A 52,707-nucleotide genomic window follows, 5' to 3' on the forward strand; every position below is an offset into this window, starting at 1 on the left:
GGTGATGGTCTCGCCGACGGCGAGAAACTGCACCAGGCTGTTGGCAATGTCATAGCTCCAGCCGGCGTTGTCGACACTGAAGCCTGCTGCCAGAGCATCCTGGGTGGCTTGATCCAGGGCGCCGCCGCTCCAGAGTACATCGCCGTTATAGCTGCTGCCGACGCTGTGGCTGTCGTTGATATCGACATCGGTGAAGCTCAAATCGCCGCTGTCGCTGAGCATCCCGGCCAGCACATCGACATCCTCGGTGACCGCGCCGCTCATGTCGATGCTCAGCACCGGCGCATCATTGGTGCCGGTGATGGTCAGAGTGACGGGTTGTGAATCACTGGCGCCAAAGGCATCGGTGACTGTCAGTGTGAAGCTCAAGGTGATGGTTTCGCCGACGGCGAGAAACTGCACCAGGCTGTTGGCGATATCATAGCTCCAGCCGGAGTTGTCGGCACTGAAGCCAGCAGCCAGGACATCCTGGGTGGCTTGATCCAGGGCGCCGCCGCTCCAGCTCGCATCGCCATTGTAGCTGCTGCTGACAACATGGCTGTCACCAATATCCACATCGGTGAAGCTCAAGCTGCCGCTGTCACTGAGCATACCATTGATGACATCAACATCTTCAGTAATGCTGCCGCTGCTATCAGCGCTGAGAATAGGTGCGTCATTGGTGCCTATGATGGTAATAGTGACCAGTTGTTCGGCGCTGGCGCCATACTCATCTGTCACTGTGACAGTGAAGGTTTCAGTGCGAATATCGCCTTCCAGTAAACCATCAACGGTGGCGTTATCGAGCTGATAATTCCAGGCGCCGGTGGCGGCATCAACACTGAAGCTGCCAAGTGGGCTGTCGGCACTGCCAGACCAAGTCAGATCTGCGCCGTTATCCACATCGCTGGCACTGAGCTGGCCACTGACACCCGGAGTTCCGGGATCGACGCTGCTATCGTCAAATTGACCGGCTTCACGCACAGTGCCGTCGGCATCGCCCTCGCCAGGAGGGTTAATTATCGGGCCATCGTTGGTGCCATTGATAGTCAGAGTGACTAGCTGTGAATCACTGGCGCCAAAGGCATCGGTGACTGTTAGTGTGAAGCTCAAGGTGATGGTTTCGCCGACTGCGAGGAACTGCACCAGGCTGTTGGCAATGTCATAGCTCCAACCAGAGTTGTCGGCACTGAAGCCGGCAGCCAGGGCATCCTGGGTGGCTTGATCCAGGGCGCCGCCGCTCCAGCTTACATCGCCATTGTAGCTGCTGCTGACAACATGGCTGTCACCAATATCCACATCGGTGAAGCTCAGGCTGCCGCTGTCGCTGAGCATGCCATTGATGACATCGGCATCCTCGGTGAGACTGCCGCTGCTATCGGCGCTGAGAATGGGGGCGTCATTGGTACCTATGATGGTAATAGTGACCAATTGCTCGGCGCTGGCGCCAAACTCATCCGTTACAGTAACAGAGAAGGTTTCGGTGCGAATTTCGCCTTCCAGCAGGTCGTCGGCTGCAGCGTTATCGAGCTGATAATTCCAGGCGCCGGTGGCGGCATCTATGCTGAAGCTGCCAAGTGGGCTGTCGGCACTGCCGGACCAAATAAGCACGGCACCATTATCCACATCGCTGGCGCTGAGTTGGCCACTGACACCCGGGGTACCTGGGTCTATGCTGCCGTCATCGAACTGGCCGGCTTCTCGCACAGCACCATCGGCCTCACCCGGCTGGGGTGTGCTGATCACAGGCACATCGTTGGTGCCAGTGATAGTGATAGTCAAGGTCTGGACGCTGGTATCACCATCGGCATCGGTCAGCAGATAGGAGAAGACTTCCGTCAGGGATTCTCCCTGAGCGAGCGCCTGAACAGCTTGTGCTGCAGAATTGATTTGATAGTTGTAACTGCCATCGGCATTAAGGGTCAGCAGGCCGTAGCTGCCTGAAACCTGGCTTTGATTGGATACGGCATTATCAAGGTTGCCGCCACTGCCAGCGGCTGTTACCTGTGCGGTATCACCGCCCTGAACATCGTTATCGAGCAGATTGCCGCTAATGGCCAGTAGTGAGTCTTCATCTACACTGTTGATGTCGTCCTGACCGCTTGGAGCGTCATCCAGTACCGAGATGGTAAGGGTATTACCGACACTGTTTCCTTCTAGATCGGTCAATATCAGGTTGAAAGCCTGGGAGAAGTCATCACTTGAGCTGTGGTCAACCGCGGAATTGAGGGTAAAGCTATAGCTGATATTGCCGTTTATCAGGTCAACGGCGTTGATGGTGAGCACGCCGTATTCGGTATTGATACTGACAGGGCCATTAAAAACTCCGCCCGAGACAATGGCAACCCCATCCAGGGTTAAGCTTGCAACGCCGGCCGCGGCACTAAAGCTCAAGTTACCGGTTTGGGTCAAGGCGGCGGGTGATGGAGTGGTTCCTGTTGGCAGGTTGGCATCTGAGAGTGTGACAGCGCCGCTAGTGAGCGTGGGGCCTGTCAGGGGAAGGTCCTCAAGCAGTATTTCTTCTTGAGTGGTAATGGCGGTTTGGTCAAAGCCACTGGTGTCGTAGCCTGCGCTGGCCAATAACTCAGACCCGTCCCTGTCTACGGCAACATAGCCGAAATCACCTTGGTTACCGGCTGTCCCGGCCCCGGCTGCGGTAGCAGGCAGATTTGCAGTAGGGTCGTCACCTGCAAGTATCTGAGCCTGCAGTGCGGCTATCTCGGCATCGACTCCACTGTTGGCGAATTGGGCGACATCTGCGGCCGTGCTATCCGGCTGAGGTTGAGCGCTGGGCTGCGCATTTTGCTCTGTCAGCCTTGTACCATCGGCATATTCGATAGTGAAGGTATCGTTTGCGGTGAAGATGATCTCTTCACCATTGCGGATGAGATCCCCGATACTCAAATCGCGGATATTGCCATTTTCGTCCTTGGCCTTGAGTTGCCCAACCAAATTGGTGACAACCGCGTCTTGCTTACTGATTGCGACGCCCATAACTCATACTCCTTTGCACGCAAATACTGACGGCAAGGTCACTCTGTGCCCACGAGCGTCAGCTAAAGGTATTAATTATTAAGTCTGGGGTTGAAACTGAGGCTGTCAAATATGTGACATTGATCGCGGTTGGAAGGTTGTTAAGAGACAATTTGTCCGCTTTGGAGAATCTATCTCGCATTCATGCGGTTACGGTATTCGTGCAGGTAATCTTGTGATGGCTAATAAAAAAGCCACTAAATAAGTGGCTTTTTTATTACGAAAAGGTCTAGCGATTAGTCGCTCTTGGCGGCTTGCTTGTAGCTATTGAAAGCCCCTTGATGATCGGCCAACTGCTCTTGAAGTCTGGCCAAGGCCAGCCAGTATTCCTTACGGGGCAGTAAGTGACACAAGCGTTCCCATGCGGCTCGGGCCAGACTGAATTCACGGCAGAGTTCATGAATTTGGGCCATGCAGTGTTGGTAGTCGGCATGGTTCTCTAGCTTGGGTTCCAAGTTCTTCAGCAGTTTCAGGGTTTCACTGTCCTGGGCTTCAAAAATCTTCGGCAAAACTTCAAGTACAGAGGCGCAAGGTTCCTTCTTTAGCGCCTTGTTCAGTAGTTTCAGGGCTTCGTCACGGCGGTTGAAACCGGCAAGCCCCAAGGCATATTGTGCCATATTGGCTTGTTGGCTGCGTTCCTGGCGGCTAAGCCAGTGCCAACACTTTTCCAGTTCCTGCTCGCTGCGAAGGGCTGCTTGGGCCAGCAAAGCATTATTTACCCTCTGGTTCAGGAGCTCGTATTCCTCATTATCCAGGATCTGCTTTTTGCGCAGCGCCGGCAGTAACAGTTTCAGAGCCTGCCAGTCAAGCTGGCTCTGGTAAAGCTCTAGTGCCAGTTGCAGTACCGGAGCCTTGCTCTTGCTGCTGGGTTGCAGTTTGTCCAACTGCTCGCGGGCCTTTTCCAGCTCGCCTTGCTGCATGTAGTAGCGCACTCTGGTGGTGGTTACCGCCTGGGTCGCCAGTGGCAACTGGGCGGCCTTATTCAAGTAGTCGTCCCGCTCTTCATTCTTGAACTGTCTTTGGGCCGCTCTGGCGGCAGCCAGATAATTGAGAGCCGGCAGTTCACCGGCTTCGGCGCCTTTTTGCATCGCTTTTTCGGCCGCTGGCCAATCCTCTTCTGCCAACGCCAGTGCGCCGGTGAGCGTGTACTTGCGGGCGGCATTGCGGCGCCAGCGCCGCGGCAGGTAACGACTGCTTAATACCAGATTCAGCACAGTGACCAGTAGCCATTCCAGCAACTGCAGTAGAGCAAAGAAGATGATGAGTGCCATAACGGCAAACAGCAGATTGGTTTCCAGCTGCCAGTCCAGAAAGGCGATATAGACATAGCCTGTTTTGCCGGCAAAAAGCGGACTCAGACAGGCACCAGCCAGAATAATCACCAGATAGATGAGTACTCTTATCATAGTTCAGCCCCCGGCATGAGTTCGCCATAGGTGACCAACTGTTTGAGTTGAGCGCTGGATTCAAATTTTGTCAGATTGATGGGATCCAGTTGCAGACTGGACAAAGCATTGATTGCAGTCAGCACCTCTTCAGTGCGTGGATCGTCGAGATCGAAATATTGCTGGATCCACTTGCGGGCCATGGCCAATGACTGGCGGTAGTTGAGCTCATCATATTGATAGAGGGCCAGTTGCGACTGCAGCAGCTTATTGCGGATATTCTCGAATAAATACCATTCCTGCTGGGGAGACAGCAGCGGAGTGATATCTGAGCTTATCTTGCGGATAGTGAAGAAATCTTCCTTCAGTGCGCTCCAGGTCTTGGACAGGTTGCTCTGCCAATCACCTATGGAGTCAGACATCTTGTTTTCTGCTTCTGGCTCCATTTGCTGGCTGCCGACACGATTGAGTGGCAACTTGTCCAGCTTGGTGATAATGCCATCGAGGGTGAACACAGTACCTGCGATATCGGTATTCTTGATGGCGCTGACCGCCGCCATATCGTTGGCGAGGGCACGACGCAGAGGCATGAGTGAAGGCTCCTGCATGGCAGCAATTCGCTCATCGGCAGCCTGTAACAGGCCGGTTGCCGTTTGCGGATCTTTCTCCAGCCACAGTTTACGTCCCGCCATCCGCACCAGATATTCGGCTTCTGCCGCCATCCAATGGTTGGGGTTACGCTGTGCCAGAGTGGCGATGCGGGTTTGCATCTGCTGCTGGGCATCGCTCAGTTGTTCTATGGCACCTTGCTGCTGTTGATTTTGCTGCCGGTCGCTTCTCAGTTGCTGCTCCAGTGCCTGCAATCTGGCCTCTGGAGCTTGTTTGACTTGTTCTAGAGTGGTTGCCAGTTGCGCATTGGCGGCTTGCTGTTGCTGCAGTTGCCAAAAGAGATAAGCACCTATGGCGCAGGCCAGCAGTGCCAGCAGCAGGCTCAATAGTAGCGTCAGTCTCAGGGGCCATGAGCTGCGCTTGGCTGTCGCCGCTGGGGTTTCTTGCTCTGTGGTACCCAAGGGTTGGGTAGGCAGTGCGGGGGTATCGCTCCCGACTTCTGGCTTACTGTTATCCATTAATGCAGTCCTTTAACGCGACAATAGGGCTGGAAATCGGGAGGGGGGAAAACTAGAGCCTCAATGCCTTGAGTACGGCTTTACTGTTGGCTGCCGTGGCATCGGTCACTTGAGTTAATCCGGCGACCACGGCCTTATCTACCACCCGAATACTGGGAACTATAATATGACATGCTTGCAGCCAAGCAAAATACTCTTTTGGCAGCAGTCGGATAAGGTTCATCAGGCTCTCGGCGCTGCTGAGTACTATGGTGTCTATTCCGAAGTCTTGCCATTCCTTGACCAGTTGTACTGCATCATAGGCAGGACAGGTGCGGCGGTAGACTTCCCAGAATTGAACCGACGCCCCATATTGCTGGAGTGTTTGTCCCAGTACCTCCCGGCCACCGTTGCCGCGAATAATGACCACTTTCTTGTGTTTTACCGCTTCGGGTTGCAAACCCGGCAGGGTTAACAGGCCTTCGGTCTGTTGATTGTCATCCGGCGCTTTATGGCCCAGGATGCCATACTGTGCAAAGGCCTCGAAAGTGGCTTCGCCGACGGCAAAATATTGAATGTGTGACGGCCAGGGAGCATTGAGAGCCTGAGTACCGAAATGCACCGCATTGGTGCTGACAAACACAATGATGTCGGCATCAAGGACCTCGGCAGGGGAAATACCTTTATCCTCCATGGCCTCAACAGCCAAGAGAGGGGTCACCATAAAAGGTATGCCCCTTTCTGTCAGCGCCTGTTCCATGGCGTGATTGCGCCCCTCGGGGCGCGTCAACAACACTCTCATGGTGCCGCCTTGTTATTTGCCGTAAACGGCATCCAATATGGTTTTGGCGCCTTTGCTCAGCAGTTCTTCTGCCAGGGCGTTACCCAGGGCTACGGCCTCGTCTTGGTGACCGCTGACTTGACCTGTGATCACCTCGGAGCCATCCGGATTACCTACCAAGCCTCTGAGGCTCAGTTGTTCGCCCTGGATTTCGGCATAGGCACCAATGGGGACCTGGCAACCCCCTTCCAAACGTGTGTTCATGGCCCGTTCCGCCAGTACGCGATAGCGGGTTTCTTTATGCTCAAGCGGTGCCAACAAGGCTTTTACCCGCTCATCGTCGGTGCGACATTCGATGCCCACAGCACCCTGGCCGTTGGCCGGCAATGATTCTTCGGCGCTGATAAAGCTGGCGATACGCTCTGATAATTTCAAGCGGATAAGCCCGGCAGCAGCCAGAATGATGGCATCATATTCACCGGCATCCAGTTTACCCAGACGGGTTCCCACGTTGCCGCGCAGATCTTTGATGATAAGGTCCGGGCGACGGGCTCTGAGCTGACACTGACGACGCAGACTTGAAGTACCCACAACCGCGCCTTGAGGCAGTTCATCTATACTCTTGTAGCTGTTGGAAACGAAGGCATCACGGGGATCTTCACGTTCGCAGATCACTTCCAGCCCCAGCCCTTCGGGAAACTCAACCGGCACATCTTTCATGGAATGCACAGCGATATCCGCCTGGTCTTCCAGCATGGCGACTTCCAGCTCTTTAACGAACAGCCCCTTGCCGCCCACTTTGGCCAGAGGAGTATCCAGGATGACATCACCCTTGGTGCTCATTGGCAGCAGTTCTACTGTCAGCCCGGGGTGAATGCGTTCCAGCTCGGCTTTGACAAATTCTGCCTGCCACATGGCGAGAGGGCTTTTACGTGTTGCTATGCGAATGCGATTTTCTGACATGCCAATCTTTTCCGTGAGAGTACGTTAAATGCGCCAATGCTAACATTGCCCATTGGAGAATGGCACCGAACGCTGCTCAATCTTTGAAGTGGGCACGTTAAATTTTCGCCAAATAGTGTGATCTTGATCTCATTACTTGCCTGCTACCTTAAAAGTGTTAGCATGATCATCTAACTGGTTCAGGGATAGTGAAATTCGGATGATCGAGCGTCAGCGACAATACGCCGAATACGCCGAGCGCCTCAATCGAGTGCGTTTGGCCCGTGCTCAGGCGCTGTTTTCCCCACTGCAAAGGCATCTGTTTAACCTGATCCCTCTGTTGTTGCATCAGCATCACAACCGCTTGCCCGGATACAACGGCCCCATGACGCCCTGCGGTATCAAGGGGTTCCAACACTCAGTCGAGCTCAAAGAATCGCTCGCTACTCTCAAGTTGCCACTGCTCGAAGACTCACAGCATGCCAGTCCTGTACTGGAAGGGGTTTACGTAATGGGCAGCACCGCCAGTTTTGGCCAGAACCCCAAGAGTGATGTAGATGTCTGGTTGGTCTATGACGCCGGGCTAACCCAGGAGGAAGTGGAACTGCTGCGGGAGAAGAGCCTAAAACTCACCCGCTGGTTTGCCGGCTTTCAATTCGAGGTGAACTTTTATCTGGTACACCCGCGGCAGTTTTGCCGTGATGACACTTGCTATCAGGACGCCGAATGGGAGCTATTGGGGCATGAACACAGCGGCAGCGCCCAGCATTGGTTGCTGTTGGAAGAGTTCTATCGCAGCCATATCCGCCTGGCCGGCAAGACAGTCGCCTGGTGGCCCAATGCCCAACCCTGTAATGACTTTCTGTTCCTTGGTGATGTGCACCAACTGCCGGCCAATGAGTATTTTGGTGCCTCTTTATGGCAGCTCTATAAAGGTCTGGACAAGCCGCACAAGGCCCTGCTCAAGGTGCTGCTGCTGGAAGCCTATGCCAGTAATTATCCACAAACCAATCTGGTCAGCGAATGGGTGTGGTTGAGAACTCTGGCCGGTGACTTTTCCAACGCCAACGATGCCTATCTGCTCCTGTATCAATATATCGAATCTTATCTGCTTAAAGTGGGAGACGAGCGTCGGCTGGAGATAGTGCGCCGCTGCTTTTACCTCAAATGTGGTATCAGGCTCAGTGATGTCGAGCAGTGTCACGATTGGCGCTACCACAAGCTCAAGCAGTTGGTTGAACAGTGGGAATGGCCCCAGAGCCTGCTGACCACCCTGGATGATTGTGAACACTGGCACAGTGGCCAGTTGCAGTGGTTCAACGCCCAGCTCAACGAGTTGATGTTGGCCAGCTACCAGACCCTGCTGCATTTCGCTTCGACCCACAGGCTGAGCGAGTACTTTAAAGTGGAAGATTTGGGGCTGCTGACCCGTAAGCTGCACACCTATTTCAGTGAGGACAAGCAGCAGATACTGCGGCTCAACCGGCTTTGGAGTCAGTCGCTGGCAGAGCCGAATCTGACTATAGTCCGCAGCGAGCAGGATGGTCGTTGTCATCTCTATCGTCTGTCACCGGAGCCGCGGCAGTTTATGGGCGAAGTGGCCATCTATCAGGCAGATAATGCCGCCTCCTTGATGATTTGGGCTTGTCTCAATGGGGTGGCCACTGTCAATAGCCGCTGGTTTGAATACGGCGCGGGTCGTCTGCGGTGCCGGCGTCTTAACCAGGTGGCCGAACGGCTACTGCCTTATACCGAAGACAAGAAGTGGCGGGTGTCGAAACTGGATCTGTGCCAGCCTTGGCACTATCGCAAGTTGGTGTGGATCCTCAATCTGGAGCAGGACCCCAGCGAGCATTGGCAGGGCCAGACCTTGATGCTGGAACTCATGGGCAGCAACCTGCTGGCGACAGGAAAACCGGCAGCCAGTTTGCTGGGATCGGTGCAACTGATGAGCCTCAACTCCTGGGGCGAATGGCATTGTCACAGCTTTGTCGGTGAGCAGGCGCTATTGGAGGCCATCGCCTTTGCCACTCCAGGTATGAGAAGAGCGCCACAACAGGTGGCCTTCGATGTCGTCAGTGCTTCGCAAAAGCTGCAGTCCCAGCTGGAACAAACTGTCGTGGATATTCTCAAGCAGGTGCACCGACTGATAAAAGATGCCTGTCCGTCAAAGACCCTGGTGCAGCCACTGCAACTGGGTGAAAAGAAATATGGCCTGTTTTTCGATGCCAAGGGCATGAGTTACCGGGATCTCAGCGATGTGAAGTCCCTCTATCGTCAGTTGGCTAGGGGCGAGTTACAGAGTTTGCCAAGACCCGAGCTTGCCGACGACCCTTGGGTCAAGGTGCCTGAGGTTATCCAAAATTATGCGGTGAAAGGGGTGATACAGTATTTTCTGCGCAGCCGGGAAGACGAGTTGGATGTGTTCGTACTGGATGAAGGAAATGGCTTGAGCCACTATGTGCACAGCAATCCGGATGTCAGTGAATTGGTGAATACTGTTACCCAGCATTACGCCTTTGGCGAAGTCCTGAGCCTTAAAAATCACTTCAACTTTCCGCAGTTTTTCCGCCTGGTGCGCCAGAGCGGTAATCTGGATGTGGTGCCTTTCGGGGTCACGGCAAGGGCGGCGCAGACAGAGTTCTGACCGCCCCTAAATCATCAGAACGACAGCTCTATTCCGCCCTGGCGGCTGATGGACTCTCTGACGAAGGGCATAAACTCGCCGCCATTGCGCTCATCTATCCATTTTCCATCGACATAGCCAAAGTGATAACCGCCGAAACGGGTTGCTACCCAGATCTGGTGCAGCGGCTCCTGCTTGTTGATCACGATTTTGGAGCTGTCGGCGAACTCGAGTTGCAGCACATTGCCTGAAGCGTCGATATCAACATCGGCATCCTGCTCATCGATTGCATTCTCAATTGCGGTTTCTATCCGGTCGAACATTTCATCGGCGAGCTGATGATATTCGGTATCTGTCATTGCCATGGAATATCTGTCCTTTGCTTTCATCAAGATGAATGCGATTATAAGGCTAATGTAATCCTGCTGCCCAGATGTTGAGTAAAATGAGACTGTTTTTATCCCTGATGCTTGCTAGCCTGTTGCTGCTTGGTTGTGGTCAAAAAGGCGCGCTATACAAGAGCCCGGATCTGCCGGACAACCAATCCCAGGCGGAACAAACCGAGCAACCCCAGCAATCGACAGAGGAAAACTAATTGGATCATTTTCAGTATCAAGCTCAGGCTCTGTATGCCGAAGACTGTGCCGTGGCCGATTTGGCGGCTCAATATGGTACGCCTTTGTATGTCTATTCGCGGGCGACACTGGAGCGCCATTGGCATGCCTTTGACAGAGCCGTGGCCTCTCATCCGCACCTTATCTGCTATGCGGTCAAGGCCAACTCCAATCTGGCGGTGCTCAATGTGTTGGCGCGCCTTGGCAGTGGCTTTGATATTGTCTCAGGCGGAGAACTGACCCGGGTAATCACCGCAGGTGGCGATCCGGCCAAGGTGGTGTTTTCCGGTGTTGGCAAGACAGCGGCGGAAATGAAACTGGCACTGGAGTTGGGCATATATTGCTTCAATGTTGAATCCCGCGCCGAGCTTGAACTGCTCAACGAAGTGGCAGGCTCTTTGGGTAAACAGGCGCCGGTTTCCTTGCGGATCAACCCGGATGTGGATGCCGGTACTCACCCCTATATCTCCACTGGCCTGAAAGAAAACAAGTTCGGTATCGCCATGGATGAAGCCGAGGAAGCTTTCCTGCAGGTGCAATCCTTGCCGCACCTGGCCATCAAGGGCGCCGACTGCCATATCGGCTCACAGCTTACTGAACTCAGGCCGTTTCTTGATGCCATGGACAGAATGCTGGCATTGATCGATAGGCTGGCAGAAAAAGGCATAGTGATTGAGCATCTGGACGTGGGCGGTGGCCTGGGGGTCACTTATGATGAAGAAACCCCGCCACAACCGGACAAGTATGCCGCCGCATTGCTCGAGCGTCTGGGTGAACGACCACTGAAGCTAATTTTCGAACCGGGCAGGGCGATTGCCGCCAATGCCGGGATCTTTGTCACTCAGGTGCTGTTCCAGAAAGAGAATGCCGGCAAGCATTTTGCGATAGTGGACGGTGCCATGAATGACCTTATCCGCCCGTCACTCTACAGCGCCTGGCAGCAGATTATCCCGGTGCAGCCAAGAGAGGGTGAAAGCCGGGAATACGACATAGTCGGCCCAGTGTGTGAAACCGGGGATTTTCTGGGTAAATCGCGCGCCTTGGTGCTGCAAGCCCACGACCTGCTGGCGGTGCGTTCCAGCGGTGCTTATGGCTTTGTGATGTCCTCCAACTACAACACCCGTCCGCGAGCGGCTGAAGTCATGGTCGATGGCAGTGAACATTATCTGGTGCGTGAACGGGAAAAGCTGGAACAACTGTGGCAAGGTGAGCACTTGCTGCCGTAAACTAGTGTGAGTACTTTCCCGCTGTAGGCGTTGGAACCTAGGAGTAATCTTGATCCACTTCACTAAGATGCATGGTCTGGGCAACGACTTTATGGTCGTCGATGGCGTGACTCAGAATGTGTACTTTTCGCCGGAGCAGATCCGGCGCCTGGCCGACCGCAACTTCGGTATCGGTTTCGATCAACTGCTGCTGGTCGAGCCGCCCTATGATCCGGATCTGGACTTTCATTATCGTATCTTCAATGCCGATGGCAGCGAGGTCGAACAGTGCGGCAACGGCGCCCGCTGCTTTGCCCGCTTTGTTCGCAACAAGGGCCTGACCCAGAAATACAAGATCAAGGTCAGCACCTCATCCGGCAAGATGACCCTGCGACTGGAGCGCGATGGCAATGTCACCGTCAATATGGGCGTACCTATCTTGGATCCGGCGCGGATCCCCTTCAAGGCCAAAAAGGCCGAAAAGACCTACCTTTTGCCAACCGAAGGGCAAACCTTCCTCTGCGGTGCAGTCTCCATGGGTAACCCCCACTGTGTGCTGGAAGTCGAGGATGTGGCTGCCACAGATGTCGATGTTATTGGCGCGCAGCTGACCAATCACGAACGCTTCCCCAAAGGGGTCAATGTCGGCTTTATGCAGGTGCTCAACAAGGGCCATATCAAGCTCAGGGTTTATGAGCGCGGCGCCGCCGAAACCCTGGCCTGTGGCAGTGGTGCCTGTGCGGCTGCAGTGGTGGGCCAATTGCAGGGCAAGCTGGGCAACACTGTGCAGGTCGACCTGCCCGGCGGCACCCTGACAATCAAATGGGACGGTGAGGGCAAGCCGTTGTGGATGACAGGCCCGGCCGAACAGGTATACGACGGACAGATACAGATATGACAGACGCCAAAGCTAAGCTCAATCCACCTTTTGATGAGCAGATCATCCGTGAATATCTGTTGGATAACCCGGAGTTTTTCTGTCGTCACCCCGAGCTGCTGTTGGCTATGCGTCTGCCCCACGGCGAGCGTGGCACTGTTTCTCTGGTAGAGCGGCGGCAGGAGCTACTGCGCAGCCGGGTACAGCAGCTGGAAGAGGAGATCACCGCGCTGCTTGGCATGGCCAGCCGCAATGAGAAAATCTTCCGCTTCAACACTCAGCTTTCATTGAAGTTACTCGATTGCGAAGATATGGGCGAGCTTAGGCAGGTGCTGTGCGCCGAGCTTAAAGAAGCCTTTAACTTCAGCCATGTACGCCTGATTACCGTGCATGATATCGACTCAGAACTCTCGGCCATCTGGCGTAAGCGCCTGCAGCACGGCTATTACTTTGGTCGCTTGACCAAGGAGGAGTCCAAGCGTTTGTTCGGCTCTGAAGTCGGCTCAGTGTCACTGGCACGGCTGTCGGAACAAAATGGCCAGGTGATCTTTGCTATCGCCAGTGCCGATGTGACTCACTTCCATCCGGAGATGGACAATATGCTGCTGGATCAGTTGCGGCAGCTGTTGGACCATCTGCTGCCCAAGCTCTGATGGCCGTTAAACAGGATTCTCCCTGGCTTGGCCGCTTCGAGCGCCATCTCAGTGCCGAGCGGCAGCTGTCTCCTTACACAGCCCGCAACTATCTGCGCGAACTGCAACGGGTTGCCGGGCTGCTGCCGCAGGATATTGACTGGGACCAGGTAACTGATCCCCTGTTGAGTGCTGTGTTGGCCAAGTTACATCGTCAGGGTCTCAGCCCCCGCTCTTTGTCTCTGTGCCTGTCGGCGGTCAAGCAGTTCTACGAATTTCTGCTGCTCGAAGAGTTGGTCAAGAGTAATCCCGCCCGGCAACTGAGCGCCCCAAAACAGAATAAGCCGCTGCCCAAGAATCTCGACGCCGATAGCATCAGTCATCTGCTGGATATTGAGGTGACAGATCCCCTCAGTGCCCGTGACAAGGCGATGATGGAGCTGTGTTACTCCTCAGGGCTGCGTCTGGCCGAGTTGGCCTCGTTGGATGTGCCGCAACTGGATTTCGCCCAGCAGCAAATCAAGGTGATGGGTAAAGGTGGCAAGGAACGGCTGCTGCCTGTGGGCTCGGTCGCCATTGCCGCATTGCAACAATGGCTGGATTACCGCCGGGATATTCCTTGTGAAGATCAGGCGCTGTTCGTGACCGCCAAGGGCAAGCGCTTGGCGCATCGCAGTATTCAGGCGCGCATGGCGCGCTGGGGGCAGGAACAGGTGTTATCCGCCAGGGTGCATCCCCACAAGCTCAGGCATTCCTTCGCGACCCATATGCTTGAGTCCAGCGGCGACTTGCGGGCGGTGCAGGAGCTGCTGGGACACGCCAATCTGGCGACCACCCAAATATATACCAGTCTGGACTTTCAGCATCTGGCCAAGGTGTATGACGGCGCTCACCCCAGAGCCAAAAAGGACAAATGATGCAGGTGTTTCTTCGCCCCGGCGCTATCGAAGCCATCAGTTTTGATCTTGACGATACCCTCTATGATAACCGGCCAATTATCGCCGCCGCCGAAGGCGCATTGCTCGAGTGGCTGGCCAAAGAGTTCCCCCGGAGCGGTAATTGGCAGGCCGCAGACTGGCGGGCGTTGAAGCGCCAGCTCTTGTTGCAGCAAGCCGAGCTGACCCATGACACCAGTGCCGCGCGATTGGCGCTATTGCAAACCGGGCTGGAGATGCTGGGATATGATAAGCACAAGGCAAAGCTGGGCGCGAAAGCGGGTCTGGCCTTGTTCCTTGAGCGGCGCAGTGACTTTAAGGTATCAAAGGAAGTGCTCGCCTTACTTTCGCAATTGGCTGAGCGTTTTCGCCTGGTCGGGATCACCAATGGCAATGTGGATGCCGGCAGAATTGGCCTGGGAGAGATGTTTGAGTTTGTGCTGCATCCGGGCAATGGTATCAGACGTAAACCCTGGGGGGATATGTTCCAGTTGGCCGCCGAGCGCCTGGCCTTACCCTCTGAGGCGCTGCTGCATGTCGGTGACCACCCGCTGACAGATGTCGAAGGTGCCCGTAAGGCCGGCTGTCAGGCTGCCTGGCTCAATCCGGCGTTTGCCGGTGATAACTGCAGAGCAGCCAACACCCTGCTGCCTCACATTCGGCTCCATTCTCTGAGTGAATTGGCACTTCTATTGTGATTTTGTTGCGTTTTTGTGTTTTCTGAGTAGATTGGCTGCGCCCGGCCGGGCTGTAACCATCTCTATGGATAAGAAGAAAATGACAAAACGACTCGCCATACTACTGCTTACATCTTTTTTGGGGCTCAGTGCTTGCTCCATCAAACAACAGGTCGATCCTGTGGCACTGCATCAAGATGCAGGCCTCTGTATTCTGGAAAACCCACAGGTCAGGGAAGGTTTCTTGCAGGAAGTGGAGAAGGTGCTGCGTGAAAAACAGATACGCTATCGACTGGTTCAAGAGTTAAACGCCGCCGATCAATGTGATTGGACTGCAACCTACAGTGCGAATTGGGCATGGGACTTGGCACTTTATATGGTATACGCCGAGATTAAGGTGTATCACCAGGGTAGACTCGATGGTCAGGCTATCTATGATGCTCGGATGGGTGGAGCCAATATGAACAAGTTCATTGATGCCGAACCTAAGATCCGTGAACTGATCAATCAATTGATCCAACAGAAACAGGCGCGTGTTTCCTGGGCACAGCCACTGACTCTGGCTCCCTGAAACAATTTCTCACCATTAAAGCGTGCATCAAAGCGCGCTTTTTTAGTTTCTTATCATTTTTTTAACATCGACTTGGTGCTAGTGTATAGCTCCTTGCCGTTGCCGCCTGAGGTTTAACCTATGCCATCCCGAATAATCATGCTGTTGTTGTTGCTGTTGAGCCTGCCGGTCTCAGCACACGAGCTGCATGCGGATGGTGGTTTCTGGGATGGTTTCAATCACCCTGTATTGGGGTTCGATCATCTGTTGGCCATGCTCAGTGTCGGTATTCTCAGTACCCAGTTGGGGCGCAGTGCCATCTGGTCTGTACCTTTGGCATTTCTGTTTTTCATGACCCTGGGCGCGGTTGCCGGTATGTCACTCATGCCGATCCCTTTTGTTGAATCGGGTATTGCCCTGTCGGTATTGCTGCTGGGGCTTGCCATTGCGCTCAACCGTGAGATGCCCATCTCTTTTGCCATGGCCTTTGTCGGCGTCTTTGCCTTGTTTCACGGTCATGCTCACGGCGTTGAAATGCCTGAGTTGGCCAGGCCAAGCATTTATGCCATGGGCTTTTTGTTGGGAACGGCGGCCATTCATGTTGCCGGGGTGATCATCGGCAGTTTGATAAACCCGGATGGCAAGCGCAAACGTGTGGTGCAACTCATGGGCTCGGCTATCGCCCTAGTGGGAAGCTATTTGACTCTGGAACTCTGGCTGGCTTGAATACTGTGTCTCTGTTTGCGTCTTAGCATGCGTTTCACCTGCGCCGGACTGGCGCGCATATCGGCATCTCCGACCCTGATATAGGTGCCGCCAATCGCTTCTGTCCCCAGATAGACGGGCTGCTGACTGTAGTCGGCTTGGGGAACCCGAAAGCGGATCAACTGCTTACCGGCCAGTTCTATCAGCTGAATGTCGGCCGGGCCAAGAATATTGGCGCTGATCTTTTGTGAATTGTTGAGTATCTTCCAGGCTTCATCGATAAGGGGCCTGGGTTCGGCTATTCCTTCGATAAAAAACTCGCCCTTTTCCTCCCTGACACCAAGAATGATCTCGCCGCCATTGGTATTGGCAAAGGCGCTGTAGCTTTCCCACAGCGCCAGCGGTAGCGCACCCTTGCCATGGCGTCCGGCGGCGAGCTTGAACTCCACCGCGGCGGACTCACGCAGATTTTCAATATCGTCCAGAATGAAACCTGTAGCCGGCATGACTGACTCCTTGTTTACTGCTGTTACTGCAGTTGTAGCAAGTCAGCCAGGATTTGAACAGCCCTCAGTCCACCAGTGCCAGGGCTTTGGGAAACAAGAGGTTATTTTCCAGGTGGATGTGGCGGTGCAGATCGGCTTCAAACTCGGCCAGGGTGGCATAACATACCCGCCAGGTAGTGCAGGCATGCTCAGGGGCCTGGTAGTGATTGGTCAACTGCTGCAGCTTGGCCAGAATTTGCCCTGCCTCATCATGCTCATATTCCATTGCCCGGATAGGATTGCCTATATGGCCGAAACAGGCGTTGAACTCTTGCCCTTGACTCAGGGCACGAATGGCCGGAAACAGTATCTGTTCCTCTTTTTGCAGGTGGGGCAAGAGGTCATCCATCAGGGCGCGGATCCAACCGGCCAAGGGTTTGATCTCTTCATAATGCTCACCGTGGGCTCGCACCATCTTCTGGGCATATTCCAGCAGCAGCGGTGCGGTATCGCGTATGTACTTGTGGTGGGTCGCTTCGATATGCTCGATAAGCTCACCAAGTGGCAATTTGGCCAAGGCATCGTCCGGCGTGCCCTCTGCGGCCAGTTGGCTCAGGGCGTGCAACACCTCGGTGGGCTCGGCGCCGGCTCGCTCGCAGGCCGATGCCAGTGAACGGCCACCGCCACAGCAAAAGTCGATACCAAAACGGCTGAAAACATGGGCGTTACGGAAGTCTTCGGCGACCAGTTCGCCGACTCTGCGTTCGAGGGAGATTTGCGCTGACATAGGATGCTCTCTGTATTATCAATTTACATGCATAATAAAAGCATCTTTAATTTTAGCCAAGCTTAGGCCAATAAAACTTGACTGTTTTGCTTGGTTAATCACATTTTGCAGGCAAACCTGATAGAGCCTCAGGGGGCGTCCGTGAGGTAGTTTATCTGATTCAGCCACTGAGCCGCCGTCGTCTGGTACTCTCCCTGGTTGATCGCTTTAAGCAAGGTTTTGGCTTGTTGTAACTGCCCGGCTTCGTAGTGGCTCAGGGCCAGCAACAGCTGCCAGTAGCGGTTATCTGCATCTTGCTGCTGTAGCTGTGACAACAGTTGTTGTGCCAGCGGCCATTGCCCCAGGCTGTAAGCCAATTGTGCCCGCAGCGGCAAGGATTTCTGTCCTTGGGTTTGGCTTGATTTCTGCAGCAGGCTCAGCGCCTTGTCTCTTTGACGCGACAACAGATAGGCCTGAGATAACAGCGGCTTATAGCTGGAGTGTTGTGCCAGTGCCTCGCTGTGTTGCTCCAGCAGATCTGCCGCTCGGCCGGGGGCCTGATGCAGCATCAATAACTGTGCCAGCAGTGGAATACTGCGTGTGGGCAACTGCCCGGCCTTGTATGCCGAGCTGAGGACATTGAGCGATTCCTGCTCTTGCCCCTGTTGCTGCAGGTTATGGCCCAGGCGTTCCCAATAGAGGGGGCGATCCGGATAGGCGGCGATCATCTGCCTCAACAGTTGCTCTTCTTCCGGCAAACGCTGCTGCCTTTGATACAGGGACTGCAGAAAGTGTTGCCGGGTTTCGGTGACTTCCCAATCCAGTGCCAGACGCATCTGCTCAGTGGCCTTTGGTAGCTGCTGCAACTGAAATGCGGCGTAGGAGGCCAGCGAGTACATGGTGGCAAATTCAGTGGCGCCGGGTTTGAGTTCTTGTTCCTGTTGTTGCTCTTGGAGATTGGCCGCCAGTTGCAGCCATTGCTTGCTGTATTCCAGGCTTTGGCGGTATTCGCTTTGCTGGTAGTTCAGTTGGGCACCCAGCTTATAGAGATCCCGTTGCTGCAATGCCGTGACGGGTAAAGCCAGCAACAGCCGGGTTTGCTGCGCGGCGCACTGATAGTCCTTGAGGTTGATGCAGGCCTGCAGATGCAGGTAGGCCGCCATCTGCTGCTCACTGTCGCTGCCTTCGGCATACTGACGCTGAAAGCTTTCAATCGCCTTGAGCGCCGCAGCAGGATCCCGCTGCAATTGAAACTGCAGTTGCTGATAACGTTGCAGTGCATTGCTCGCCAGCAGCGGCGCGCTGAACAGAATGCAGCAAAACAACAGGCTATTTTTCAAGTTCATATCTGATCACTATCCGTTGCCATTGGGTCTGCATGGGCGCCGCAAAGCGCCACCTGAGCACGGCTCTGGAAGCCGAGCGGTAAAACACGCCGCTGGGGGTTTCATCCACCAACTTGATATCTTCCACTCTGCCCTCCGGGTTGATCGCCAAATCCAGGGTCACCTGTCCTTCAATGCCCCGCTGTTTGGCCTGCAGCGGGTATTCGGGCGGCATTTGAAACACCACCTGCGCCATGGCGATACTGGCCTGCATGGTACTGCCGGGGGCGCTGCCGCTTTGGCTGAAATTCAGCGTAGGTGGCTGGATTTGCTGAATATCATCCGGCGTCGGCCACAGGGGATCCGGCACAGGAATACCTGTGTTGGCATCCAGTGCGCTGAGATCCAGTGTCATGGGCGGAGGTGGTGGCGAGGATGTCAGCGGCGCCGAGCTGAGGCGCACCTCAGGTAAGGGCTCTTGCGGTTTGCTATCTTGCCGCTCGGGAAAGTAGACTCCGCCCAATGTGACCCGTTTAACTGGTGCTGTGCTTTGGCTCAGAGTCAGGGCATAGATCAGGCTGGCCAACGCCAAATTGATCAGTATGGCACTGGTGAAAATCAGTCCTGTTTGGCTAGCTGGGGTCTTGGGTTGCGACGGCCACATTATTGACTCCTGCGATGCGTACTTTGTCGACCACTTCGATGAGCTTGCCGCTGGTGACATGCTTATCCACTTCGATAATGGCCGAACTCTGTTCTGAACTTGCCAGCGTGTGTTTCAGCCGGGCGGGCAGTTCAACCGCCTTGACGGCTTGCTGCTCCAGCCAGATCACATTGTGTTTGTCTATGCTGATTAAGATGGCGCGCTTATCCTGATTGTCTTGTACCTGAGCTGTGGGGCGTTCCAGCTCCAGCGACTGGGTTTTCTGAAATGACGCCGATAAAATAAAGAAGATCAATAGAATAAATACCACGTCAATCAAGGGAGTTAGATCGACATTGGCTTCTGTGCCCTGATCATCTGTATGTTTGAATTGCATCTTTTACTCCGAAAATGTCCGGCGTAGCTCCGCCAGCAACCGCTGATTGCTCTGCTTGAGCTGATAGGCCAGATAGAGCCCGGACAAGGAGGTCACCAAACCGGCCAATGTGGTCAGCAGTGCCGAGCTGATCCCGGATGACAGCTGTTTTTGGACATCGAGTTGCCCAAGCTCGGCAAAACTACTGATCATCCCATCTACAGTGCCCAAGAGCCCCAGCAGCGGCAGTATCTTTATCAGTGAATCTATCCAGTCGAGTCCGCCGCTTAAATTCAGGGCGGCGCGGCTGAGAAAGGCCTGTTGCAGCTGTGTCTTTTGCCAGAGGTCATAGCGCGCTAGCTTGGGATTCAAGTGGCGGGCATCATCCAGCCAGCAGGGGCTCAGTCGGCGAATACGGCTAAAGCCCTTAAGCAGCAGATACCACATCAGGCAAGAGAGCAGCAGTATCAGCCAAACAATGACGCCGGCCTGCAGCACAAAGTCATAGAAAGTGCTCATTGCCCGGGGTTACCTGTGTCACCAAAGCGCTGCAATACCACCAGGGCGGCCGCTTCCTGCTCAAGCATCTGGGTCAGTTGCCGACTCTGGCTCTTGACTGCGCAGTGCAGCAACAGCAGCGGAATGGCTGTCATCAGTCCCAGCTGGGTGGTCAGCAGTGCCTCGGCAATGCCACCCGAGAGCAGCTCTGTGTTGTTGCTGCCGAAACGGGTGATCACATCGAAAGTTTCAATCATGCCGCCAACCGTGCCCAGAAGCCCCAGCAGCGGCGGGATCCCCGCCAATACCGCCAGGGTGCCAGTACCACGGGTCAGGCGGGGGACTTCGCTGAGTACGGCGGCGTTGAGCCGCGCTTCGAGTTGCTCCTCGGGGCAATCGGTTGCCGCCAACATCACCCGGCCGAGGGCATTGTCACTCTGCACTTGCTGACTGGCCTGCTGTTGGGTCAGCCGCCGTTTTTCGCGGCGCAGTATCCACAGGCGGTTCAGGGCTATGCCTAAGGCTATCAGGGCTATCAGGCCGATAAAGACGCCGACTATTCCTGCCGGTTTGAGCTTGTCGAACCAGCCGTTACCGTTTGCCGCCTGTTGCAGCAACTTGCCAAATGAGGGGTCGAGCCAGACACTCCCCTGGGTGGGCGATAGCTTTGGCTGCTCAGCCAGCAGTTGCCAGCTTTGCTGCGCCGGCAAGTAGCGTACCCAGCCTTTGTCGCTGAGGGCATTGAAAGGCCCATATTCGGTGACATTCAATAGCACTGGGGTGCCATCGGCATTGAGGCCTTCGCTGCTTTGAACTATGGGTTTGGCTGCCAATACGCTTTGTTCTGTCAATGCGGTCCAAAGCGCCTGCAGTCGCTGCAGGCCAAGTTGGTCAGTGGGTATCTCAGCGAGGCCGCTGCTGTCGTGGCGCCATAGGCTGTGGGGTGCCACTGTGGTGAGCAGCAACTGCTCATGTTCCTGGATGGCGCGAAACACCCCGTCGAGACTGGCTTTCTCGGCGTTGAGCTGAGCCTGTTTGTCCTTGAGGCTTTGCTGCAGTGCCAGCAGTTGGTCTTCAAGTTCCAGGTTATTTGCCTGAGTCCGGGTGAGTTGCTGCTGCAGTTTCTTATGGTTGCTGCGCACCTGCTCCAGGCTCTGACGGCTCTGATTCTCTTGCCGCTCGGCGGCCGCTTGTTCCTGGCGACTGCCACTGCGAACCTGCTCAAGCACCTGTTGCAGACTTTCGGCCTGGCAGGGGAGGGACAATGAGAGCGACAACATCGATAGCGACCACAGTAATGCGGGACGCATCATGCTCTGGCGAGTGCTGGAAGACAAAAAGCTCATGATGCCTCCGCTATCAGAGGCAGTTGCAGCAGTGCCGGTATGCCATCTCCGGAGGCGACTCGGATGGCAGCGGCGACATTGCCAAGCTGCTCAGGCGCCAGCGCCTGCCAATTATCTCCCTGCCAGCGGCCACCGGCCTTGCCATCCAGGGTAAGGAAAAAGTACCCCAGGCGCCCGGCGCGCAGAAAATTCACCAGCCGACCGTCGCCGAGTTTGCCCTGCCAGCTCTCCACACTGTAGCCGTAGCTGAGCTCCACCTGGTAGGCATCCAACAGCCGGGTCAGTTTCTCGCCCTGGTTCAGCTCGGCGCTTTGCAGCAAGAGTTGCAAATTATCGAGACGCTGCTGCCGTTCCTGCTGCTGAAATGGCAGATCGGCCCGCTCCAGTTGCGTGAGCGACAGCAGCATTTCGTCCATCATCGGGGCCAGCTGCATCCGGGTCTGGCGCAGTTGCCGGCGCTGCTCGCCCAGCTCCTCCAGAGAAGATTGCAGCTGCCCTATCTGCTGTTGCAACTGCTTTTGGTAATGGCTGGCCAGTTGGATTTCATGCTTGAGTTGGCGGCTTTCCTGGATCAGGGATTGCTGCTCATCATCGAGTTTTTCTATGGCTTGCTGGGCTTGTTGGCTGGCCTTTAATCCCTGACGGTCGGCCCTGTGGATCTCGTTGAGGTCACTCGGCGTGGCCGCCACCTGTAATACCCAGGCGGCCAAGACAGATACTGCTGTTTTAGTAAACATCTGAATGAAAATATTTTTTTGTCTGGAATGCTGTGGTTTTGCGCACATCATCACCAGAATGTTGACATGATTTGAGACATTATCAGCAAATAGTAATGATAACAATTGTCATTTGTATTTGATCAAGTTATTTTGGCCAACCTCACACTTTAGTGGTGCGGGTTCAACTCCGGCATCGCTGTTTTTTAACAATAAAGGGATTGAGGATGAAGAAACACGCGGCTGTAGTCTGTGGTCTGGCATTGATGCCGGTAGCTCAGGCGCAACAGGTTGATGTGGCTGATCAACAGGAGATAATCGTCAGAGAGCAGGCCGACAATGGCCTGACCCAACATGAAACCCTGACCCGGGAAGATATCAAAAAACGCCCAACCGGTGACGGTAACCTGACCGACTTGCTCAGGTCCAATCCGGCGGTGCAGTTTTCCAACAGCGCCAACAGCAGTCTGAATCAGGGGGAGATCAAACCCGCCGACATTTCCATTCACGGCAGCAATGCCTATCAAAATGCCTTCCTGCTCGATGGCATGAGCATCAACAACGACCTGGATCCGGTCGATGGCAGCGTGGTCACCAACGCCCGTCTGTCCAGCGACGAGCAGGGTTTGTATGTCGACAGCCGCCTGATAGACAGCGTGACCCTTTATGATGCCAATATTCCGGTGGAATTCGGTGGCTTTACCGGTGGGGTAGTGGATGCCACAACCCGCAGTTGGCAAGGGGAAACTGCCGCCAGCGTCTATTTCCGCCAAACGGATGCCAGTTGGAACAAGGTGCATATAGATGACAAATTGCAGTTTGACTCGGCCAATAATGACCTGTCACAACCGGCCAGATTCCAGACGGATTACAGCAAGCGCAACTATGGCCTGAGCTTTGAAACCGGCATTACCGACGACTTGGGTTTTGTGGCTTCGGTTTCCCGGCGTGAGTCGAAAATCCCCATGATGAATGTACCTGCTACCGCAGTGGGACTGGATGCCAACGGTGAGCTGGTGGCCTTCAAGACAGGCGGCGGCCTCAAGCATCAACGGCGCACCTCAGACAATCTGTTCAGCAAGTTTACCTGGTACGCTTCACCACGCACCACGGCGCATCTGTCGCTGGCCTATTCGGCCTATGAGGCGGACATGTTCTTCAACGGGGTGGCCAATTCAGACTACCGCGATGAACACAAGGGCTACAGTTCTACCCTGGAGATAGAGCACGGCTTTGACGCTTCGACACTGGAGTTGTCGCTCAACTATAACCGCATGACAGACAAGCGTGCCGGCGAGCAGACTTACTGGGTGCAATTGATGGACTGGCAGAGCAATCGCTCCTACTCCTCCGGAGGCCCGGGCGATCTGGACTCTACCCAGGAAACCAGTACCGCCAAGTTGAAGTGGAAATGGGATCCCCTCAAATGGGCCGGTATGAGCCACACCTTTACCCTGGGGGGCGAAGCCAGTTACACCGACGCCGAGTTCAACCGGGACAAGACTTACTACCGCAACAACTACGACGGCAGCCTGGAAATGATGGGCTGGTCACAACTGCGTCTCGATGCCTTCCTTGAAGGCCGATACAAGAGCACTCACAGCCAGTATGCCCTCTATGTTGAAGATGTGATCAACTGGGGCGATTTCAGCTTCAGGCCTGGTCTGCGGCTGGATCACGACGGCTTTGTCAATCGCAATAATCTGGCTCCGAGACTCAGCAGCAGCTGGAACCTGTTTGGCGACGGCAACACCCTGCTGACCGCCGGGGCCAACCGTTACTATGGTCGCTCCATGTTGACTTATGCTCTCTACAGCGGCCAAAACGGTGGCCTGGTGCATTGCTACTTTGACTGTAAACCCAACTCTGCCGACAACGACTGGATGCCGACCCGGGATTATGAGGGGATGGAAGACCTGCAAACGCCCTATAACGACGAGTTTACTGCCGGTGTTCAACAGATTTGGGGCAACAGCATCTGGAAGCTGAACTATGTGCACCGCAACGGCCGTGATGAAGTGCGCAGTCGTTATAAGTATCCCGGCACTGATGACTATGAACAGCGCGCCATTCGAACCTTCGACAACAGCGGCAGCACCAGCCATGACAGCGTGATCTTCACCCTGATGAATCGGGAAACCCTTCAATTTTGGGGCGCAAACCACCAGGCCAAATTCTCGGTCGCCTGGCAGGAAACCAAGAGCAACACCCCAAAAGATCAGGGTTACAGCTATTTCGAATCCGGTCTCAATGTGGATGCCGACAAGGTTTGGTATGACGGCAAGGTCATTGCTGCGGCCGATTTACCGGCCACTGACTTCAATGCGCCCTGGAAGATAGATCTGGAGCTGACCCACGAGTTCGATGACTACGGCCTCACCTGGTATAACCTGCTGCATTGGACCTCCAGCCGTGAGCAGGCCAGTCGCGATCAGAACGGTTATTTCCGCGATCCCGATACCGGCAAGGATCTGGTTAAGTACGCCAAAGTGGATTACGCCTCGACCTTCCGTTGGGATACCAAGCTGCAATGGCAGCCCGAGTTTGCCAAGGGCGCCTCTGTGTCGGTGGAGATCTACAACCTGCTCAACCGCAAAAATGCCAACGACTCCTTTGTTTACCAGGATCAGCTCTATTTCAACTATGAGCCGGGACGTCAGTTCTGGTTGCAGTTGAACTACGAATACTAAGCTGACTCTTCGGCGGGCGGCCCAGCGGCCGCCCGTTGCTATTGATGGATTTTCCGATATGAAACATCTGGCCATGTTCTGGCATTTGATAAAACCCTTTTGGTGTAATCGGCAACGGCTGCCGGCGTTGGCATTGCTGCTGGTGGTGTTGACCTTAAGCCTCTCTTCGGTCTGGTTCAGCGTGCAGCTCAACCAGTGGAACGGCGACTTCTTCAACGCGCTGCAGCAGTTGGATGGCAGCCTGATTTACCCCTTGTTGCAGCAGTTTATGCTGATCATAGTCGCCTTGGTGCTGGTGTTGGTGTACGCCGACTACCTAAAGAAAAAGCTCATCATACAGTGGCGTGAATGGATGACCCGGGATCTCTGTAGCCGCTGGCTGTCGCCGGACAGTCGCCATTACCGAATCCAGCTTGGGCAGCAGGAGCCTGACAACCCGGATCAACGTATTGCCGAGGACGTTTTCCTGCTGGTGGACACTTCGCTGGATCTGCTGTTGTCCTTCTTGCGTTCTGTACTCACCATAGGTTCTTTTGTGGTGATCCTCTGGACGCTGTCCGGCGAGATCAGCATTCCCTTGGGCGATGCCGAGTTGACGATACCCGGCTACATGGTGTGGGTCTGCCTGCTCTACACCCTGATAGGCACCCTGATCACCCACAAGGTGGGTAAGCCATTGCACCGGCTTAACTTTCAGCAGCAAAAGCGTGAGGCGGATTTCCGTATCGCCCTGGTGCAGCGCCGTAACCACAGTGAAGCCATTGCCGGTCAGCGAGGTGAGGACTGTGAGCAGCAGGCATTGGCGCAAAGCTTCTCCCGGGTAGTCGGTAACTGGTACGCCTTGATGTCGAAGGAGCGTAATCTGGCCTTCTTCACAACAGGTTACAGCCAGGTCACCATGCTGGCGCCGATATTCTTTGCTCTGCCCAAGTTTCTTGCCGGGGCAATTCAGCTCGGCGGTTTGATGCAGATAAAGATGGCCTTCACCCAGGTCGCCAGTGCCCTCAGCTGGTTTATCTACGCCTATAAAGACCTGGCGCGCTGGAGCGCTACGGTCGAGCGTCTGAGTCATTTTGAAGCCAGTCTGTTTGCCGATACGCCGCGGCCCGAGGCGGCAGTCGCCGCCAAGCCCTCAGCTGCAACCGATAGTGTCCCAGATAAAAGTGTCAATGTGCTTGAACCTCAGGCAGTGCCGCTGTTGCAGGCCAGTCTGGATCTCTTGTTGCCGGATGGTCGGCTGCTGCTGCAAAGACTGCGCCTTTCACTCACACCGGGAAAGCTGCTGGTACTGCATGGCCGCTCCGGTATCGGTAAAACCAGTTTACTGCGAACCCTGGCTGGCTTCTGGGATGGCTATTGCGGGGAACTGGCGACTCGGGTCAGCCCCTGCTGGATATCCCAGCGCCTTTATCTGCCGGAGGGTTCACTCAAGTCGCTCATCTGTTATCCGGCTGCCACCCAGAGGTTTAGTGATGAGCGTTGCTACCAAGTGTTACAGCAGGTGGGGTTAGGGGAGCTGCAGGACATGCTCGAACAGACAGATAACTGGCTGCAGCGGCTATCGGGCGGCGAGCAGCAAAGAGTGATGTTTGCCCGGTTGCTGCTCAACGCCCCTGAGCTGATCCTGCTGGATGAAACCACCTCGGCACTGGACATAGCCGCCGCCACTTCGCTGCTGCAACTCTTGCGCGCCGAGTTGCCCAAGGCCTGCATAGTGTTGGTCAGCCATCAATTACCACTGCATCAGCTGGCCGATGAGATTATTTCCCTGGAGCAGGATGAACAATCTCAACCTGCCACCATCACCCGCCTGAGGGAGGCCTGAAATGAAACCCTTGATAGTATGTTTGCTGGCCGGTTTGCTGCTGGCTTGCCAAAGCACTACTGAGCCGAAACCACAGTCACAACAACAGTCAACTTCACCGCAACCACTCGCCGAGGGCAGCTTGCCACTGAGGCCAGATCTGCAAACTTATACTTTGGCCAACGGTTTGCAGGTGATGCTGCTGCCCAGGAAAGATCCGCGGCAAAACGTGGAACTCAGGCTGCTGGTCAAGGCCGGCTCGCTGCAGGAAACTGACGCCCAGCAAGGCTTGGCCCATTTCGTTGAACACATGGCGTTCAAGGGCACAGAGGCGTTTGCGGATCAGCAAAGCTTTAAACAACTGGAGCAGCAGGGGATCAGCCTTGGCAGTCATGTCAATGCGGTCACCAGCTTTGCTTCCACCGTCTATAAGTTGTCTTTACCCGCCGCCGATGAGCAGCAAGTGGCGTTGGGACTGAAAATTTTATCCCAGTGGGGCCATAAGCTGACATTCGATCCCCAGGCGTTTGAGCGCGAGCGGGAAGTGATTATCGAAGAGTGGCGTCTGCGTCAGGGGCTAGGGCAGAGGATCAATAGCGCCCTGGAGCAACTGCGTTATCAAGGCAGTGAGCTGGCCGAGCGCAATCCCATAGGCCTGCCAGAGGTGATCCGCTCTGCGCCTGTGACCCTGGCCAAGCAGTATTATCAGGACTGGTATCAGTCACAAAATATGGTGCTGATGATGGCCGGTGAATTCGATGTCGAAGAGGCTCGGCAGCATATCGAGCACTTCTTCGGGCCTATGGCGAAGGGCGATAGTAAAGTCACCGCCGACTGGGGTCGTTTCGATTCCTCTTCTGCCGAGGTGCAACTGCAAACTGTGTTGGATCCCGAGCAATCGCAGCGTTTCATCCAACTCATGCTGCAACAGCCCTTACCCGCGCCGCTCAATAGTGTCAACGGCCAATGGCGGGATCTACTCGACAGGCTCTGGCTGGCGGTACTGAACCGTCGTCTTGGCCTGATGGTGGATGAACAGCTGTTTGCCAAGGCGCAGCTCGGCGATCAGAGTGCGGTGCTGTCGCCCTCGCGAATTCAGCATCTGGCGATTCTGCACCCGCTCGATGCCGACTATGGCACAGCGTTGCAGCGCTTTGCCACTGAGCTTAAACGTTTGGCGAGCCAAGGGGTGAGCCAAGCTGAGCTGGATGCCGTTAAGGCGCCCTTGCTGGCGCGCTTGCAACAGCAGGCGCTGAGCGAGTCGCGCTATGACAGCGGTTATCTGCTCGAGCAACTGACCAATGCCGTCAGCTTTCAAATGCCTATGCTGAACAAGCAGCAAGAGTGGCAGATGACCCAGACCTTCCTCACCGAGGTTACGCCCGAGCATCTGCAGGCGGCGGTGCAGTCTTTGCTGCAACAGGCCGAGGTCAAAATTGCCCTCATAGGGCCGGACACGGACGCCGAAAAGCTCAATAAAAATAGCCTGCTGACCGCCTGGCAACAGGGGCTGGCGAGCACGCCAGGCGCCTTTGCGCTCAAACCCAGGCAACTGACACTGGACTTAACGCCGCCTGCGATGAATAAGGTTGTGGATAGAGCATCACTGCCGGCGCTTGGCGCCTTGCCCAAGGTGCGCAGCGAGCGCTGGCAACTGGCCAATGGCCTGACCTTGCTGCTGCACAGCGATCCTATGCTGACCGATAACATTCAGCTGGATCTACGCCTTCCCGGTGGCCGCTCTCTGGAGAACCACAACACCAAGGGCTATGTCAGCCAGGCGCTTTACCTGCCATCCTCCTGTGGTATCGGCGAATATTCGGGCCGGGATCTGCTGGCCTTGCAGAAGCAATACGGCATCAGCATCACCCCCTATGCCGAGCTGCTGCATCATGGCCTGCGTGGTCAAGCATCCGCCGATACCCTGGCGCCGCTGCTCAAGTTATTTGCCCTGCGTTTGACCCAGCCCAGGTATTGCCAGGAGGCTTTGAGCAGGCAGCGGCAGGCCATTCAGCAACAGCGGAATCATATGCCCGCCGAGCGGCGCTTTATGGATGCCATCACACAAGCCGCCTTTGAGAACGGAGAGCTGCTCTTGATGCAGGGCAGTGACCCTGCATCAGAGCTGGCAAAACTTGAGCAATTAGATAGGCAACTGCTGGGTGACCCGGGCGCCATGGTGCTGAGCATCAGCGGCAATCTGCCGCTCAAGCAATTGGGCGAGCAGGCCAACCTCTGGTTCGGTCATCTTGCCAAACAGGATGGCAAAACAGCGCAGAGCTGGACTGACCGCAACATTCGCCCCAAGGCCGAGTCTATGGAGCGCCGTTACCCCTGGAGCAGCAGCCCGAAAACCATGGTGCAGATCCAATACAGCCAGGATGCGAAGTGGAGTGCGGCAAACAGCATGGCGATGCAACTGATAGAGCAGGTGCTGAACCAAAGGCTGCGGCAGAAACTGCGCACCGAGGCTTCCGGTGTTTATGTGATCCAGATGTCGCAGCTATTGGCGCGTGACCCGGGGGCTTATTATCTGGGACGGCTCAACTTCACCGCGGCGCCTGAGCGGGCCGAGGCGCTGGCCGCAGACGCCGATGCTGTAGTGCAGCATCTGGTGCGCGAAGGCATGAGTGTCGCCGAGTTCAAACAGGCCAGGCAAACCCTGGGCGTGTTGCAGCGTCAACAGCGCCAAAGCGCCGCCTTTTGGAGCGCCGCTCTGGCACAGACCATGGCCGATGAAGTGCGACTTCAGGAGCTGGCCGAGACTGATAACACGCTGAATAAGCTGACGCTGGAGCAGACCAATCAGCTGCTGCAACAACTCTTGGGACAGCATAAGAAGGTCTTTATGTTGGAGCCGGCAGCGACACAAGCTTAGCGAGAAAGCTTATCGATTGGCTCATGCCAAGGCTTAAGCCTTGGTCTTAGATTTCGAATAGAAAAGGCTGGTCGGAAACGATCAGCCTTTTGTTTGCGTGTCGCAGAAATGAGCCTTGCCACCAAGGGAGAGGGCTCAAGGCAGCATATCTACTCGAAGTAGTCTGCTGGCGCTGCGGCCTTTGTCGTCGCTGACCGATAACTGGAAGCGTCCGGCTCTGGGCGGGCGCCACTCCAGGGTTTGGCCCGGCAGGCTCTGGCCGAGCAGGCTGTTACCGGCAAACCAGTAGAGTATTTGGCTGTCGGAGGCGGCGTCGGCCTTGAGGGCGATGTGTTCATTGGCCATGCTTTGGCGCAGGCTGTAGGTGACGCCTTTCAAGGGGGAGCGGATAAGCGGGGCAGTGTAGCTAACCGCGACTCTTTGGCTGCAGGCGGCCGGAAGCTCCGGCGGCCTCCTGCGGGGTAAACCTGCCTGCTCGAACAGGGCCGCCAAGTCTGACGGCCAGAAGGCAAACACCTCCTGGTGGTGAATTTCTGAGTCGTAGGGCGGGCAGACGGCGGCGCCGGTTTTGTTATCCAGCCACACGGGGCGATGCAAGTTGGAGATCTTGATGGGGGAAACTCCCGGGATATACCAGCCATCGACCAATTTGGGACACCAAGGGTTGGGCAGCTCGCCGGAGGCGGCGCAGAAGGCTACCTTTTTCACCGTATCCGGTGGCGTGTTGGCCATGTCGGCCGTGCCGGGCAGCGCGCCCTGCAAGGCATCGCTGAGGGCGAAGAACAGGGGCCCGGCGGTACGGACGCCGACAAAGGCCGGGTTGGGGGTGGCGTCGAAGTTACCCACCCAGACCACCAACACATAGGGGCCTGTGATACCGGCGCTCCAGGCATCGCGATATCCCCAGGAGGTACCTGTTTTCCAGGCCACTGTCCAGTTGCTGCCGGGCAGGCCGTCGGCGCGGGGGTTGTCCTTGAGGATGTCCCGCACCATAAAGGCGGCGGCAGGGCTCAGCAAGCTCTTTCCTTGCGGGCTGATGGGCTGGCTTTGTTGATCCCGCAGCGGGTAGTCATGGCCCTGGCTCGCCAGCATCAGGTACAGCCGCGCCAGCTCCGCCATGGTCAGCTCGCCGCCCCCCAGCGCCAGGGATAAACCATAATGACTTTCACCCCTGAGCCCCTGAATGCCGGCCTGGCGCAGGAAGCCGTAGAGATTGGGTTGGTTTACTTCTCCTGCCAGCCACACCGCCGGCAGATTGCGGCTCTTGACCAGGGCATCGTGGGCGCTGATAGGGCCGGTAAATCTGTGGTCAAAGTTCTCCGGTTGGAAACTGCCAAAGGCGGTGGGCGCATCCTTGAGTATGCTCTGCGGGTGTATGAGCCCCTGATCTATGCCCAGGCCAAACAGAAATGGTTTCAGGGTTGAGCCCGGCGAGCGGCGGGCGCTGACGCCGTCCACCTGGCCTTGGATATCGGTATCGAAGAAGTCTGCCGAGCCTATCCAGGCCTTGATGCTCTGATCGCGGCTGTCCACCAGGATTGCGGCGGCATTCTTGACCCCCAGATGGCGCTGGCTTTCGATATACAGCCCAAGGCGCCGTTCCAGCAAGGTCTGCAAGCTGACGTCCAGGGTGCTGTGAATTTGGGTGTCACTATTATCCCGCAGCAGGCGGCGGCTGAAGTGCGGCGCCAGAAATGGTAGCTCAGTGCGGTCATGGCCGATGGCGGTGAGGGTCAACAGGCCGCTGTTGCGGGGATCGTCGCGATAGCTTTGTTGCCAGAGCAACGCCAGACGGTCGCGGGCATCCTGAAAGTCGGCACCGAAACGGGCGCGGCGCGCCGGGCTTTGCGGCATGACCGCCAGGCTGAGGGCTTCACTGAGTGACAGCTCACCGGCGTCTTTATGAAAGTAGATGCGGCTGGCAGCGCCAACACCTTCAATATTGCCGCCCATGGGCGCCAGATTGAGATAGGCCTCGAGAATATCATGCTTGGAGTAACGCAGCTCCAACCAGAGCGCCGCCAGCATTTGCTGCAATTTCCCGGCAACCTGGCGGCTGTTGATGTTGTAAACCCGCCGGGCCAGCTGCATGGTCAGGGTCGAAGCGCCCTGGCGATCATCCTTAAGATAGGTAGCGACTATCGCCCTGGCGGTGGCCGCCGGGTTGATGCCGGGGTGGAAGTAAAAATAGCGGTCTTCCTTGAGCAAGATGGCTTGCACCATGTTGTCTGAAACCCCTTCCAGGGGTTGCCAGAGCCGATACTGGCCATCACTGGCCAGCGTCAGCCGCAGCAGACTGCCATCGGCGGCCAACACCATGCGGGAGCTGGGCGCCAGCTTTGAAAAAGGTTGTGCCGGCCAGAGTCTCAGCCCCAGCAGCAAGGCTGCCAGGGCCAGCAGGCACAAATAGCGGCGTTTCATGGCGCTTCGATCACCAACTCACCGCTTGGGCCCTGAGCCTGAACCAGGGGATCATACAGCCCCTCGGCGTAGGCGGGCGGCACCTGGAACTGGCCGACATTGGTGGCCCGTACCTTGTAGACAAAGGTTTTGGCATCGCGCCAGGCGGTACCGTAGAGCACCAGGCGGTCTTCACGTACATTGAGCCACTGTGGCGACCAGTCGCTGTGCTGAGCCATGCCTACAGGCGGCTGCCAGCCATCGAAGCTGTCATCCTTGTCACGATAAACCGGCTCCACGCCGCCGGGCAGCAGATCTATTACTACCACCTGCTGCAACTGGTCCATATCTGTGGCGCGCAGCCGCAGCCTGACCAGGAATTCATCCCCGACCTTGACCTTGGCAAGAGGTTGCTGCTCCAGGGTCAGATAGTCGCGGCTCACCTCCAGCCCCTGGCTGAAAGGCTTGGCCGGGCTTTGGTCAAATCCCTGCTGGCTGAGAAGATAGAAGGCATCATTAGTGCCGGTTTTCTGGTATTTCACCTCTTCACTGCCGAGGGGCAGCTGGGCCTTGGGTAGACTCAGTGCCTGCCAGGCCTTATCGACCAGGGCTTGCATGGCCAGCCCCTGATCGCCACGGGAGTTATCCAGAGCGGTCAGCGCCCGCACCAGAGTACCGGCAGACAGCGAGCTGTAACGCTGCTCGCTGAGCCACTGACCCATGCGCGGCAGCAGCTGTTCCGGCAGGTCATCCAGGCGCTGTGGCGCCTGACGGGCGATGAGTGTCAGCAGCTGGGCATCGTGCACCATGGGATCCAGGTAGAGGCCGAGGCGCTGGGGCTTATCCTCAAGCAGCTGCCACTTCTGCGCCTGCCACAGCGGCTCGGCCAATTGTTGCTGCTGCATCAGGGTAAAGCTGGCGGCCAGCCAGGCACTGGCGATGTCTGCTTGCCAATCCTTGGGATAGTAGCGCTGCAAACGCTCGCGGATGTCGGCCAGGGCGCCGCTCACCTGCACCCCCTGGCGGGCCAGCAGATACGCGCCATAGGCACGCTCGCGCAGCTCATCCAAGCCGCTGCTGGGGCCGGAGCTTACGCTCGACAGATAGCTGTTGGCCTTGTCCAGTAGATCCTGTGGCACTGGGTAACCCTGGGCCTTGGCGTCCAGCAGCATGTCTACCACATACAAGGCCACCATAGGCTCGACTATCGGGTTGGCGGCCCAGAGACCAAAGCCGCCGCTGCTGTTTTGGCGGCTTCGCAATTGGCCAATGAGTTGGTTAAAGTCATTGAGATTATCCTGGGGCTTGCCCAGCAGCAGTGCCGGTACGGCTTTGGATACCAACTGCTCGGTACAGGCGTGAGGATAGTTGTCCAGATAGTGGCTCAGCCCCTGAGCCCAAACCAGCGGGCTGTTGCCAAGAGCCGCTTCCACCTTGCTGAACGGCGTAAACAGCTGACGGTCAAGTTTGAGCTTGGCTTCGGAGCGGTCGAGCACAGCCGTGGCCAGGGTTAAACGGTGGGGCGTTAACGGCCGTACCGATATGCTCTCGCTGATCTTGAGCTCGCCTTCGCTGGTGGCCAGCTTCCAGTGGAGCTCCCCTTGCCCCAGATTTTCGCCTGCCTTGACGGCAAAGTGCGCCGTGGCCTCTCGGCCCGGTTCGATATGGAACTGCTGCGGTTGCAGGTCGCTGCGAAGGGCGCCGCTCAGGCTGAGGGTCAGGGTAACATCCTGCGCCTCGGCTTCTGTGTTATAGAGTCCCACAGTAACATCGGCGCTGTCGCCGGGTGCCAGGAATGCCGGTACATTGGGGCTCATCACCACAGGTGCCTTGACCGCGACACTGGCCTCGCTGGTGCCTATGCCGCCTTCGGTGGCACTGACGGCAAAGAAGCGGATACTGCCGTTGAAGCTGTCGGGCACTGTATATTGCAGCCGCTGCTCTCCGGCGGCCAACTCACGAATACCCGACCAGTAGACCACAGGCTTGGCGCGCTTGCGCTTGAAGGGGTTGAGGTTGGCTGCCAGCAGCGCGGCGGCGTCACCTCCGGGTGCGGCCTGGCGCATCAGCACCTTGAGATCCGGCAGCAGCAGGTCGAGAATTTGGCTCGAATCTACGCTGAGAGCCTTCTTGTCGAAGAAGTGCGCCAGTGGATCCGGCGCTTCATAGCGGGCCACCTGCAAAATACCGGCATCAACCCCGAATACCACGACTCTGGCTTTGCTTGGCAGCTTGAGGTCGATATCCAGTTGCGTCCCGGGTTTAACCTTTTCCGGCAGGCTCAGGGCGATGGCCTGACGCCGTTCACCGAGATCCACCTTAAAGGGTTTCACGGCATAGGACAGCGGGCTCATGAAGACTTCTTCCGAGTCCGGTGCCCGCAGGAACTGCACATTGATATAGGCATTGCCCTCAATGCCTTGCGGCAGGGTAATGCTCTGCAACGAACGGGTGCTGTCGGCCTTGAACCATTTGAAGGCGTAAACCTTGTCTCTCTCTATGGTGATGAGTCCGGCGCCGCTGTATGGGGCCTGAATCGCCACCTGAATGCTTTCACCCGGCAGATATTCCGCCTTGTTTAGCGTCAGTTCCAGCTCGGCGTTGCGCTCCAGCGTGCGACTGGCGTTGCCGCTGCCGGCAACGTTGTAATCTATTTGGTTCAACTGGCGGCCGTTTTCATCCAGCAGTCGCAGGCGGTAGTCACCCGGCTCCCTGGTGTCGAGTTCCAATTGGCCACCGCTTGCGGCCAGACTCAGGGCGCTGCTGCCCAGCAGTTTGTCTTTGCGGCGCGATTCATAGCGGTAGGTGCCGTCATTCTGTTTCACCAACACAGACACCCAGCGCCGGGCGATACGCTCGACTTTGAGCTCAGTAGCCACACCTTGAAGGTCCTGGCTAACGGCTTGCAGGTTTAGCACACGCTTGCCGTCTTTGCTGATGAAGTCCAGATCGCCATCGCTCTTGTAGCCCAGTAACCAGTCGGCATCGGATACCAGTAGCTGGTTTTGGGCGCTGACACCGTGGCCTGCGCCGGCTTCAAATACCCGAGCCAGCAAGTGCAGCTTGTAAGTGCTGCCGGCAAAGCGGTCCAGCGCCAAGTCCAGGCTGGCCTTGCCTTCGCCGTCTGTGGTGGTTTCGCTCAAGTCTTCGCGGAACGATTCCTTGAGCTTGCCCAATACCCCAAAGCGATAGCCGGGCCAGGCTTTGAAGCTGATATCGGTTGGTGACAGCACCATCTCGCCGCTGACTCGGCGATCGCTCGCCGGGCCACCGAAGAGTTGCTCGGCCAAGACCTCGGCCTTGAGTTGCTGCGGTTTGCGCCAGCCTTCAAACAGCTTGTCGGTGCCCAGAGAGACCCGCACCTTGATACGATCCGGCTCGAAGTCGCGCACCTTGAAGGTGACATCACCAAGACGCGTGAGGCGGTATCTGTCTTTGATGAGGGACAGAGTGGCGAGATAGTCACCGGCAACCGCGGTTTCGCCGGCGCTGAAGTCCAGGCTGTCAAAGCCGCTGCCATCGAGTTTGAAGGTGCGATCCAGCACGGTTACCCCGCGGGGATCGGTGATCTGCATTTTCACCGGCAGGCCACCCAGGGCGGTACTCCAGTCCTGCCCCCGCACCAAACTGGCGATATGAGCCGTTTCACCGGGGCGATACAGCCCGCGGTCGGTGAAGAGGTAGGCTCTCAGGGCGCCGGGATCGTCGCTCTCATAGCTGCCGCCGGTGTCGAAACGGGACAGATTGAGCTGGCGACGCCAATCAGCCAGCGGCAAGAAGGAGAGATCGCCATCCTTTTCGACCCGATAGTAGAGCGGGGTCTTTTCCCGGCGCAGTTCGCCAAGCTTGGCAAAGCTTGCATGACCGCGTTCATCTGTTAAAGCCTCGGCTACCGCTAAACCGTTGCGGCCGATGACGGCCACCCGGGCGCCGGCCACCGGAGTCCCCTTGCCGAGGGATTGCACGAACAGATCCTGGCTGCCATCACGGCTACGTTTGGCGAGTATGCCCAGATCTGTCACGACCACAAAGCGCAGATCGTGGGCCTCGGTTTGGTAATAGTCGAAGGTTTGGCTGTCTCTTTCATCGGCCGGAGTCAGTTTGACTACAAAGATGCCGCGCTTGTCCTTGAAGAAGGGCTTGAGGTCGACGCTGCCGTAGAGCGTCTTGCTGGGATCGCGCCCGGCAAGCTGTTGCTTGAACACCTGACGGGTAACCAAACGGTCGAAATCTGTGTTGTTGAGGTAGGGCTCGGCAAAGCTGCCCGAGCTTTGATCTATCAGGGCATTGAGCTGGTCCGGCAGTAGCTGGGCGACCTCAATCTGCACCTTTTGCACCCCACGGGCCAGATAGCCGAGGCGTTGATCTTCGTCCAGAGTCAGCAAGGAGCCTTCGCCGAGGAAGTTGAGCGCCTTGGGGTATTGCGGCATTCGCAGCACAGTCAGCACGGCATCGCGGGACAGATAACCCCCTTGGCCTTCGACTTCCTTATCCACCATTACCGCCACGTAGCGATCGACCGGAGCTTTCAGCTTGAAGCTGTGCAACTGGTTGAGGCCTTCGGCACCGGGGATCTGGGTCAAGGTCAGTTTGTCGGCCTTGGCCAGTATCTGTTCGGTGACATTTTCCTGATACCAGTGACGGCTTCCCTTGGGATTTTTCACCGGCAGCAACCAGGCATGTACCTTGCCTTGAAGCGCTTCGTCGTTGACCGGACGTGAGCTTTCCATCGTCAGCACCGGCTCGGGTTCATCCTTGTCGTTGTAGGCGAAGTTGACCTGAGCCTGTTTAAAGCTCAGCTGATAACGGCCGGGAACCTCTACTTGCCATTGGCTCTTGCCTGCCTTGTTGCCGCCGCTGGCCGCCTGGATCCCTTTGCTGACTTCCAAGGTTACAGTGCTCTGCTCCAGTGGCGTGGCGAGCGCAGGAGAATGTATGTAAGCGAACAGATGCTTGTCGTCGAAGGTGACTTCGGTATCGCCATTGCCGCTGTAGGTCAAGCCGGGGCTCAGCAATATCGCCAGTTGAGGTTTGACCGAGGCCGTATCCACCGGGTGGCTGAAGGCCAGGGTGGCGACCAGCTTTTGAATACTCGGCTGGGCCGGATCCTGGTACAGGCGCCCCTCAGAGATGGTGGCCGTGAAGGCGGCTGTGCTGAATTCGCTCTGGTATTTATCCAGTAAGATATGGTCTGCCAGCAGCTGTTTCTTATCCAGGCTGACTGCGAACTTTTCCGCAATCGGCCAGTCGTTATCCGGAGTAAATTGCAGATGCTTGTCACTGGCCCAGCGCCACTGCCCGGCGAGTTGGGGGCTGAGGCTGACGCCTTTGGAGACTGGTTTGCCTATGACATCCAAAGGTGCGACCGAACCACTGAAGCTCAGGGTCAAGGGAGCGACCTGAGGTTTGGCCTGGTGGTAATCGGTCAGCCGCGGCGCCTTGAGCGTATAGTGCAGGGTATAGGGCTTGGGTAAATTCTGGTACCAATACCAGCCGCCCCAGCAAAGCACAGTCAGTACAGATAGCAGCATTAGGCTTCCCAAGGCTTTAAAGGGATGTTTTATGCACCAATGCATCCAGGGCGGAGCCTGCCAGTGACCAAAAACGGCAGCGAGAACTCGCCAAACTACCGAGAAGAAATTTCCTATAAGCTGTCCCATCAGTCCATGTCCTTGCTGTGTCTCGTAGCGCTATCGCCAAGTTGGGTGACGTTTTAAAGATGTCAGTCGCCGATGTCAATCAGACCGGGCCGATGCTGTGATGCCCTATTCGATATCGCCTCTGCAACTGAGACTCCATGGTACAACAATCGGGCTGATTTTTATCCGTGTTACTTTGATAAGTCGGTGGCGATCAACAATATAGTGTCTTTATGGAGGGTAAAACAAAAAAGGCTTACCGTTTTATGGGTAAACCTTTTTAGTTACAGCATCTAGCGAACTGGTTATCAGTTCATGCCGTATTTTTTCAGCTTCTTGCGCAGTGTGCCGCGGTTGATGCCCAGCATGTTGGCGGCGCGGGTCTGGTTGCCACGAGTGTGCTGCATAATGATATCAAGCAGAGGTGCTTCAACTTCGCATAGCACCATTTCATAAACTTCCTGAGCTTCTTGACCGTCCAACTGAGCGAAGAAGTTGCTGACAGCGCGCTTTACAGCGTCGCGCAGTAACTGGGGCTTGATGGTGCCGTTAGCGGTTTCGATTTTGCCTACGGTAAGCTGATGAGCTTCTGTGTGAGTTGTCTGATCAAACATTCGTATTCTGCTCTTTATTTATCTAGTACACATTCATCAAAAAAACGTTCCACCATGGAACATTGTTCTGCAGCGGTTTCCAGCCGGTTAAAGTCGGCACGGAACTGGCGCTGTTCTTCCTGGTCCAGGTACCATCCCATATGTTTTCTGGCGAAGCGGACGCCCTTTACTTCCCCATATAAATCATACAGTTTGATTAGGTGTTCCAGCATCACTTGACGCTGCTCTGCCATCCCTATGGGCGCTAGCTTGCTACCTGTGTCCAGGTAATGCTGGATCTCTCTGAAAATCCAAGGCCTTCCCTGGGCACCCCGTCCTATCATCAGGGCATCGACACCTGTGTAATCCAGCACGAAACGCGCCTTCTCCGGACTATCGATGTCCCCGTTGGCGACAACAGGAATCGAGACATTCTGTTTGATTGCCTTGATGGTGTCGTACTCGGCATGACCCTTGTACATGCATTGGCGGGTGCGGCCATGAACCGCGAGCGCCGTAATGCCACTCTCTTCGGCAATCCGGGCGATTTGAACACCATTTCTGTGTTCTGGGGCCCAGCCCGTGCGAATCTTCAGCGTTACCGGCACATCCACTGCGGCAACCACGGCATCCAGTATTTTCTTTACCAGTTCCGGCGATTGCAGCAGGGCAGAACCCGCGAGCTTTTTATTCACTTTTTTTGCCGGACAACCCATGTTGATATCTATGATTTGGGCGCCTTGCTCCACATTGTAGCGGGCGGCCCAAGCCATATTATCGGGATCAGCCCCGGCGATTTGTACTGAGCGTATGCCTTCTTCACCCGAGTGCGTCATTCTCTGGCGGCTCTTGTCCGTGTCCCAAAGGTCGGGATTGGACGAAAGCATCTCTGACACTGCCATGGCAGCACCATAACGGATACAGAGATTGCGGAAGGCCTGATCGGTGACACCTGCCATTGGTGCCACGATCAGCTGATTCTTCAGTTGATAGGGTCCAATCTGCATTTTGCTGTTTCACCTTGCTCTTCAAAGGGGCGCTATAGTACGCCTTTTTGGCAGCGGTGAAAAGGTCAATAAATGACCTGAGCAAAACTTTTTTACTTGACTTTTGATTGGTGGGAAGTCAGCGCCAGTGCGCTCTGGCGCCGCCTTTACCGCTATTTGCGTACTCCTGTCAAGCGGCTCCAATCTTCTTTGTGAACGGCTTCGTCCATCTCGAACCATTGAGCGTAAAATTCGCGGATCTCTTCGGCTTGTTCCTGCAGTAAACCGGACAGCGCCAGTTTGCCACCCGGACGAACCAACTCGGCGATCAGGGGGGCCAGTTCCCGCAGCGGTCCGGCCAGAATATTGGCAACCAACACATCGGCCTGAATACCTTTGGGTTGATCTTCAGGTAGATAGAGGCTGAGTCTGTCATCCACGCCGTTGCGCTTGGCATTGTCGCGGGAGGCGTCTATCGCCTGGTAGTCTATGTCTATGCCTATGGCGTTGGTTGCGCCCAGCTTGAGACCGGCGACCGCCAGAATGCCGGAACCGCAGCCGAAGTCGACCAGCTGTTTACCTCGCAGATCCAGGCCATCGAGCCACTCCAGGCACAGGGCCGTTGTGGGATGAGTGCCTGTGCCAAAGGCCAGGCCGGGATCCAGGATCACGTTGACGGCTTCGGGATCCGGGATTTCACGCCAGCTGGGACAGATCCACAGACGCTTGCCGAACTGAATGGGGTGGAAGCTGTCCATCCATTCGCGGACCCAGTCTTTATCTTCTATCTGCTCTATCTTGTAGTTGAGCTTGCCTTCGAGGAAGGGCAGTTGCTTGAGCATCTCGACTGTGGGCGTCAGATCTGTGCCGGCATCGAACAGAGCGACCACCACAGTGTCGGCCCAAAGTGGGGTTTCTCCCAGTTTGGGCTCAAAAATCGGCGTATCTTTACCATCTTCAAAGGTGATGGACACGCTGCCTTCCTCCAGCAACAGGTCGCTGAGTGTCTCGGCGTGCTCGCTGCTGCTGTGGATGCGTAACTGGATCCAGGGCATGGAATCTTCTCTCGTGGGGGACAATAAAGCGCTATTGTAAGCCATAGGCTGCCGGCCTTGCCAGCACACCGGGGTAAAGAGGGCGGAGTGAAACCCGGTTTCAGGTTTACTCGGTCAGCGGTTGGATTTACGGTAATTTGCTGTCTTTTTTGTTTTAAAGTTTCAAATAAACGTTTGATTTTTAGTGGGTAATTGGTATTACCTCTGTTTTGCTGCAAGTGGTTTATTTGTGAGCGTGATCAGATAATCCCCCACTTTCGATTGAGGCAGGTCACATTCAGACTCCTTGGGCATTGGCGCAGTTTGGCTGTGAGTTATGTTGTAGATCCCAAGGATCTGTACCCAAAAAACATGCTGACAAAATATCACATCCCCGAGCGCTGGCTCGGTCATGCCAACAGCCACCACTGGTCGGCCAGAGCCGATCGCCTGCAGAGTGCCAGCGGCATTTTGCTGGGCATGTTTCTGTTGGCGCATCTTCACTTCGAATCCAGCATCATGCTGGGTAAAGAGGCTTTCTATAAGGTAGTGCAGGTGCTGGAAGGCGGTTGGTTCAGTGCCAGTGGCCACGGTTACCCACTGCTGACGCAACTCTTCTCTGTGTTTATTCTGCTGGTGGTGATACTGCATGCCGCCATGGCGCTGAGGCGCTTTCCGGCGCAGCTCGGCCAATGGCGGGCGCTGCGCAGCCATCTGCATCTGATCAAACACCGCGACAGCCACGCCTGGTTCTGGCAGTTGGCTACCGGCTTTATCCTGTTCTTCCTGGTGCCCATGCACCTGGTCACCATGATAGCCAATCCGGAAATCGGCCCCAATATGTCGGCCTACCGAGTCTGGCACGACAACACCTGGCTGCTGTATATCCTGCTGCTGCCTGCGGTGGTGATCCACGCCATGATAGGTCTGTATCGGGTGGCGGTGAAATGGGGCCTCAGCTTTAACCGCACTGGCCTGAGGAAAATAGCCAAGCTATTGATTGTATACCTTATTGTGCTTGGTTTAGGCAGTTTGGTGACCTATATGCTGCTAGGCAATGAGCTGCGCCTGCCGTTGCAGCCGTTTGTTCCCGGTTAACTCAATATCAGTTAAAGGTAAATTAACCGGCAGAAGTTTGATCTGCCTCAGGGTTCGTTTGCCCTTTGTGATCCACATTGGTTTTACTATCTTTAAGCGGTTAAGCCATTGGATGACAGGGAGAATACGGATGATACGACTGAGTGAGCGCTGGGGCGGCTGGTTGGATCTGGGGCAGAGTGCTTCAGGCGTGTTGTTGGCGCTGTTTTTGTGGACTCACCTGTTGCTGGTGTCTTCGATATTGCTGGGGGCACCGGCAATGGAATGGGTGGCCCGTAACATGGAGCTGAGTTTTCTCAGTGACGATGGCCACGGCTATCCCTGGGTAGTGAGCCTGATAGCCATAGCCGTTGCCGGGTTGGCGTTACTGCATGTGTTGGTGGCCTTGCACAAGTTGCCTCTGTCGCTCAGGCAGCAAAAGGCTCTGAAACAGCAACTAGTGCAAATTGATCATGGCGATACCCGCTTGTGGGTGTGGCAGGCCGCTACCGGAGTGGTGATTTTGCTGCTGCTTCCTGTGCATCTTTGGTTGGTGGGTTCGGCCCCGGAAACCATAGGGCCACAGGGCTCGGCCGACAGGATTTGGAACCAGTATGCCTGGGCCTTGTACCTGCCACTGCTGCTGACAGTGGAGTTGCATGCCGCCATAGGACTGTACCGGGTGGCATTGAAATGGGGCGCGGCGCGGGATCTCAACAGCCGGGCGCGCCTTAGAAAAATTAAAACCATACTCAGTGTGGCGTTTGTCGCCGTAGGTCTGGCGTCCTTGCTGGCCTTTTGGCCCCACGCGAGCTGAGTATCGATAACCCAAACAGATAGCTTTAGGGCAAACGGCATTGTGCCGTCCCATAAGGAGTGTGCGTGAAACTCATCTATACGGATTCGTTGGTTGTCGGCGCCGGATTGGCGGGTCTGCGGGTAGCCATCGCTTCCAAAGAGCGTGGCCTGGATACCCTGGTACTGTCGCTGATCCCTGCCAAGCGTTCCCACTCGGCCGCGGCCCAGGGCGGCATGCAGGCCAGTCTCGGCAATACCGTCAAGGGCATGGGCGACAGCGAAGATGTGCATTTTCAGGACACGGTCAAAGGCTCAGACTGGGGCTGCGATCAACAGGTGGCGCGAATGTTCGCCCACTGTGCTCCCAAGGCGGTGCGCGAGCTGGCCAACTGGGGCGTACCCTGGACCAGGGTGACTGCCGGGCCGCGTCAAGTAGTGGTCAATGCCGAAAAAGTAACTCTGGAAGAAGCCGCCGAGGCTCACGGGCTGATCAACGCCCGCGACTTTGGCGGCACCAAGAAATGGCGCACCTGTTACACCGCCGATGGTACCGGCCACTCGCTGCTGTATGCGGTGGACAACAAGGCGATCTCCATGGATATCCCGGTGCATGAGCGGGTCGAGGCGCTGAAACTCATTCACGACGGCAGCCGCTGCCATGGGGTCATTGCCCGCTGTTTGATCACCGGTGAACTCAGGGCCTATATCGCCCGGGCCACCACCATAGCCACAGGTGGCTATGGCCGTATCTATGAGGTGTCCACCAATGCGGTGATCTGTGAGGGTATCGGCCAGGCGCTGGCGCTGGAAACCGGGGTCGCGACCCTTGGCAATATGGAAGCCGTACAGTTCCACCCCACGGCCATAGTGCCCGTGGGCATTCTGACCACTGAGGGCTGCCGCGGAGACGGTGGCTTGCTGCGGGATAAAGACGGCTACCGCTTTATGCCCGACTATGAGCCGGAGAAGAAAGAGCTGGCCTCGCGTGACGTGGTATCACGGCGGATGACAGAGCATATGCGTAAGGGCAAGGGAGTCGATAGCCCCTATGGCCCGCACCTGTGGCTGGATATCACCCTGTTGGGGCGCAAGCATGTGGAAACCAACCTGCGGGAAGTCAAAGAGATCTGCGAGAACTTCCTCGGCATAGATCCGGCCGAAGAGTGGATCCCGGTGCGGCCGACCCAACACTATTCCATGGGCGGTATTCGCACCAATCACACAGGAGAGAGCCCGCAGCTCAAGGGGCTGTTCAGTGTCGGTGAGGCGGCCTGTTGGGACATGCATGGCTTTAACCGTTTGGGCGGTAATTCGCTGGCGGAAACCGTGGTCGGCGGTATGATCATAGGCAAATATGTGGCCGACTTCTGTGAGCAGGAGGAGCTGGTGCTTGATACGGCGCTGGTGCAGCGTTTCCGTGATGAGCTCAACCAGGAAATAGACGAGTTGCTGGCTCGGGAGCAGGGCGAGAGCCCGTTTGAGCTCAAGCGCCTGATGCAAAGAGTGATGATGGACTATGTCGGCATCTTTCGTAACGGCCCAGAGCTGGAAAAGGCGGTGGCCGAACTCAAGGATTTGCTGGCTCGCTCGCGCAATATTGTTGTCACCTGCAAGAAGCGCCACGCCAACCCCGAGTTGGTTGAGGCACTACGGGTCAGGCGTATGCTTAAGGTGGCACTGACTGTGGCCTGCGGCGCCCTGGCACGCACCGAGAGCCGTGGCGCCCATGCCCGCGAGGATTACCCGCAGCGTAATGACAAAGACTGGCTCAGCCGTACCCTGGCCAGTTGGCCGGACGCCGACGCGCTGGAGCCTGTGCTCAGCTACGAGGCGCTGGATGTGATGCAGATGGAACTGCCGCCCGGCTATCGCGGCTATGGTGCCGACAATGCCATTGCCCATCCGGATACCGCCAAACGCGAGCAGGAGATTGCTGCCATTCTCGCGTCTTTGGGGCCGGATGCCGACGCTGAAGACAAGCAGCGGGCGCTGATGCCGTTCGAACTGCCGGAAAGCCTGCGCCCCGGCAACGAGCGCCTGAGCGACCGTCTGGCTTGCCCACAGACTTCAATCCCTTCTCAGCCTAACCCTGCCGGAGATGACAACGCATGAGTGGCCGCACTTTAACCTTCAGGATCTTCCGTTACGACCCACAGCAAGCGGGAGACAAGCCACAAATGGTGGACTATCAGCTGCAAGAAACCCCGGGGATGACGGTATTTATCGCCCTCAATCGCCTCAGGGAGGAGCAGGACCCATCGCTGCAGTTCGACTTTGTCTGTCGCGCCGGGATTTGCGGCAGCTGCGCCATGGTGATCAACGGCTTTCCTACCTTGGCTTGCCGCACCTTGACCGCTAAATATCCAGATGGACTGATCACCTTGATGCCGCTGCCAGGCTTTGAGCTGATAGGGGATCTGTCGGTCAACACAGGCAAGTTTATGCGTGAACTGGCTGAAAGGCTCAAGCTGTGGCTGCATCCCAGGCCGGATCAGCAGGATATCCACCATCTGGAAGCTCCGATGGACCCGGAGGAAGCCGCCAGACTCTATGAACTGGAGCGCTGTGTGGAGTGCGGTGTCTGCGTCTCGGCCTGCGCTACCAAGCAGATGCGCGACACCTTTGTCGGCGCAGTCGGCATGATGAAAATCGCTCGCTTCGAGCTGGATAGCCGTGATGCCCGCAGCGCCGAGGACTTCTACCATGTGATAGGCAATCAGGATGGGGTGTTCGGTTGTATGACCCTGCTGGGATGTCAGGATAACTGTCCTAAAGACTTGCCCCATATGCAGCAGATAGCCTACCTGCGCCGCAAGATGGCCAGTACCTTGCTTTAAAGAAAGTGACTAAGCCTTCAGAGAACTAAGCCCTTAAAGAGCTAAGCTGAGGTTCAAACAGAAAAGCCCGGAAAATTCCGGGCTTTTCTGTTGACTTGTTGAGTCAGGCTAACTGAGTGAAAGCCGTTATGCCTGCTCGCGGGCGATGGCGCGATAGCCTATGTCGGTTCTGAAGTAGACATCGTCCCAATGGACTTCATCCACCAGGGCATAAGCGGCCTGCTGGGCCTCGGTCACTGTGTTGCCCAAAGCGGTAGCGCACAATACCCGGCCGCCATTGGTGACTACATAGCCATCGACCATCTTGGTACCGGCGTGGAACACCTTGGCTTCATTATTGCCGAGTGACAGCCCTTCGATAACATCACCCTTGCGGTAATCATCCGGATAGCCCCCGGCGGCCATGACCACACCGACGGCGGCACGCTGATCATATTCGGCGCTGACCTTGTCCAGCTTACCACGGCAGGCGGCCAGGCAGAGCTCCACCAGATCTGACTTGAGGCGCATCATGATAGGTTGAGTCTCAGGGTCGCCAAAGCGGCAGTTGTATTCCAGCACCTTGGCGCTGCCATCGGCGGCAATCATCAAGCCGGCATAGAGGAAGCCTGTGTAGACATTACCTTCGGCGGCCATGCCGTCAACCGTTGGCCGGATAACATTGGCCATGACCCAATCGTGCACTGTTTGGGTGACAACCGGCGCCGGGGAGTAAGCACCCATGCCGCCTGTGTTGGGGCCGTTGTCGGCGTTGTCACGGGCCTTGTGATCCTGGCTGGTGGCCATAGGCAGAATATTGTTGCCGTCGACCATCACGATAAAGCTGGCTTCTTCGCCGCGCAGAAACTCTTCCACGACCACTCTGGAGCCGGCTTCGCCGAACTTGTTGCCTGCCAGCATATCGTCGATGGCGGCCTCGGCCTCGGTTTGATCCTGGGCGATGATCACCCCTTTACCTGCGGCCAGACCATCGGCCTTGATCACCACAGGGAAACCTGTGCGACCGGCAAGCTCGGCGACATAGGCCTTGGCCGGGGCAATTTCAGTGAAGTTCTGGTAGTCGGCGGTTGGGATCCGGTGGCGGGCAAGAAAGTCTTTGGTAAAGGCCTTGGAGCCTTCCAGTTGCGCTGCCGCTTCGGTGGGGCCAAAGATATTCAGGCCTTCGGCGCGGAAGGCATCGACCACTCCCAGTACCAGAGGGGCCTCTGGGCCGACTATGGTGAGGGCTATCTGTTGTTGCTTGGCAAAGGCCAGCAGCGCCGGGATATCCGTGGCTTCTATCGCCAGGTTTTCCAGCTTGGGCTCCAGCGCCGTGCCGGCATTCCCCGGAGCAACAAATACGGTTTCCACGGCGGGAGATTGCGCTGCCTTCCAGGCCAGGGCATGTTCACGACCACCACCACCAATCACGAGTACTTGCATCTTCTTATCCTTTTTCGCTTAACGCCTTGCGGGCAGGTTCAGGCCGGGCAGGGCTTTGTTACGGCGAATCGCCGGAGGTTATTCCGGCGATAAGTTCATTGCATCAGTGCAGGCCGGTTTGGGCCTGCTGACTATCAGTGACGGAAGTGGCGCATATTGGTAAATACCATGGCCATTCCATGCTCGTCTGCAGCGGCAATCACCTCTTCATCGCGGATGGAGCCACCGGGTTGAATGATGCAGCTGATACCGGCAGCAGCAGCGGCATCGATACCGTCACGGAAGGGGAAGAAGGCATCGGATGCCATCACTGAACCTTCCACCACCAAGCCTTCATCGGCGGCCTTGATACCGGCGATTTTGGCGCTATAGACCCGGCTCATTTGACCTGCGCCCACCCCTATGGTCATGCCGTCTTTGGCATAAACAATGGCGTTGGACTTAACGAACTTGGCGACCTTCCAACAGAACAGCAGATCTTTGATTTCTTCGGCAGTAGGTTGACGCTTGCTGACCACCTTGAGGTCGGCCTCGGTCACCATGCCCTGATCTCTGTCCTGGATCAGCAGACCACCGTTGACCCGCTTGTAATCCAGGCCCTTGGTCCGGCCTTGCCACTGACCACATTCAAGCAGACGGACATTGGCTTTCTTGGCAACCAGCTCGCGGGCTTGCTCGCTGACCTTAGGAGCGATGATCACTTCAACAAACTGACGCTCGACAATGGCCGCCGCGGTGGCGCCGTCCAGCTCACGGTTGAAGGCGATGATGCCGCCGAAGGCCGAGGTAGGGTCTGTCTTGAAGGCGCGGTTGTAAGCGTCCAGTAGATCGCTGCCCAAGGCGACACCACAGGGGTTGGCGTGCTTGACGATAACGCAGGCGGGTTGCTCAAATTCCTTGACGCATTCCAGTGCGGCGTCGGTGTCGGCGATATTGTTGTAAGACAGCGCCTTACCCTGCAGCTGCACGGCAGTGGCGACCGAGGCTTCGTCTGTGTTGAGGTCAACATAGAAGGCGGCACTCTGGTGGCTGTTCTCGCCGTAACGCAGATCTTGTTTCTTCAGCAACTGAGTGTTGAAGGTGCGCGGGAACTTGGAATCCTGATGACACTCGTCCTTGCTGTGGGCCGGAACCTGGGTGCCGAAGTAGTTTGCTATCATGCCATCGTAGGCGGCCGTATGTTCAAAGGCGGCAATGGCCAGATCAAAACGGGTTGCCAGAGTAGTTGAACCCTGGTGTGCCGCCATTTCTGCCAGTACGCGTTGATAGTCAGAGGCGTTGACCACTATGGTGACGTCTTTATGGTTCTTGGCCGCGGCGCGCACCATGGTCGGGCCGCCGATATCGATATTCTCTATGGCGTCTTCCAGGGTACAACCCGGCTTGGCAACGGTTTCGGCGAAGGGGTAGAGGTTAACGGCCACCAGGTCAATCGGGCCTATGCCATTGGCTTCCATGACGGCTTCGTCCTGGCCACGACGGGCGAGAATACCGCCATGCACTTTGGGATGCAGTGTCTTGACCCGGCCATCCATGATCTCTGGGTGACCTGTGTAGTCTGAAACTTCAATGACAGGTACAGCGTTATCCGCCAGCAAGCGGGCGGTGCCTCCGGTGGACAGCAGTTCAACGCCCTGGGCATGCAGCGCTTTGGCGAACTCCAGGATTCCGGTCTTATCAGATACGCTCAAGAGCGCGCGACGTATGGGTCTGGCATTATTCATTTGGGTACAGTATTCCACTTTTTTATATTCAAGGATCTTTCGGAAAACCAGGCAGTGCGATTTGCATTGTTTTCCAAAAGTCCCTCGAATGGTCCGGGAACCCTCAAGGCGCGCCGTATTTTAACGTAAAACGATTTGCCGCGGTGTTTTTTCTACGCGTTTCACAATATTGCTCTGCGAACAAGCCAAAACCCCGAAGCAGGATAAAAAACACTTGACCTTGGATTAAGCTCTAAGCTTTATACTTGAATAGGAATTATTAGCAGGAACTGCATATGTACAGGATAGGTGAACTGGCCAAGCGCTTTGATATCAAGGCCGATACCCTGAGGTTTTACGAGAAACACGGCCTGCTGGCACCCTCTATGCGCACCGACTCCGGTTACCGGGTCTACAGCGACAGGGATGCCGAGCGACTGAAGTTTATTCTCAGGGCCAAGGCGGTAGGTTTTACCCTGGGGGAGATAGCCGAGCTTTTGTCCATTGAACTGGATAAGTCCAACCGTGCCTGCAGCGATGTCAAAGGCATGGTGGACGACAAGTTGGATAAGGTGCAGCAGAAAATTGCCGAGCTTAATCAGTTCCGCCAGTCTTTGCAGTTACTGTCGGATACTTGCTGTGGCGGCCCGGAAAGTGCCGAGCATTGCTCGATTTTGGAGGCGTTGGAGTCCTGTGACGATGAGCTGTCCCCCAGAGTCGAAACCGGCAAGGGTCACAATCACAGTCATGCCAAGAGCCGTGTAAGTAGGGGCGCAAAATCATGTTGATGGATAATTTTATTGAGCTGTTTCTCGAGTCAGCCCCCTGGCTGCTATTGGGGCTGGTGCTGGCGGGGCTGCTGAAGGTTTTTGTTCCCATGAGCTGGATGCAAAAGCAATTGGGGGGCCATGGCCTCAAGACCACGGTCAAGGCGGCCCTGCTGGGCGCGCCTTTGCCGCTGTGTTCCTGCGGCGTTATCCCGGCCGCTGTTGGCCTGAGACGCAGCGGCGCCTCCAAGGCGGCTACCACCTCTTTTCTGGTATCGACTCCGGAAACCGGCGTCGATTCGGTCACTGTGTCCTATGTTCTGCTCGGCCCCTTTATGGCGATTGTCAGACCTATTGCCGCGGTATGCAGTGCCATAGTGGCGGGTTTGTTGGTTGGCCGCGATGATGAGCCGGCTTTGCCCTCTGAGGCTGTGAAGAAGAGCGAGCCGGAGAAGGCTCAAGCCAAAACTGAGGCCCAGTTCAAGCCGGTAGGCGCCGCCAATTTCAGTCCTCTCAAGGCCGCGCCGACACAAGCTCAGAGTTCCTGCTGTGCCCCGGCCAAGGTGCAAGAGGCAGACTGTTGCAGTACGGCCAAGGTCAGTACCGCTAAGGCCAGCACCGTCGGCGGGTCTTGTTGCTCTTCGGTCAAGGAGGAAGCCACTCAGTCCTGCTGCTCGCAACCTAAGGTAGAGGCGGCTTCATGTTGTTCATCATCGCAATCGGCCTCGAACTGCTGCGACAGTGACGACATGGCAACTGAACTCAAGTCGAAGTCTGTCTTGCATAGAGTGCTGGCCGGTCTCAAGTATGCTGCCACGGATCTGGTGCGTGACACCGCCATCTGGTTGCTGGTGGGGTTATTCTTTGCCGCACTGGTACAGACCTATGTGCCGGGAGACTTCCTGGCCCAATGGGGCGGTGGTATTCTGGCCATGTTGGTGATGGTTCTCATCTCCATCCCCATGTATATCTGCGCCACAGCTTCGACGCCGATAGCGGCAGGTTTGCTGCTGGCCGGGGTTTCCCCGGGGGCGGTGTTGGTGTTTATGCTGGCGGGACCTGCTACCAACATAGCCACCCTAGGCGTAGTCGCCAAAGAGATGGGTAAACGGGCGCTTTACGGCTATCTTGGTGGGGTACTCGGGGTGGCACTGCTGGCCGGAATGCTGGTGAACCTGCTGGTGGCGAACTTTGGTTTTGAAGTGATGCCGCAGATAGGGGAAGAGCACCAGTTACTGCCACAGGCTGTGGTCAACTGGTCGGGGATTATTCTGGCGCTGCTGATGGCCAAGGTGATTTACGACAAGATCCCCAGGCGTTGGCTGCGGCGGGATTGCTGCTCCGGCTGACACTCCACTGCACAAGGGAAAGGCGCTCGATTGAGCGCCTTTCGTTTTATCTATTGCCAAACAGGGGCTGTGAAGGGAGGGGGTCATTTGCCTTGTTTGATATTCTCCACAGGATTGAGTTTGGCCTGTTTCTTGGCCATTTTGGCGGCCCGCTTCTCCTTGGCAGAGTGCATGGGTTTCTTCTTTTGCTCTTTGCTGTTTCTGTGCTCTTTCATGGTTTTGATTCCATTGATAGCGAAAGCCTGGCTGGGGTTTATCTCCCCGCTTCCTGCAATTTAAGATCCACTTACAGCTGGCATACCGGTCAGTCAGACACCGGCGTGATTCAACCAGTTGGTCGGCCAGGGCCGACTCGGATATTTTACGCCTGTTACCGAAATACTGCTGTCGGCTTCAATAGAATATTTGAGAATAAGTTTTTGTTTTTGAGATGGTATTTGACTAAGGAGCGCGAACAAGTTTTATCTGTGCTCTGCGTCGGCTTGCGTGCCTATATGCAAGGCGTGTTTCGCAGCCAATAGCCCTGGTCCTTTGCGGGAATTTCCTAAGAGTATTTCACTACAAAGTGGCCAGAGCCGTGCGAAAGATTGTGTGAGAGAGTGAGTGAAAGCCTGGGCGAATCAGTCGCTGCCACAACCCTTCTTTAAAGTGCTTCCGCCTTGAGCATGGCTCTTGGGCGTCTGGCACGATACTGCACCAGGCTGACCCCGGTCAGCACCAAGGCACCGCCGACATAGTGAGGGACTCCCAACTGCTCACCCAGTAACGTGGATGCCAGCACGGCGGTGAAGATTGGCATCAGGTTCATAAAGATGGCGGTTCTCTCTGTGCCCAGCAGGGCAATCGCCTTGATCCAGGCCCAGGGCGCCAGAATCGAGGCACAGATAGCGGCATAGGCTATCAAGGGCAGTGAAGCCTGGGTGATGCTGATACTGCTGGCAAAGAGCAGCAGAGGCGACAGCATGAACACGGCGAACAGTATCTGCATATACAGCAGGTCCCAGGTCGGCAGTTGCAGCGACCAGCGTTTTAATAGCACGCCGTAGAGGGCGTAGACCACGGCGGCCAGCAGTAACAAGAGATCGCCGGGTACCACTGAGGTAGACAGCCTGGCCAAGTCGCCTTGGCTGAGCATAAACAGTAAACCGCTGAAAGAGATAAAGGCGCCCAGCAGTGCCAATTTGGAGAGCCTCACTCCGAGCAAAGGCACCGCCAGTAACAGGCTGAGAACCGGCACCAGAGAGGTGATCAGCGCCATATTGGTGGCGCTGGTGGTCGCGGCGGCAAAATACGCCAGGCTTTGGTTCAGCACCATTCCCAGGCTTGCCAGCACGGCGAGTTTGCCAATATGGGGACGGATCATGGCGCGGCGGCGCCAAACCCCGGGGAGCAGCACTGGGGTCAAGAGCAAAAGTGCAAAAGCCCAACGGTAGAAAGAGATGGCTTCCGGCGCTATGACACCGGCGGAAAGTTTATTGACCAGACTATTGCCGGCCCAGATGGCTACGGCCAACAAGGGAAACAGATACAAAACAGGGCTCCTCAGAACTACGAGCAAGGCTCAACAGACAAACCTGGGTTGGATAATACGGGGCAGATTATTCCACGTCTTATGTGATATACATATCTGTTATCAGACAAAGTCAACCCGCCTTCGGACATTTGCATATGGCCAATATCTACCATCCACCTGAACAGCATCCCGGTGACGGTTCGCAGGTATTCTTCTACTACCAGCAATTTTCACCCGATACGCTGACGCCCATGCACAGTCATGTCTGGGGGCAACTGCAACTAAGCCGCGGCGGTTTGATGGAGCTGGTGGCTCAAGGACGGCGCTTTATGTCGTTGTCGCAGTGCGGTATCTGGATCCCGGCCGGAGTAAAGCATGAGAGTTACATGCGCCGCTGCGTGCAGTACAGTTCAATGAATGTGCCGCAGGAACTGGCTGCCAGGCTGCCCAAGCATATCTGCCTGCTGGAGTTGAGCCCGATAGCGGAAGCTATTTTGATGGACTTGAACTCAAGAGGCGTCGAGCTGGCACATACACCTGAGGATCAAAGACTGCTAAAGGTGCTGTTGGATCAGTTGAGTCAGGCCAGGGAAGTACAACCCTTTTTACCGGTAACCGACCATCCCATGTTGCAGGCCATAGCTGCCGAGCTGGAAGCCGAGCCTGAGGGCGGGCGCAGTTTTGCCGCCTGGGCCGATACCTTAGGTACCACAGAACGTACTTTGGCGCGCTTGTGCCAGGCAAGGCTTGGAATGAACTATACCGAGTGGCGGCAACGCTATCGCTTTATCCACAGTTTGCAGCTGCTGCGACAAGCGATTTCAGTGAAGGAGGTGGCATTGACGTTGGGTTACCACCAGACTTCGCCCTTTATCAGCCTGTTTCGCAAGTACGCAGGTTGTACACCGCAGGCCTACAGGCAACAGCTGGCCCAAGGAAGTGCGCTTGTCTTGCCTTGAAAAAAGGGGCGCCCTAAGGCGCCCAAAAGGTGGCTCGAAACTAAGGAAGGTGCGAA

Annotated in this window: 42 protein-coding genes; 19 read left to right on the plus strand and 23 right to left on the minus strand. The window is 56.2% G+C overall.

From position 1 onward, the window contains the following. The 5 genes from ACF8D4_RS14690 to hemC form a co-directional block, all read right to left on the minus strand. On the minus strand, positions 1–2,973 hold a 2,973-nt coding region (locus ACF8D4_RS14690), incomplete at its 3' end, for a retention module-containing protein (RefSeq protein ID WP_392468804.1). Between the two features lie 275 nt (positions 2,974–3,248). Continuing rightward, a complete protein-coding gene (locus ACF8D4_RS14695) occupies positions 3,249–4,418 on the minus strand; it encodes a heme biosynthesis HemY N-terminal domain-containing protein (protein ID WP_101058342.1) in 1,170 nt (389 codons plus the stop codon). Beyond that, on the minus strand, positions 4,415–5,524 hold the full coding sequence (locus tag ACF8D4_RS14700; RefSeq protein WP_052678653.1) for a uroporphyrinogen-III C-methyltransferase: 1,110 nt from the start codon (positions 5,522–5,524) through the stop codon (positions 4,415–4,417). Before ACF8D4_RS14700 ends, ACF8D4_RS14695 begins: the two co-directional genes overlap by 4 nt. Before the next feature lie 52 nt (positions 5,525–5,576). Continuing rightward, the gene (locus ACF8D4_RS14705) at positions 5,577–6,305 is read right to left on the minus strand and encodes a uroporphyrinogen-III synthase (protein ID WP_144131764.1); all 729 of its coding nucleotides are present in this window, start codon (positions 6,303–6,305) and stop codon (positions 5,577–5,579) included. Between the two features lie 12 nt (positions 6,306–6,317). Next, on the minus strand, positions 6,318–7,247 hold the full coding sequence (gene hemC / locus ACF8D4_RS14710; protein WP_025011358.1) for a hydroxymethylbilane synthase: 930 nt from the start codon (positions 7,245–7,247) through the stop codon (positions 6,318–6,320). Positions 7,248–7,449: 202 nt separating this feature from the next. On the opposite strand from hemC, the gene ACF8D4_RS14715 reads away from it, so the two are divergent. After that, positions 7,450–9,873: a class I adenylate cyclase gene (locus ACF8D4_RS14715; protein ID WP_025011357.1), complete on the plus strand. Its 2,424-nt coding sequence runs from the start codon at positions 7,450–7,452 to the stop codon at positions 9,871–9,873. 14 nt (positions 9,874–9,887) lie between these two features. Here the strand turns inward: ACF8D4_RS14715 and cyaY are convergent, their stop codons facing one another. Next, on the minus strand, positions 9,888–10,217 hold the full coding sequence (gene cyaY, locus ACF8D4_RS14720; RefSeq protein ID WP_025011356.1) for an iron donor protein CyaY: 330 nt from the start codon (positions 10,215–10,217) through the stop codon (positions 9,888–9,890). Between the two features lie 80 nt (positions 10,218–10,297). Here cyaY and ACF8D4_RS14725 point away from each other — a divergent pair, with 80 nt between their 5' ends. The 8 genes from ACF8D4_RS14725 to ACF8D4_RS14760 all read left to right on the plus strand — a co-directional run bounded on the left by ACF8D4_RS14725 (position 10,298) and on the right by ACF8D4_RS14760 (position 16,068). After that, the gene (locus ACF8D4_RS14725) at positions 10,298–10,447 is read left to right on the plus strand and encodes a lipoprotein (RefSeq protein WP_162887842.1); all 150 of its coding nucleotides are present in this window, start codon (positions 10,298–10,300) and stop codon (positions 10,445–10,447) included. Further along, positions 10,448–11,692 carry a diaminopimelate decarboxylase gene (gene lysA, locus ACF8D4_RS14730; RefSeq protein WP_071238619.1) on the plus strand — a complete coding sequence of 415 codons (1,245 nt, stop codon included), beginning with the start codon at positions 10,448–10,450 and terminating at the stop codon, positions 11,690–11,692. 49 nt (positions 11,693–11,741) lie between these two features. After that, entirely contained in the window at positions 11,742–12,569 is an 828-nt protein-coding gene (gene dapF / locus ACF8D4_RS14735) for a diaminopimelate epimerase (RefSeq protein ID WP_025889830.1), read from the plus strand. Then, a complete protein-coding gene (locus tag ACF8D4_RS14740; RefSeq protein WP_025011355.1) occupies positions 12,566–13,201 on the plus strand; it encodes a DUF484 family protein in 636 nt (211 codons plus the stop codon). Before dapF ends, ACF8D4_RS14740 begins: the two co-directional genes overlap by 4 nt. Next, positions 13,201–14,097, plus strand: coding sequence for a tyrosine recombinase XerC (gene xerC, locus ACF8D4_RS14745; RefSeq protein WP_107110699.1), 897 nt, complete (start codon positions 13,201–13,203; stop codon positions 14,095–14,097). Before ACF8D4_RS14740 ends, xerC begins: the two co-directional genes overlap by 1 nt. Further along, positions 14,097–14,813 carry an HAD-IA family hydrolase gene (locus ACF8D4_RS14750; protein WP_335902727.1) on the plus strand — a complete coding sequence of 239 codons (717 nt, stop codon included), beginning with the start codon at positions 14,097–14,099 and terminating at the stop codon, positions 14,811–14,813. The genes xerC and ACF8D4_RS14750 overlap by 1 nt, the downstream gene beginning before the upstream one ends. 79 nt (positions 14,814–14,892) lie before the next feature. Beyond that, positions 14,893–15,363: an Sbal_3080 family lipoprotein gene (locus ACF8D4_RS14755; RefSeq protein WP_025889827.1), complete on the plus strand. Its 471-nt coding sequence runs from the start codon at positions 14,893–14,895 to the stop codon at positions 15,361–15,363. Between the two features lie 120 nt (positions 15,364–15,483). Further along, on the plus strand, positions 15,484–16,068 hold the full coding sequence (locus tag ACF8D4_RS14760) for a HupE/UreJ family protein (protein ID WP_028781404.1): 585 nt from the start codon (positions 15,484–15,486) through the stop codon (positions 16,066–16,068). On the opposite strand, the gene ACF8D4_RS14765 is transcribed toward ACF8D4_RS14760, so the two are convergent. The 8 genes from ACF8D4_RS14765 to ACF8D4_RS14800 all read right to left on the minus strand — a co-directional run bounded on the left by ACF8D4_RS14765 (position 16,038) and on the right by ACF8D4_RS14800 (position 22,223). Continuing rightward, positions 16,038–16,553 carry a helix-turn-helix domain-containing protein gene (locus ACF8D4_RS14765; RefSeq protein ID WP_025011350.1) on the minus strand — a complete coding sequence of 172 codons (516 nt, stop codon included), beginning with the start codon at positions 16,551–16,553 and terminating at the stop codon, positions 16,038–16,040. The genes ACF8D4_RS14760 and ACF8D4_RS14765 overlap by 31 nt on opposite strands. Positions 16,554–16,617: 64 nt before the next feature. Continuing rightward, the gene (gene ric, locus ACF8D4_RS14770; protein WP_096141166.1) at positions 16,618–17,319 is read right to left on the minus strand and encodes an iron-sulfur cluster repair di-iron protein; all 702 of its coding nucleotides are present in this window, start codon (positions 17,317–17,319) and stop codon (positions 16,618–16,620) included. 128 nt (positions 17,320–17,447) lie between these two features. Then, complete coding sequence (locus ACF8D4_RS14775; protein WP_335902723.1) at positions 17,448–18,644, minus strand: hypothetical protein; 1,197 nt, start codon at positions 18,642–18,644, stop codon at positions 17,448–17,450. Next, entirely contained in the window at positions 18,628–19,287 is a 660-nt protein-coding gene (locus tag ACF8D4_RS14780) for an energy transducer TonB (protein WP_335902722.1), read from the minus strand. The genes ACF8D4_RS14775 and ACF8D4_RS14780 overlap by 17 nt, the downstream gene beginning before the upstream one ends. Continuing rightward, a complete protein-coding gene (locus tag ACF8D4_RS14785) occupies positions 19,256–19,663 on the minus strand; it encodes a biopolymer transporter ExbD (RefSeq protein WP_025011347.1) in 408 nt (135 codons plus the stop codon). Before ACF8D4_RS14785 ends, ACF8D4_RS14780 begins: the two co-directional genes overlap by 32 nt. A gap of 3 nt (positions 19,664–19,666) precedes the next feature. Next, positions 19,667–20,161: a MotA/TolQ/ExbB proton channel family protein gene (locus ACF8D4_RS14790; protein WP_335902721.1), complete on the minus strand. Its 495-nt coding sequence runs from the start codon at positions 20,159–20,161 to the stop codon at positions 19,667–19,669. After that, a complete protein-coding gene (locus ACF8D4_RS14795; RefSeq protein WP_335902720.1) occupies positions 20,158–21,486 on the minus strand; it encodes a MotA/TolQ/ExbB proton channel family protein in 1,329 nt (442 codons plus the stop codon). The genes ACF8D4_RS14790 and ACF8D4_RS14795 overlap by 4 nt, the downstream gene beginning before the upstream one ends. Beyond that, complete coding sequence (locus ACF8D4_RS14800; protein ID WP_392468813.1) at positions 21,483–22,223, minus strand: DUF3450 domain-containing protein; 741 nt, start codon at positions 22,221–22,223, stop codon at positions 21,483–21,485. The genes ACF8D4_RS14795 and ACF8D4_RS14800 overlap by 4 nt, the downstream gene beginning before the upstream one ends. Before the next feature lie 206 nt (positions 22,224–22,429). On the opposite strand from ACF8D4_RS14800, the gene ACF8D4_RS14805 reads away from it, so the two are divergent. Genes ACF8D4_RS14805 through ACF8D4_RS14815 form a run of 3 tightly spaced genes read left to right on the plus strand, consistent with a single transcriptional unit; the run spans position 22,430 to position 29,574 of the window. Continuing rightward, entirely contained in the window at positions 22,430–24,892 is a 2,463-nt protein-coding gene (locus ACF8D4_RS14805; protein ID WP_335902719.1) for a TonB-dependent receptor plug domain-containing protein, read from the plus strand. A 58-nt stretch (positions 24,893–24,950) separates the two neighbouring features. Beyond that, positions 24,951–26,717, plus strand: a complete 1,767-nt coding sequence (locus ACF8D4_RS14810; protein ID WP_335902718.1) for an ABC transporter ATP-binding protein/permease — start codon at positions 24,951–24,953, stop codon at positions 26,715–26,717. 1 nt (position 26,718) lies between these two features. Beyond that, positions 26,719–29,574: an insulinase family protein gene (locus ACF8D4_RS14815; RefSeq protein ID WP_335902717.1), complete on the plus strand. Its 2,856-nt coding sequence runs from the start codon at positions 26,719–26,721 to the stop codon at positions 29,572–29,574. 135 nt (positions 29,575–29,709) lie between these two features. On the opposite strand, the gene pbpC is transcribed toward ACF8D4_RS14815, so the two are convergent. From pbpC to prmA, 5 genes are all read right to left on the minus strand, one after another. Continuing rightward, entirely contained in the window at positions 29,710–31,995 is a 2,286-nt protein-coding gene (gene pbpC, locus ACF8D4_RS14820; RefSeq protein WP_335902716.1) for a penicillin-binding protein 1C, read from the minus strand. Then, positions 31,992–37,505, minus strand: a complete 5,514-nt coding sequence (locus tag ACF8D4_RS14825; protein ID WP_260846855.1) for an MG2 domain-containing protein — start codon at positions 37,503–37,505, stop codon at positions 31,992–31,994. The genes pbpC and ACF8D4_RS14825 overlap by 4 nt, the downstream gene beginning before the upstream one ends. Positions 37,506–37,921: 416 nt before the next feature. Beyond that, positions 37,922–38,227, minus strand: coding sequence for a DNA-binding transcriptional regulator Fis (fis, locus tag ACF8D4_RS14830; RefSeq protein WP_025011339.1), 306 nt, complete (start codon positions 38,225–38,227; stop codon positions 37,922–37,924). Positions 38,228–38,241: 14 nt separating this feature from the next. After that, positions 38,242–39,213, minus strand: a complete 972-nt coding sequence (gene dusB, locus ACF8D4_RS14835; protein ID WP_144218149.1) for a tRNA dihydrouridine synthase DusB — start codon at positions 39,211–39,213, stop codon at positions 38,242–38,244. A gap of 152 nt (positions 39,214–39,365) precedes the next feature. Further along, on the minus strand, positions 39,366–40,247 hold the full coding sequence (gene prmA / locus ACF8D4_RS14840; protein ID WP_144218170.1) for a 50S ribosomal protein L11 methyltransferase: 882 nt from the start codon (positions 40,245–40,247) through the stop codon (positions 39,366–39,368). A gap of 351 nt (positions 40,248–40,598) precedes the next feature. On the opposite strand from prmA, the gene ACF8D4_RS14845 reads away from it, so the two are divergent. From ACF8D4_RS14845 to ACF8D4_RS14860, 4 genes are all read left to right on the plus strand, one after another. Beyond that, the gene (locus tag ACF8D4_RS14845) at positions 40,599–41,324 is read left to right on the plus strand and encodes a fumarate reductase cytochrome b subunit (RefSeq protein ID WP_144218168.1); all 726 of its coding nucleotides are present in this window, start codon (positions 40,599–40,601) and stop codon (positions 41,322–41,324) included. A 130-nt stretch (positions 41,325–41,454) separates the two neighbouring features. Beyond that, positions 41,455–42,120, plus strand: a complete 666-nt coding sequence (locus ACF8D4_RS14850) for a fumarate reductase cytochrome b subunit (protein WP_025011335.1) — start codon at positions 41,455–41,457, stop codon at positions 42,118–42,120. Positions 42,121–42,185: 65 nt separating this feature from the next. Continuing rightward, a complete protein-coding gene (locus ACF8D4_RS14855) occupies positions 42,186–44,213 on the plus strand; it encodes a fumarate reductase flavoprotein subunit (protein ID WP_144218147.1) in 2,028 nt (675 codons plus the stop codon). Beyond that, the gene (locus ACF8D4_RS14860) at positions 44,210–44,938 is read left to right on the plus strand and encodes a fumarate reductase iron-sulfur subunit (protein ID WP_144218145.1); all 729 of its coding nucleotides are present in this window, start codon (positions 44,210–44,212) and stop codon (positions 44,936–44,938) included. The genes ACF8D4_RS14855 and ACF8D4_RS14860 overlap by 4 nt, the downstream gene beginning before the upstream one ends. 126 nt (positions 44,939–45,064) lie before the next feature. Here the strand turns inward: ACF8D4_RS14860 and purD are convergent, their stop codons facing one another. Both purD and purH read right to left on the minus strand, forming a co-directional pair. After that, positions 45,065–46,360 (minus strand): phosphoribosylamine--glycine ligase, encoded by a 1,296-nt coding sequence (purD, locus tag ACF8D4_RS14865; RefSeq protein ID WP_144218143.1) that lies wholly within the window; start codon positions 46,358–46,360, stop codon positions 45,065–45,067. A gap of 134 nt (positions 46,361–46,494) precedes the next feature. Further along, a complete protein-coding gene (gene purH, locus ACF8D4_RS14870) occupies positions 46,495–48,084 on the minus strand; it encodes a bifunctional phosphoribosylaminoimidazolecarboxamide formyltransferase/IMP cyclohydrolase (RefSeq protein WP_028781381.1) in 1,590 nt (529 codons plus the stop codon). Positions 48,085–48,359: 275 nt separating this feature from the next. Here purH and zntR point away from each other — a divergent pair, with 275 nt between their 5' ends. Both zntR and ACF8D4_RS14880 read left to right on the plus strand, forming a co-directional pair. Next, positions 48,360–48,851 carry a Zn(2+)-responsive transcriptional regulator gene (zntR, locus tag ACF8D4_RS14875; protein WP_101058364.1) on the plus strand — a complete coding sequence of 164 codons (492 nt, stop codon included), beginning with the start codon at positions 48,360–48,362 and terminating at the stop codon, positions 48,849–48,851. Beyond that, complete coding sequence (locus ACF8D4_RS14880; protein ID WP_144218141.1) at positions 48,845–50,179, plus strand: SO_0444 family Cu/Zn efflux transporter; 1,335 nt, start codon at positions 48,845–48,847, stop codon at positions 50,177–50,179. Before zntR ends, ACF8D4_RS14880 begins: the two co-directional genes overlap by 7 nt. An 83-nt stretch (positions 50,180–50,262) precedes the next feature. On the opposite strand, the gene ACF8D4_RS14885 is transcribed toward ACF8D4_RS14880, so the two are convergent. Continuing rightward, positions 50,263–50,394 (minus strand): hypothetical protein, encoded by a 132-nt coding sequence (locus ACF8D4_RS14885; protein WP_096141150.1) that lies wholly within the window; start codon positions 50,392–50,394, stop codon positions 50,263–50,265. A gap of 428 nt (positions 50,395–50,822) precedes the next feature. Beyond that, a complete protein-coding gene (locus tag ACF8D4_RS14890) occupies positions 50,823–51,710 on the minus strand; it encodes a DMT family transporter (RefSeq protein ID WP_223828868.1) in 888 nt (295 codons plus the stop codon). A gap of 137 nt (positions 51,711–51,847) precedes the next feature. Between ACF8D4_RS14890 and ACF8D4_RS14895 the strand changes: the two genes are divergently transcribed. After that, the gene (locus ACF8D4_RS14895) at positions 51,848–52,651 is read left to right on the plus strand and encodes a helix-turn-helix transcriptional regulator (RefSeq protein ID WP_107005220.1); all 804 of its coding nucleotides are present in this window, start codon (positions 51,848–51,850) and stop codon (positions 52,649–52,651) included. The last annotated feature ends 56 nt before the right edge of the window (positions 52,652–52,707 follow it).

It is taken from the genome of Shewanella sp. YQ_9 (assembly GCF_043103185.1).
GTDB lineage: Bacteria > Pseudomonadota > Gammaproteobacteria > Enterobacterales > Shewanellaceae > Shewanella > Shewanella algae.

Bases quoted from the DNA above. Each gene is read 5' to 3' on its own strand.
- ACF8D4_RS14885 (WP_096141150.1), bottom strand. From the start codon at position 50,394: ATGAAAGAGCACAGAAACAGCAAAGAGCAAAAGAAGAAACCCATGCAC.
- ACF8D4_RS14755 (WP_025889827.1), top strand. From the start codon at position 14,893: ATGACAAAACGACTCGCCATACTACTGCTTACATCTTTTTTGGGGCTC.
- ACF8D4_RS14795 (WP_335902720.1), bottom strand. From the start codon at position 21,486: ATGAGCTTTTTGTCTTCCAGCACTCGCCAGAGCATGATGCGTCCCGCA.
- ACF8D4_RS14725 (WP_162887842.1), top strand. From the start codon at position 10,298: ATGAGACTGTTTTTATCCCTGATGCTTGCTAGCCTGTTGCTGCTTGGT.
- ACF8D4_RS14760 (WP_028781404.1), top strand. From the start codon at position 15,484: ATGCCATCCCGAATAATCATGCTGTTGTTGTTGCTGTTGAGCCTGCCG.
- zntR (WP_101058364.1), top strand. From the start codon at position 48,360: ATGTACAGGATAGGTGAACTGGCCAAGCGCTTTGATATCAAGGCCGAT.
- ACF8D4_RS14775 (WP_335902723.1), bottom strand. From the start codon at position 18,644: ATGAACTTGAAAAATAGCCTGTTGTTTTGCTGCATTCTGTTCAGCGCG.
- ACF8D4_RS14860 (WP_144218145.1), top strand. From the start codon at position 44,210: ATGAGTGGCCGCACTTTAACCTTCAGGATCTTCCGTTACGACCCACAG.
- ACF8D4_RS14845 (WP_144218168.1), top strand. From the start codon at position 40,599: ATGCTGACAAAATATCACATCCCCGAGCGCTGGCTCGGTCATGCCAAC.
- ric (WP_096141166.1), bottom strand. From the start codon at position 17,319: ATGTCAGCGCAAATCTCCCTCGAACGCAGAGTCGGCGAACTGGTCGCC.
- ACF8D4_RS14790 (WP_335902721.1), bottom strand. From the start codon at position 20,161: ATGAGCACTTTCTATGACTTTGTGCTGCAGGCCGGCGTCATTGTTTGG.
- xerC (WP_107110699.1), top strand. From the start codon at position 13,201: ATGGCCGTTAAACAGGATTCTCCCTGGCTTGGCCGCTTCGAGCGCCAT.
- cyaY (WP_025011356.1), bottom strand. From the start codon at position 10,217: ATGGCAATGACAGATACCGAATATCATCAGCTCGCCGATGAAATGTTC.
- ACF8D4_RS14880 (WP_144218141.1), top strand. From the start codon at position 48,845: ATGTTGATGGATAATTTTATTGAGCTGTTTCTCGAGTCAGCCCCCTGG.
- ACF8D4_RS14895 (WP_107005220.1), top strand. From the start codon at position 51,848: ATGGCCAATATCTACCATCCACCTGAACAGCATCCCGGTGACGGTTCG.
- ACF8D4_RS14780 (WP_335902722.1), bottom strand. From the start codon at position 19,287: ATGTGGCCGTCGCAACCCAAGACCCCAGCTAGCCAAACAGGACTGATT.
- ACF8D4_RS14695 (WP_101058342.1), bottom strand. From the start codon at position 4,418: ATGATAAGAGTACTCATCTATCTGGTGATTATTCTGGCTGGTGCCTGT.
- ACF8D4_RS14815 (WP_335902717.1), top strand. From the start codon at position 26,719: ATGAAACCCTTGATAGTATGTTTGCTGGCCGGTTTGCTGCTGGCTTGC.
- ACF8D4_RS14705 (WP_144131764.1), bottom strand. From the start codon at position 6,305: ATGAGAGTGTTGTTGACGCGCCCCGAGGGGCGCAATCACGCCATGGAA.
- ACF8D4_RS14810 (WP_335902718.1), top strand. From the start codon at position 24,951: ATGAAACATCTGGCCATGTTCTGGCATTTGATAAAACCCTTTTGGTGT.
- fis (WP_025011339.1), bottom strand. From the start codon at position 38,227: ATGTTTGATCAGACAACTCACACAGAAGCTCATCAGCTTACCGTAGGC.
- hemC (WP_025011358.1), bottom strand. From the start codon at position 7,247: ATGTCAGAAAATCGCATTCGCATAGCAACACGTAAAAGCCCTCTCGCC.
- ACF8D4_RS14800 (WP_392468813.1), bottom strand. From the start codon at position 22,223: ATGTTTACTAAAACAGCAGTATCTGTCTTGGCCGCCTGGGTATTACAG.
- ACF8D4_RS14785 (WP_025011347.1), bottom strand. From the start codon at position 19,663: ATGCAATTCAAACATACAGATGATCAGGGCACAGAAGCCAATGTCGAT.
- ACF8D4_RS14850 (WP_025011335.1), top strand. From the start codon at position 41,455: ATGATACGACTGAGTGAGCGCTGGGGCGGCTGGTTGGATCTGGGGCAG.
- ACF8D4_RS14825 (WP_260846855.1), bottom strand. From the start codon at position 37,505: ATGCTGCTATCTGTACTGACTGTGCTTTGCTGGGGCGGCTGGTATTGG.
- purD (WP_144218143.1), bottom strand. From the start codon at position 46,360: ATGCAAGTACTCGTGATTGGTGGTGGTGGTCGTGAACATGCCCTGGCC.
- ACF8D4_RS14700 (WP_052678653.1), bottom strand. From the start codon at position 5,524: ATGGATAACAGTAAGCCAGAAGTCGGGAGCGATACCCCCGCACTGCCT.
- dusB (WP_144218149.1), bottom strand. From the start codon at position 39,213: ATGCAGATTGGACCCTATCAACTGAAGAATCAGCTGATCGTGGCACCA.
- ACF8D4_RS14750 (WP_335902727.1), top strand. From the start codon at position 14,097: ATGCAGGTGTTTCTTCGCCCCGGCGCTATCGAAGCCATCAGTTTTGAT.
- ACF8D4_RS14805 (WP_335902719.1), top strand. From the start codon at position 22,430: ATGAAGAAACACGCGGCTGTAGTCTGTGGTCTGGCATTGATGCCGGTA.
- prmA (WP_144218170.1), bottom strand. From the start codon at position 40,247: ATGCCCTGGATCCAGTTACGCATCCACAGCAGCAGCGAGCACGCCGAG.
- pbpC (WP_335902716.1), bottom strand. From the start codon at position 31,995: ATGAAACGCCGCTATTTGTGCCTGCTGGCCCTGGCAGCCTTGCTGCTG.
- ACF8D4_RS14765 (WP_025011350.1), bottom strand. From the start codon at position 16,553: ATGCCGGCTACAGGTTTCATTCTGGACGATATTGAAAATCTGCGTGAG.
- purH (WP_028781381.1), bottom strand. From the start codon at position 48,084: ATGAATAATGCCAGACCCATACGTCGCGCGCTCTTGAGCGTATCTGAT.
- ACF8D4_RS14740 (WP_025011355.1), top strand. From the start codon at position 12,566: ATGACAGACGCCAAAGCTAAGCTCAATCCACCTTTTGATGAGCAGATC.